Origin of the sequence: Chloroflexus islandicus (assembly GCF_001650695.1) — a bacterium.
Taxonomy (GTDB): Bacteria; Chloroflexota; Chloroflexia; order Chloroflexales; family Chloroflexaceae; genus Chloroflexus; species Chloroflexus islandicus.
The window spans coordinates 57,672-115,342 of record NZ_LWQS01000011.1; the positions used below are offsets into that span (position 1 = coordinate 57,672).

The following is a 57,671-nucleotide window of genomic DNA, read 5'->3' on the forward strand; positions in this document are numbered from 1 at the left end:
GGCCAGCACCTGCGCTTGAATATCGTCATTCGAGAGCATAGCAACCTCGCGCTACAACCGGTAAACAGCGACCGTCTGCTGCAACTTCTGCGCCAACGTGTGCAGGTCTTGCGCCGCGCGCTCGGCTTGGCGGGTCGAGGCCAGCGCCTGCGCCGTCGCCTGCTGGATGTTGCTCATCGCCTGCCCGATCTGCTCCATCCCCACCATCTGTTGCTGCGCCGCCGCCGCCATTTGGATATTCGCCTGCGCGCCAGTTTCCACCTCGCTCGCAATCCGGTGGATAAGCTGCCCCGCCTGCGCCGCCAGCTTCACCCCCTGCTCCACGCCCTTCGCACCCTCTTCCGTCACCATCACCGCCGCATTCGTCGCCTTCTGAATCTCGGCCAAGATGTCGCGCACCTGCTGCGCCGCCGCCTTCGACCGCTCCGCCAATTCCCGCACGTGCTGCGCCACCACTGCAAAGCTCTTCCCTTGCTCGCCGGCCCGCGCCGCCTCGATCGCCGCGTTCAGCGCCAGCAAGTTGCTCTGGTCGGCCAGCTCGCTCACCGTCGTCATAATCACCCCGATCGCCTGCGTCTGCTCGGCCAGCCCCAAAATCGTCTGCGCGATCGTCTCCACCCGGCTGCGGATCTGGTTCATCCCGTTGATCGTCTCTTCCACCGCCTGCGCCCCTTGGCGCGCGATCTCCAGCGCATTCTGGCTGTCGCTCGCCACTTGCGACGCCTGCTTGGCGGTCTGCACCGAAATCGCCTTCACCTCATCGATCGTGGTCGCGGTCTGGGTCAGCGCGGCTGATTGCTCGGCAGCCGACGACGCCTGCTGGGTAGTGGCGGCCAAAATCTCGGCGGCGGCGGTGGCGATGTCGGCGTTGGCGTGCTGCACTTGGCCGGCAATCGCCCGTAGGCCTTCCACCATCGTATTGAGCTGCTGGCCGAGGATAGTCAAATCGTCGTTGGCGCCGTTGACCGGCAGCCGCACGGCCAGATTGCCGCGGGCGACTTCGGAGGCGAAGGCGCCATACTCGCGCACCACCTGTTCGAGGTACTCTTTTGCCACCTTGGTGGCGCTGGCGGCGCGCAGCTCTTCGTTGGCGCGGCGCTGCTCTTCCAGTTGCTGGCGGATGGTATTGGCCATCTGGCTAAAGGCCGTAGCCAGCCGGCCCACCTCGTCTTGGCCGTCGGGCAAGGCATAGTGCTCATTGAGCTTGCCGCCCGCCATCTGAGTCGCGGCGTAGGTAACGAGGCCAAGACGCCGATCAATCCCGCCAGAGACGACAAAGGCGAGCAACGTGCCTAATACAATAGCGGCAAACGTGCCGCCGATTAGCACCATTTGCAGATTACTGAGTGCCTCTTCAGATGCGGCGACCACCTGATTGAGCGATTGATATTCAGAATCTGCTAACTGGTTCATCAATTCGCCAATGCGGGCAAAGCGATTGTACCCTGCGCGGCTAGCAACAATCTCAACAACTTGATCAATCGAGGCTTCACCCCGATTAACGGCGTAGCGCAGATCAATCAATGGCTGAATCACCACATTCTTCCACTGGTTCAATTCATCATCAATTGCCTCGATCAACCCATATTCCGGCGTTTGCGGCGGAACAAGCTGTTTCAAGTCGCGCAATAGTTGGTTATACCGCTGCTGGCCTTCATCATATTTAGTGAGAAACACCGGATCGCCGGTGATCAAAAAACCGCGCTCACCTGATTCCATCATGTGAAGACTTGCTTCCATCTGACGGGTATGTTCAATGACGGTATACGCCGCTTGCAATTCATCTTCGCGTTGTGCAGCGGTCAGCATTGCCTGATACGAGACGATGGCAACGATCACCATGCCAAAGAGAACAAAACTAACGATAAGCAGAATTTTATTCCGTAGACTCATTGAATTGAGGAATGCCATAACCGGCTCCTTCCAGCTTATGCATGAGCGACTTGCGCCAGCGCCATTGCTTGCTCAACCACCGGCAACAAAGCAACCGCGGCATCGTCTTTGAACAGATAGTCATCGGCGCCGAGATCAATGGCGCGTTGCACGCTACTGACGTGATCCCGATGGGTCAACATCACCACCGGCGTCCCTTTGGTGGCCCGATCGCGCTTGAGCCGGCTCAGCACCTGAAAACCATCTAACCCCGGCAGATCGATATCAAGCAAGATCATGCGCGGCTTCAGCACACTTGCTGCCCGCCAGCCTTCCATTCCGGTGCCAGCGACCTGCACCCGATAGCCGGCCTGTTCTAGCATCAGCCGGAACTGCAAGGCTTGGCTGGGGCTATCTTCGATGAGGAGAATATCGAACGTGGTCATAGGATGCTCCTCAATAAACAACGGTTCACGCGCCGCCATCGCGGTCACGCCAAAACTCACTCAAGACTGCAGGGAGAAGGAATACGCTGAGCAGGTTGGCTGCTCCGCTTAACCGGACATGAAATAGCCGCGGATGGGAAACCGCACACAACCGGTAAGAGGTGGAGAAGGGTTGATCATCCATATACGGCCTCGTTGCCGATGACAAACCATCCTGCCGGCGACATGGCCGGTGTGGATTGGAACAACTCTACTATTCATTATGTTAGACGATGAACCAAAAACTAGTATTGCAACTAGTCAACGCACTATATCACTTTAGCAAGTGAATCATAGCACCGCTTTGCAACGAGGATGTAACGAACGCCGGTCTTCCAACAGAGAAAAGTTGCGTTTTCGCAACAAAAACCTAATAGACAACTGTCTATTTGACACAGAGTACCAACTTTCGGTAATTTTTCGGCTGACAAGAGTGCAGATGATTGCCAAAACACGCAGCTATTGCACCGCAACGCCTGCACCGGCAACCACCTCACCGATCTCCCAGAGCGGTTGACCGGCGGCGGCGGCCATGGCTTGCAGCGTTGCAGCGGCAGCAGGAGGAGCAGCGATCAACAGGCCGCCAGAGGTTTGCGGGTCAGCGAGCAGGAGTTGTTGGGAGGGCGAGACGGAGGGGGCAAAGGTGGTAAAGGCTGCGGCAAAATCGAGGTTACGGCGCAGACCGCCGGGAACCATACCGGCCTCTGCGTAGCGCAAGGCGCCGGGCAAGGCCGGCACGGCGGCAGCGTTGATGCGCAGACCAACCTTGCTCTGGCGGGCAATTTCGGCAGCGTGACCGAGCAGGCCGTAGCCGGTGACATCGGTAGCGGCATGCACGTCAACCTGCCCCATCAGCTCGGCAATGTGGCGATTGAGGGTCAGCATCGAAGCCGTGGCCGCGGCAAGGTCTTCCGCCGCGATGGCATTGCGCTTCGCAGCCGTGGTGATCAGGCCGGTGCCGAGAGGCTTGCTGAGCAATAACCGGTCACCCGGCTGCGCGCCGGCTTTGGTGATGATCCGGCGCGGATCGACCAAGCCGGTGACGCAGAGACCATACTTCGGTTCGCGGTCGGTGACGGTATGACCGCCGACAACCACAGCGCCAGCTTCCGCCGCCTTGTCGATGCCACCCTGCAAGATCGCTGCCGTCACCGCCTGATCAAGGTCATCGGGGAAGGCAGCGATCGCGAGGGCAATCACTGGCCGTCCGCCCATCGCGTAGACATCACTGAGGGCGTTGGCGGCAGCGATAGCGCCGTAGGTGTAGGGATCATCGACGATCGGCGGGAAGAAATCGACCGTCTGCACCAGCGCTAGCTCGCTATTCAATTGGTAGACTGCCGCGTCATCGCTTTCGGCCAAGCCAACCAGTACCTGCGGATTGGCCGGCACATGGAGCGCAGCCAGCACCGAAGCGAGGGCTCCCGGCCCTAACTTCGCCGCTCAGCCGGCGCAGGCAGCCAAGTTGGTGAGGCGGATGCGTTCGCGTTCGTCGGTCATACGTCAGACACCTCGTGCGTGAGCCGATAGTTTCATGGTAAACGAAAAGGCGCAAAGATGCAAAATGTGATGCGGAGTGAAACTGCCGCACTCCATACTAGGCGCTCGTTGTCATAGGCGGGAGCGGGGCGCTGCGACGTTTCACTTCCGATCACTTGCAATTTACGACGCAGAGGGGGCAAAGGCGTAGTAGAGCCGGACGGCTGTCCGGCTCCGCAGAGGGCACAGAGGTTTTTGAGTTGTCCCCACCCCAGACCCCCGCTGGGGTTCAAGGACGGACAGAACATCTTCGGCACCCGGCCCTAAAGGGCCGGGCTAGGGTTACGAAGCCCGCTGCGCGGGCTGCTGGCACTCACTCCCAGCCCTCCCCTGCTGGGGGTGTGTTGCCCCCACCCCAGCCCTCCCCTGCTGGGGGTGCGTTGCCCCCACCCCAGCCCTCCCCCGCTGGGGGAGGGAGTCTGACTCCTCCCTCGGAGGGGGCAACGTCCCCTCACCCCCAGCCTCGCTCTGACTAGCGCGGGAGCGGGGAAGGCAACACGACAGTATCCGAATACTCTGCGATATACCCTAACTCGCTCTGACTAGCGCGGGAGCGGGGAAGGCAACGCCGGGCAGAGAGATAGCGATGCGGCAGTTGCACTGCCGCACTCCATACTAAGCTCCTTTGTCATTGCGAGGGCGCAACGCGCCCGCAGCAATCTCCCGCTGCGGCGGGATGGATGGCTCTTGGTGAAGGCGGGAGAGATCGGTTTGTAGTCGTAGCGATGCGGCAGTTGCACTGCCGCACTCCATATATGGTTAACGCTTCACCAATACCTTCCGGCCATTCGTATACTGCGGCGCCTGCCGGCGGCTGAGCGCGAAGGCAATCCCCTCTTGCAAGGTGGTTTTGGTCACGAGATCGTAAAACTCCACCCCAATATGGACGAGAGTCTGGGCAATTTCGGGGCTTATGCCGGTCAGCACCACCTGCGCGCCGAGCAAACTGGCGGCCTGCGCCGCGCGGATCAGCGCGCCGGCGACTTGGGTATCGACCACCTTGACGCCGGTAATATCGATGATCGCTACCGTTGCCCGATACTGATTAATCCCCTCTAGCAAGGTCTCCATCACCTGTTGGGCGCGGGTCGAGTCGATTGTCCCGATCAAGGGCATCGCCACCACCCCAGCGGCAATCGGCAGCAACGGTGTGCTTAACTCGCGCAGAATCGCTTGCTGGGCGTGGATCACCTGCTCTTGCAGCGCCAGCCGCTGCCGCTCCGCTTCAGCGCGCAGTTGTTCGGTGATATCTTGATTAATCGAGGCATAGCCAACAATGCGGCCATTGCGGTTGCGCAGCGCCGGCACCGAGCACTGTGCCGTGATGATCGTCCCATCACGGTGGAGATAGCGTAAGGTGGTGCGGGCAATGCCAGCCCGCTGCGGCTGGCGAATCGCCGTTTCGAGACGGGGACGATCATCGGGATGGATGAGGTCAAGCCAAGCCTTGCCGGTCAAGTTCTCGTAACCGAGCATCGCGGCAAAGGCCGGATTGGTGTAGGTAATGATCAGATCGGTATCGGTAATGCCAATCCCATCCGGTGCATTTTCAACCAACAAACGGAAGGTGCGCAGACCCTCTTCCTGATGGTGTAATTCGGTAATATCTTCATAAAACCCCAGCACGCCAATCGTTTCACCACCGCGCCGCAGCGGCAACTTCGCCGTGCGCAGCCAGATCACCGAACCATCGCCGCGGGTCAAGGTCTCTTCGATATTCAGCTTGGGGCCGGTATTCATAATCGCGCGGTCGCTATGCTGGTAGATCGGCGCCTTCTTATGCCACGGCAGATCGAAATCGGTCTTGCCAATAATCTGCTTGAAACTGGTGAGACCGGCATCGTTCAACACCCGCCGGTTGCAACCGAGAAACCGCGACTCTTTGTCCTTCCAAAACACCCCAATCGGCAGACTGTCAATCACGGTATAAAGCATCTCACGCTTGTCGTGCAACTCTTGGCGCAACCGCTCTTGCTGGGAAATGTCGTGGCCGATGGAGGTAAAGTGGATCGGATGGCCCTGCTCATCGTAGTGGATCGTCACCGACCACAGAAACGTGAAGATGGCACCGTTGCGATGCACAATCCGATTCTCAAGCTCAGCCGTGCGCAGCCCCTGCTGCACCCATTCACGCACCTGCTGCTGCAAACGTTCGCGGTCAGCGGGACAGGTCAGTTCCAGCACGGTCTTGCCAACACATTCCGCGGGTGAATAGCCGAAGTAGCGCTGAGCTGCCGCGTTCGCATACGTGATCATACCGTGCGCATCGGTTTCGGTGACGAGCAGCGCCGCCCCATCCAGCGCAGATTGGAGACGTTGCAGACGGGCGATATCTGGGTAGCTTCCCTCGGCGGCGGCGAGTGAAGGATCGGCGGGCATGGGCGACCTCCGGCGAGTGTCAGACGTTGGAAACACATGGACTGCATAGTGGCAGCCCGGTTGCGATATACGAACATTATGACTGAGAAGTCAGGGATCGTCAATCGGGTAAATTAACGATTTCTTAACGGAAGGAATGAGCTATCTACCCCCGCCGCACCACCGCAAACGCTGCCCACAACGCCGGATGCACGAACGCTGGATCAGTCCGTAGCGCGTGTTGGCAGGAGCGCAACGCTTCCGGCGGCGATTGGCCGGCATTGAGGGCCTGATAGAAATGGTGCATGAAGACAGCGGTCGCCTCATCGTTAATCTGCCACAAGCTGACGAGGATCCAGCGCGCACCGGCGATCAACAGCGCCGATTGCAGTGCCAGCACTGCGCCGCCGGTCTCGATGCCATGCGCCGTCGTGCAACCGCTCAAAACCGCGAGTTCGGTACCGGCGAGGTTGAGGTGATAGCAGTCGGCAATCGTGAACATACTGCCGGCGAGTTGCAACCCGGCAAAGATGGTCGCTTCGGCCCCCAATTCGGTATGCGCGCTCAGGTGGAGGATGCGCGGCGGTTGGGGCAATGCGCGCAGCAGCGCGACTGCCGCCGGATCATCAACCGAAACGCGCGCGTTGGGCAAGGCAGCCTGCACTGCTGTGATTTCGCGTTCCACCGCACCTAGTTGGCCTTCCGCCGAAGCACCCACCACCAGCGGCGGGCTGGGTTCACCGCTAGGCGCCGGCATGCTCACCAGCATCCCGCTAGGAGTCTGCTCGATGAGATAGCGTTCATATCCATAGCGGGCGCCGTCCCACAGCGCGGCAAACGGCACATAATGCAGCGGCGCGCACGGCGCAATTAGCAGTTTGCCGGCAGGCGGCAGCGGCAGCGGCGCCAGCAGCAGATCGTAGAGTTGGCGCAGGATCGGCAATGTGACGGGCAGTAAGGCTGCATGCTGGGCAGGCGGCAATGCCGCCGCCTTGCGCTGGCGCAACTCGAGTTTTTGCAACACATCGGTCACGGCGGTGAGCGAACCAAGCCACGTCGTGGTGATCTGGCCGCGCCGATCAAGGCAACATGCCAACAGATCATCGCCACAGCGGAGATATTCGATCAAGAGATCGGCATCCATGCGGGCAGCAACTGTCGCCGGATCGACAGTAACGCCAACAGCGGCGCCGCCAGCGAGCGTCATTGCATGCAGGCGAAGCTGGTAGATCTGCGCTTCCAACTGGGCCAGCTCACGCCGCCGTTCGGCGACTTTGGCCTCTTCATCACGTTGTTGGTAATACGCCGCTTCCCAGCGCAAGCGGACGATCTGCTGATGCAACGCTGCGATGTCTGGGGTCGCGAACTGGGGAAGCTGGCCGGCCCGGCGGGCCATTAGTTCGGCGATCGCGCTGCCTTTTGCCCGCCACGCCGCGCGCAAGGCGCGCTCAGGCTGCTGCTGATCCGCCGCGATGCGGGCTAACACCGGCAAGACATCATTGCGCCGATCTTGGAAATCGGCGATCAATTCCTCGATGCTGAGCTCGGCGCGCATGGCGTCATCGATGCGGGCCGCCATTTCAAGATGTTTGATTGCTTCTGCCACATTGCTCGATGCGAAGAAGCGGCCTAACTCGGCATGGATTTCGCGCTGTTGCCAGATCAAGGCCGCCGCGCGACTTTGCGCCAGCGCGCGCTGCCACATGGCAAGCGCCGTGGCGCGATCGCCGCGAAGCTCCGCCAACCGGCCAGCCAGCCGCAGCCATTTCACGTGCAGCTCCGGGGGAGCATCCGGCGGCAGTTCGGCAGCCAGCTTTGCGCTGGCAGCGTCAAGATGACCTCGATCCAGCGCCAGCCAAGCTTGTTCGAGCCGGGCGTCAGCCGCTTCAAGCGGCAGCTCAGCGCACTGATCGAGAACGCCAGCCAACATCGCATCAATCTCAGACGGATCACGGTCACGCCGGATCTTAGCGCCGGCCAACCCTGCTCGCGCGGCGTACTGCTGCAAGCCTTTGGCGCTAAAGATCGAGTGAGCTTGCTCGTAGGCGCGGCGGGCAGACCGCCACGCGCCGAGCCGGGCCAACAAGTCGGCTTCGTCGAGCAGGGTGACGGCATAATCCATGTTCACCGCTTGAAAGCCCTTCAATGCCTCCTTAAAGGCGGCTCAGCGCATAGGCAATCCCTTCCTGCAACGTCGCTCTAGTAACAACCTCATGGAACTCGATACCAATGTGGATCAAAGTCTGCGCAATTTCCGGGTTGATGCCAGTTAACATCACTTGCGCGCCGAGGAGGCGAGCTGCTTGGGCAGATCGGATCAAAGCGCCGGCAATTTGGGTGTCAATCACCTTCACGCCGGTAATATCGAGAATGGCAACCGAGGCCCGATAGCGATTGACGCCATCGAGCAGCGTTTCCATAATCTGTTGGGCGCGGGCGCTATCGATGGCGCCAATCAACGGCATCGCCACCACACCATCGGCAATCGGTATCAGCGGCGTGCTCAACTCGCGCACAATCGCCTGCTGAGCTTGAATTATCTGCTCTTGCATCACTAGCGTCTGCCGCTCGCGTTCAACCCGGCGCTGCTCAGTGATGTCACGGACGATAACCAACACGTTGTCATTACTGAGCGTCATGCGCGCTTCATAGTCACGGAGTTCATCCCTGACCTGCATCTGGTACTCGTACCGCTGGCCTTGGCCGGTAGCGAGCAGCGCGTCGATATGCCGCCGCGTCAACGCGACCAGCTCTGGCGGCAACATCTCATCCATCCGGCGATTGAGAAAGACCTCAGGCGGTAACGCGAGATCGTCGTTGCTGTCGGCTTTGAAATCGAGAAACACGCCATCACGGCTGAGCAGAAAGAACATATCGGGCAAGGCTTGAATCAGCGCCCGCAGACGCTGCTCACCGGCGCGCAACTGCGCTTCAAAGCGCAACTGTTCGGTGATGTCATGGTTGATCACTGCATAACCTAATAACGAACCATCGCGATCCCGCAGTGCCGGCAGCGCAAGCTGAGCCGTAACTACTGAACCATCGCGATGCAGGTACCGGATTGTGGTCTGCGCATTGCCGGTTTGGCTGGCCTGCTGCACAATCGCAGCCAGTTGATCGTGATCAGCAGAGTGGATGAGATCAGGCCATGCAAGTGCGTCCAGCGACTCGTAGCCGAGCATCTTGGCGAATGCCGGATTCGCATAGGTGATCTGCAGAGTTGGATCGACCATGCCAATCCCATCGGGAGCGTTTTCGACCAACAGGCGGAAGGTGCGCAACCCCTCTTCCTGTTGGCGCAAGGCGGTAATGTCTTCGTAAAAGCCGAGCACGCCAATCACTTCACCATCGCGCCGCAGAGGAACTTTCGCCGTGCGAATCCGGATAACCGAGCCATCGCTACGGGTAAAGGTCTCTTCCACATTCACTTTCGGGCCGGTCGCCATCACCAAGCGATCGCTGTATTGGTAGCGTTCGGCCCGATCACGCCACGGCAGCTCGAAATCAGTTTTGCCAACGATTTCAGCAAAACTGGCGAGACCGGCATCATCCAGCGCGCGCCGGTTGCAACCAAGGAAGCGCGACTCGGTGTCTTTCCAAAACACCCCTAACGGCAAATGGTCAATCACCGTGTAGAGCATCTCACGGCTCTCGAATAACTCCTTCCGCAACCGTTCCTGCTGCGAGATGTCGTGCCCGATCGAGGTGAAACCAACCGGCAATCCCTGCTCGTTGTAGTGGATGGTCACCGACCACAGGAAGTAAAAGACATCGCCATTGCGATGGATGATGCGATTCTCGCTCGTCGCAGTGTGCAGACCAAGTTGCACCCATTCGATCACATTCTGTTGCAGTTGCTCACGATCATCGGGATGGGTCAGTTCCAGCACCGTTTTGCCAACGCATTCTTCAGGTGTGTACCCGAAATAGCGCTGGGCGGCGGGGTTAGCATAGGTAATAATCCCTTGCCCATCAGCCTCGGTGACAAGCAGCGCAGCACCGTTGATCGCAGTGCGCAGCCGCTGCAATTGCGCGCGATCGGTGTCGTCATCAAAAGGGGAAGACTGCATAGGGCAATTCCGGTTGGGTGGGATAAGGTAACAGCTAGTGTTTGCTATGACAGTTGGTGAAGTTATCTGAGCGATGGTATTTTAAGCAAAAGATGTTAATAATTTATTAAGTTTTGGTCAATTTCGGTTTAAGTCGATCTCAAAAATGAGAGTTATTTTGTTGCGCCCCGCGCGGCGAAGCACTCCTCCCACTCGCCCGTATGTCATTGCGAGCCGCGCGGTAGGGGTAGAGCGCAGCTCTGCCCGCCGCGCGGCGAAGCAATCCCCCACGAGCACGAACTGAATCCCCGCTCAGGCATTGCGTGCGCTCCAGCGGGAGATTGCTTCGGGCGCTCCGCGCCCTCGCAATGACAGAAGTACGCCGCCGCCCCACCAGTCCTTGCGCGCCGCCCGTAGGGGTAGCACGCCGTGCTGCCCCCTACAAGCACGGGAGGGATGTCTGCACGCACTCCTCCCACTCGCCCGTATGTCATTGCGAGCCGCGCGGTAGGGGTAGAGCACGGCTCTGCCCGCCGCGCGGCGAAGCAATCCCCCACGAGCACGAACTGAATCCCCGCTCAGGCATTGCGTGCGCTCCAGCGGGAGATTGCTTCGGGCGCTCCGCGCCCTCGCAATGACAAACGGGCGTAGCCCCTCGCAATGACAGAAGGCCAAAGAGAACACGAGGCATTAATAAGGGGTGGGGCTATGCCCCACCCCTGCCGGGTGTTTTATGGACATTCACCTTAAAATCGGGGATGCGTTTCGAGTTGCTGCACCAGCGCCTCGAACAGATCGCTCTCAGTGATGATGCCGATCACCCGATGTTGATCGTCAACCACCGGCAATCCACCGATCTTGTTCTCGATCATGAGCAAGGCTGCTTCGCGGAGACCGGTCTCTGGCGTGACCGCGATCGGGTTCTCGGTCATGACTTCGTAGACCTTCACATTCCGCAGCGCCTGCGCAATATCGACCGGATCAAGCCCGGCGACGCGCATGACGTCGGCGCCGCGAATGTCGCCTTGCGTGATGATACCGCGTAGTTCGCCGGTATCGACCACGACCGGCAAGCGCCGGATATCATGCTCGCGCATCAATGCCAGCGCCTCGCTCAGCGGCGCGGCGAGATTGATGGTGATGGCCGGGGTGCGCATCCAATAGCGAATCTCTTGCTCGGCTGGAACAGCCTTTGGTTTGTTCGTCATGGTGCGCCTCCTTGCGCTGATGAGTAAGGTGAATCCTGTTTTCATTGTAGCAGGCATTGTGCGCGCGCATAATGAAAAGTTGCCGTCATTGCGGTAATCATGCGACAACCGGATCGTGTGATTGCTGGTGATACTGATGCAGAGGGAACGTTTTGCCTACCCCTGCCAAGGGAGCGCGGGCCGCTGGCCCGCCGTTCGTGCCGCCGTAGTACGACGGTAGTGATACAGAGAAGATTGCTATTGACACTTATGTGGAGGCAGAACCGGCGAAACCAATGCCCTGCTAGGGAGTGCGGCAGTATAACTGCCGCACTCCAAACACCATCGACGCAATTGCCCCGGCCAGCCAACTGGGTAGGACGAAACCCAGCCTAGCGGCAGCATAACTGCCGCATTCCAAACACCATCGACGCAATTGCCCCGACCAGTCAACTAGGCAGGACGAAACCCAGCCTAGCGGCAGTATAACTGCCGCGTTCCATTATGGCTGGCCCGCCGTTCGCGTCACCGTAGCATAGCAGCAATGTACTGCCGCGCGCCAGAGCAAGAGCGATGCGCCGTTCGGCGTATCCGGTTAAAGGTGGTACAATACCTCTGCCGGTTCAATGTGAGGTGTGAGTATGCGGTTCCGCTGGGTATTCTGGTTGGCAGGATTGTGGTTGTTGGCGGCTTGCGTGAACTCACCCGCGAGCACGCCTTCGCCAACGCCAACCGGTGCGATAGTGTCGATCCCGCTGGCGGTGGCGCCGGCCCAAGCGGCTACGCCAACCCCAACCCCAGCTACGGTGTCCATTCCGCTCGTAGGGTCATCGGACGCCACTCTGGCCCAGTCGCCGCCGTTGTTGCCGTACCGCGTGGTCGCTGAGTATCCGCACGATCCCCGTGCATGGACGCAAGGCTTGATCGTGGCCGGGCCGGGCCGTTTGTACGAGGGTACCGGCGATTACGCCAATTCGTCGCTGCGTGAAGTCGATCTGGCGACCGGCCAAGTGCTGCGCAGCGTCGATCTTGGCGATCCAACGTTGTATGGCGAGGGAATTGCCCAGATTGGCGACCGGATTTTCCAGATCACGTGGCAGAATGGCCTTGGTTTGATCTACGACGCCGCCACCTTTGCGCGGATTGGCACCTTTACCTACCCCACACCGACAGCGACAATGCCGCGTGAGGGGTGGGGCCTGACCTACGACGGCGCCAATCTGATCATGAGCGACGGCACTGCCACGTTGTATTTCATCGATCCGGAGGCAACTGTCGCCAGCGGCCAGTTGGCCGTTGTGCGCACGGTCACAGTCACTATCGACGGCCAGCCGCGCGACCGGCTGAATGAGCTGGAGTATATCAACGGCGTGATCTTTGCCAATGTCTGGTATAGCGATCAGATTGTGCTGATCGATCCGGCCAACGGCCACGTGATCGGTGCGCTCGATATGAGCGGCTTGCTCTCGCCTGAAGAACGCGCGACGGCTGATGTCTTGAACGGCATCGCCTACGATCCGGCCAGCGGCCAGATCTTCGTCACCGGCAAGTATTGGCCGCGCCTGTTTGCAATCACGCTTGACCAGAACATCTACCTGCCGCTGATCTCCGGCCCGGATGGTCAGTAGCGCCTTATTTTTGCCCGCATGGGCTTCAACAGACAGGAGTAGACGATGACCACCCCTAGCGGCTTACAGTATGTCGAAGTGCAGGCCGGTCACGGCGAGCAGCCGCAACCCGGTTCAGTCGTGGCGGTGCATTACCGCGGGATGCTCGCCGATGGTTCGGTGTTCGATAGTTCTTACGAGCGGGGCGAGCCGATCCGCTTTCCGCTCGGCGTCGGGATGGTCATTCCCGGTTGGGATGAGGGGATCGGGCTGATGCGGGTGGGAGGCAAGGCACGGCTGATCATTCCGCCCCATCTCGGCTATGGCGCGATGGGGTACCCGCCGGTCATCCCGCCGAACGCGACCCTCACCTTTGATGTCGAGCTGGTCGAAATCATGCCCGGCCCGCCGGATGCGCCGCAGGATCTGCCCGCCGATCGCTATACGACCAGCCCAAGCGGCCTGAAGTATGCCGATTTGACGGTCGGCAACGGCGCGACGGCGACCGCAGGCCGCACGGTAACGGTGCATTACACCGGTTGGCTCACCGACGGCAGTATGTTCGACAGTTCGCTCAGCCGCGGCGAGCCGTTTGAGTTTCCGCTCGGCGCGGGACGGGTGATCCGCGGTTGGGATGAAGGCGTGGCCGGGATGCGCGAGGGCGGGAAGCGGCAGTTGGTGATTCCGGCGGCCTTGGCCTACGGCAGCCGCGGTGCGGGTGGCGTGATTCCGCCGGGGGCAACCCTGATTTTTGAAGTGGAGTTGTTGGAGGTGCATTGATGCGGATCGAAGCCATCGAGTTGCGGCGCATCAAGCTGCCGTACCGGTCGCCGTTTGAGACGAGCGGCTGGCGCGAAGAGGCCAATCATTCGGTGATCGTGACCTTGCACAGCGAGGGTGCAATCGGCTGGGGTGAAGCGCCGGTCGGCGCCGGGCCGTGGTACAACGAAGAGACGCAGGCGACGGCGTGGGTGATGATGCGCGAGATTCTGGCCCCGATGCTGTTGGGGCGCGATCTCAGCCGGCCCGAAGAGGTGGACGCGATTTTTGCCCGCGTGCGCGGCAATCGTATGGCGCGGGCCGGTCTCGAATTCGCGGCGTGGGATCTGTTTGGCCGCGCGCGCGGCGAGAGCTTGAGCGCGATGCTTGGCGGCACCCGGCAACGGGTTGAAGTCGGCGTCAGCGTTGGCGTCCAACCCTCGATCGAAGCGCTGCTTGAGGTCGTCGAGGGCTATGTCAGCGCCGGCTACCAGCGGGTGAAGCTCAAGATCAAGCCGGGTTGGGATGTGGAGCCGACGCGGGCGGTACGCGAGCGCTGGCCCGATCTGCGTTTGCAGGTTGACGCCAATAGCATCTACACCCTTGACCAAGCGCCGCAATTGGCTAAACTCGATGAGTTTGAGCTGCTGTTGATTGAACAGCCATTAGCCCACGACGACATCATCGATCACGCCAAATTGCAGCGCCAACTGCGCACGCCGATTTGCTTAGACGAGAGCATCGTCTCGCCCGATCATGCCCGCTGGGCAATTGAGCTGCGCGCTTGCGGCGTGATCAATATCAAGCCGTCGCGGGTTGGCGGCTTCACCGCCGCTCGCCAGATTCACGACATGGCCCAAGCCGCCGGCATTCCGGTCTGGTGCGGCGGCATGCTCGAAACCGGTATTGGCCGCGCCGCCAACGTCGGGTTGGCCAGCCTGCCCAACTTTAGCCTGCCCGGCGACATCAGCGCCAACGACCGCTACTTCCATCAAGATATCGTCACCAACCCGTTTACGCTCAACCCCGACAGCACGCTGACGGTGCCGAGCGGGCCGGGCAGCGGGGCCGACGTCGATCTGGAGCGGTTACAGGCGGTGACAACGGATTATGTGATGTTGAAGGCCTAGCGGTTGAGCCGGCTATGGAGCAACGAACGGTCAATTGGATCATTAGTGGTGTGATCGCTGTCGCGCTAGCGGGCTTGCTGCTGTTCATCAACCGCGGCTGGGCCCAACCAACGCCGGCGGTCACGCCGCTCACGCCTGAGCCGTGGCCAACCACGCCGCCAACCTTCACGCCCTTACCTCCCACCGCGCCGCCGGCAGCGCCAACCCTCATCCCCCTGCCTGATCTGCGCCGGATCGATCCGGCTATTGGCTTATCGATCAAGTTTCCAGTCACCACCGTGACCACGGTGAGCGGCGCGCAGAGCTTCTTTGGCCGCGATGAGATCACGCTCAAGGTGACGGCTGAGGTGCGCTTGACGGTTGACCTCAGCCGGGCGCAGATCCAGCGCGAGGGCAATACCTTGACGATCCGGTTGCCGCGCGCGGCCATCGATGGCGAACCCAACCCGATCGAGATTGAGGTGATCGGTGAGTCGCGGCGCTGGATCGGATCGCAGATCACAGCGGCCCAGAATCAGGCCCTTGCGCAGGCGCGGGCCGAGATTCGCCAGCGCGTGGCGAACGATCCTGAGTTGATTAGCATCGCGAGCGAAGTCAGCTATCGTCGCCTCGAACGGTGGCTGATCGACGAGCTGGGGTTTAGCCGAGTCGTGATCGAACCGCTATCGTCGTAACCGGAGGCGAGTGTGCGCACGCTGAAGCTGGTCTGGAACGGGTTGGCCATTGCGGCGGTGCTGTTTTTGGTCTGGAGCGTCGTGCAAGCGTTCCAGCAGGCCTCGGCGCCACCCACATCAGTCACAACGACCGTTGGCCCACAGCTTATCGAGGCGGTGCGGCGGGTCAACAAGCAGATCTTCATTGAGCATTACGCTGGGGTCGAAGTGCGCCATCTTGACGCGCCGGCGGGGTGGGCGTCGTTCTTGCGTAATCTAGGGGTGCGGCAAGAGTTTCTGGTGCTGATCCGCGGGCGAGTGCCGGCGGGGATCGACCTCAGCCAACTGCGACCCGAAGACATCTGGGTCAGTAGTGATGGCCGGCGGGCGCAGATCACGCTCCCGCCGCCGCAGGTCTTTACCGATCAGGTATCGCTCGATCTCGCCAACAGCCGGATCATCGAGAACACCGACTTCTGCCCCGGCTTTATCTGCCCGCAAACCAGCCTCGACAGCTTCTTCCAATCGGTCGATGCCGAAGCCAAAGCGGCGCTAGTCAAAGCCGCGATCGAAGCCGGCATTCTCTCCCAAGCCGCTCGCGACGCCGAAGCCTACTACACGCAGTTGCTCAACAGCCTCGGCATCGCTGAGGTGCGCGTAATCGTGCGCGGGTACAGCGCACCCTAGGTGACAGGCACAGCGTTGGCTACGCCTGCCGCCACGCCGCCATCATCGCCGTAAACTGGCCGAACAGATAGGTCGCATCGTGCGGCCCCGGCCCGGCTTCGGGGTGATACTGCACGCTAAAGCAGTGCAGTTCGGGATAGCTAAACCCCTCCAGCGTCTGGTCATTCAGATTGATATGGGTCAACTCCACCCCTGCCGGCAACGAGTCAGGATCGACCGCAAAGCCGTGGTTCTGCGAGGTAATCTCGACCCGTCCGGTCGGCAAATAGCGCACCGGATGGTTCGCACCGTGATGGCCGAACGGCAGCTTGTAGGTGCGTCCTCCCAGTGCCAGCCCCATCAGTTGGTGGCCGAGGCAGATGCCAAAGATGGGCCGCTTGCCCAGTAAAGCGCGCAAATTCGCCACCGCGTAGGTCGCTGCCGCCGGATCACCCGGCCCATTCGAGAAGAAGATGCCGTCGGGTTGCAACGCCAGCACATCATCGGGTGACGTCGTTGCCGGCACCACCGTCACCCGGCAGCCGTGATCGACCAGCCGGCGCAAGATAGTGCGCTTGAGGCCAAAATCATACGCCACTACGTGATAGGTCAATTCTTGGGCCGGGCCATTCGGATACGGCGGCGTAAACGGCACGCTATTCGTTGCCCAATGGTACGGTTCGGGGCAGGTCACCACCTGCGTCAGGTCTTGCCCCTCCATCGGCGGCGCAGCGCGGCACTTCGCTAGCAGCGACTCAATCGACTCACCGGTGGTCGAAATAATCCCGCGCATCGCGCCAGCAGTGCGGATATGGCGAGTGAGCGCGCGCGTATCCACATCGCTAATCGCGACGATGCCGTAGTCACGCAGCAATTGGGCCAGACTGCCGCGTGCGCGCCACGAGCTGTAGTGCTCGCTGTAACTACGGACGATAAAGCCAGCCACTTGGGGCTGGATCGATTCGGGGTCAAAATCGTTAACGCCGGTATTGCCGATATGCGGCGCAGTCATCGTCACCAACTGGCCGCAATAGGAAGGATCGGTCAAAATCTCTTGATACCCGGTCATACCGGTGTGAAACACCACCTCGCCGATGCGTTCGCCGGGTGCGCCAAACGAGCGACCGGGGAAGACGCGGCCATCTTCGAGGACAAGCACTGCATCCATTGTCGTGTTCTCGTGGTGGGGCGCGGGCCGTTGGCCGTTGCCTGCCGGATCATCGGCGGTATTGTAACATAAGCGGACGGGTTGACCGCAAGGTCTGGCGAGATATTTTTTACCGCAGAGGGCGCTGAGGACGCCGAGAGATGGAAGCGAGAGCACGTCTTCCAGCGGGAAGCGTGCGACTCCCTCCCCCAGCGGGGGAGGGCTGGGGTGGGGGCAACCCAAAAACCCTCTGCGCCCTTTGCGCCTTTGCGTTTCCCATCTCTGCGCCTTTGCGGAGCCGGACAGCCGTCCGGCTCTACTGCGCCTTTATGGCTGGTTAACTTGACACAACGATAGCGCCGGCACGTGGCGAGCCGGACAGCCGTCCGGCTCTACTGCGCCTTTATGGCGCCGGACAACCGTCAATCTCCCGCAGCAGATTAGCCATCTCGATAGCAGCCAACGCCGCCTCGGCGCCGCGATTTCCCGCCTTGGTACCGGCCCGTTCAATCGCCTGCTCAATGGTCTCGGTGGTCAGCACACCAAACACAATCGGCACCTCAGTCGCCAACGCCGCGGCAGCAATTCCGCCGGCAGCTTGCCCCGCCACATACTCGAAATGGCTCGTCGCGCCGCGAATGACCACGCCAAGACAGATCACCGCATCATAATATGGGCGATCGCCAGCCGCACGCTTGCGTTGCGCCATCCGCTTCGCCACTAGCGGCAGCTCAAACGCCCCCGGCACCCACGCCAGATCGATGTCATCGTGAGAGACGCCATGCCGGGTGAGCGTATCCATCGCGCCTCGCAGTAACTCGCGCCCAATCGTGTCGTTAAAGCGCGAGATCACGATCCCGAATCGCAAGCCGGTACCAACCAGATGGCCTTCAAACGTGACAGCCATTGTTGCCTCCAAACACACTCTCCGTATCATCATCAGGGAGCAGATGACCCAATTTCGCCCGCTTCGCCGCCAAATAACGCCGGTTAGCGCCGGTTGGCGGAATGTGCAGCGGAATCCGTTCGCGCACCGCCACGCCGTACCGTTCGAGACCGGCGATCTTGGCCGGATTGTTCGTCAGTAAGCGCACTTCTTCCATACCCAGACAACGTAGCATTTGGGCCGCAACGCCATAGTCGCGCGCATCAACCGGCAAACCTAAGTGGCGATTGGCTTCGACCGTATCCAACCCGTGATCTTGCAGGGAGTAGGCGCGCAACTTGTTGAGCAAGCCAATGCCGCGCCCTTCTTGGCGCAGATAGAGAATGGCTCCGTAGCCTGCCTTGGCAATCTGCTGTTGCGCCGCAGCTAACTGCGCGCCGCAATCGCACCGTTGCGAACCGAGCGCATCACCGGTCAGGCATTCGGAATGCAGCCGCACAAGCGGGAGACTCCCGTTGGCAGTGCCGTAGATCAAAGCGAGATGGGTTTCAGCGGTGAAGATGTGCTCAAACGCAATCAGGCGAAACGAGCCATACGCGGTCGGCAAGCTCGTTTCAGCCACCGGGCGGACAACCGTTTCGGTGCGGTAGCGATAAGCGATGAGGCTGGCGATCGACACGATTGAAAGACCGTGATGATCAGCAAACGCTTCAAGGTCAGGCAGCCGCGCCATCGTGCCGTCGGGGTTCATGATTTCGCAAATCACCGCTGCCGGGTACAACCCAGCCAGTCGCGCCAGATCAAGCGAAGCCTCGGTCTGGCCGGGCCGCACCAACACCCCGCCGGCAGCGGCGCGGAGGGGAAAGACATGGCCGGGCCGGGCGAGGTCTTCGGGCCGGGTCGCCGGATCAATCAGGGTACGGATGGTGGTGGCGCGATCGAACGCTGAGATGCCGGTCGTTACGCCACGTCGCGCTTCAACTGAAACAGTGAAGGCGGTACCGAAGCGAGTGGTATTCTCGGTGGGAGGAACCATCAGCGGAATCCGCAGCTCGTCGAGTCGCTCGCCGGTCATCGCGACGCAGATTAGGCCGCGCCCTTCCCGCGCCATAAAGTTAATCGCCTGTGGGGTGGCATATTCGGCGGCAATCGCCAAATCACCCTCGTTCTCCCGGTCTTCATCATCAACGATTATCACAAACGTACCGGCCCGCATATCGGCGATAGCGGTTTCAACGCTCGCGAATGGCATACGGCGCCTCCCCAAGAAACTTTTCCACGTACTTAGCTAACACATCCACTTCGAGATTGACCCGACTACCCACCGGCTTGCGCGGCAAGGTAATGTGCTGTTGGGTGTAAGCGACCAACATAAATGTGAACGCATCGGGCAGCACATCCACCACCGTGAGACTCGTGCCATCAACTGCAATGTAGCCTTTCGGCACGATATAGCGCAGCAAGGCCGGCTCAGCCTCAACCGTGACCCAAAGCGAATCGCCTTCCGGGTGGAACGACCGGATCACACCGGTACCATCAACATGGCCCTGCACAAAATGGCCGCCAATCCGGCCATTGGCCGCCAGCGAGCGTTCCAGATTGACCCCATCACCGGGTTGCACCTCACCAAGGTTCGTCCGGCGCAGCGTCTCTGGCGAGAGCCCAACCGTAAAGCTGCGGTCGGTCAGTGCCGTAACCGTGAGACACGCGCCATTCACGGCAATGCTGTGCCCCAAAGCAGTTCCTTCCAGCACCGTCGCGGCTTGCACCGTCAACGACCAGCCGTCTTCGACTTGACCTAACCGTTCAACGATCCCAATCTCCTCGATAATGCCGGTAAACATCGTTACCCCTCTGGATAGATCACATCGGCCTGAATCCACATATCAGGCGCTGACGAAGCATCGGTTGCGATCGGTTCAAGCTGGAGCTGTGCTAACCGCACCGCCTGCGCCAGCGTCGCAAAACCCAACCCTCCCACTGGCCCCGGCGCATCGCGACCACCGATGATCACGGGTGCGATAAAGACCCCCACCCGATCCACCAAGCGAGCCGCGAAGAGCGCGCCAAGCAGTTCGCCACCCCCCTCGACCAAGAGGCTGGTGAAGCCGCGGCGACCTATTTCCGCCAGCAATGCCGGCAGGCTTACCCGGCCCTGCTCATCGGCGGGCAACACCCACACCTCAACCCCGCGCGTCGCCAAGGCGCAGCGATGATCAGCAGGCGCATGCGCTGTCGTCGCCAACACCGTCTGGCCGGGCAACGCCGGATCGAACACCTTGGCCGAAAGCGGCACCCGCCCGCGACTATCGGCGATGATGCGTACCGGATGGCGAATGTCATGCGGCGCACCCGGCTGATCGCCGGTCAAGCGCGTGGTGAGAGAGGGGTTATCGGCCATCACCGTTCCCGCCCCCACCAGCACGGCATCGGTGACATTCCGCAGCGCATGCACCCGCTGGCGCGACGCCAGATTGCTGATCCAGCGCGACTGACCGGTGACGGTGGCGATCTTGCCATCGAGGCTCATCGCGAACTTGGCGGTTACGAATGGCTGGCCGGTGGTGATATGCTTGAAATAAGCGCGATTGAGGTGGTAGGCCTCGTCAGCGCAGAGACCGTGCTGCACCCGAATGCCGGCGGCGGCGAGTTGGGCATGGCCTTTGCCATTCACCCGCGGGTTCGGGTCGCCGATAGCGTAGTAAACCTCAGCAATACCGGCGGCGATCAGCGCATCAGTGCATGGTGGCGTCCGGCCATAATGCGCGCACGGTTCCAGCGAGACATACATCGTCGCTCCGCGCGCGGCTTCACCAGCGGCGCGCAAAGCCTCAATCTCGGCATGGGGCGCGCCAGCCCGCTGGTGATAGCCTTCGCCAACGATGTGCCCATTCTTCACGATGACGGCGCCGACCATGGGGTTTGGACTAGTGCGGCCTTCCGCCTGCCGCGCAAGTTCGAGCGCGCGGCGCATGTAGTTCAGGTGTTGCGCAGACATAACGAAACCCCAAAGGAACGTTCTGGCGAACCTTGTTCCTTCGGGGCAACGTGAATCAGAACGTCCGGCAGACGAGTGACTGCCGCGTTCAATCAAAAACCCCGAACAAACGATGTGTTCGGGGCATGCCAATCATGCGCAACACAGCCCTACGAAAAGCGCGTAGAGCAGTACGTTGCAGCGAACCCTTCTTTTATCCCGACTATACGGTCGGCCCCGGAGTTTCACCGGATCGTGCAGATTGCCGATCAGGACAATCCGCTCGTGGGCTATACCACCGATCGGGAATTGCCTGCTGTTCACGCACTGGCGAACCTCAGACTCACCCTGCCCCGAAGGTTGCGTATTGAGTTGTTACTCTATTGTACACCAATTCGCGAGTATGCGCAGCAAGCGCGTCGGCAACCAAGCGATAGCGCTGGAATAGAAACGTCCCCGAACCCCATGCACGCTTTGCGTCTTTTTTACCGCCGAGGGCGCGGAGGACGCCGAGAGATGGGAATGAGTGCGCATCTTCCAGCGAGAAGCGTGCGTCTCCCTCCTCCAGCCGGGGGAGGGCTGGGGTGGGGGCTACCCAAAACCCCTCTGCGCGCTCTGCGGCCTTCGCGCCTTTGCGTTTTACCCCTCTGCGTCTTTGCACCCTTTGCGCCTGTTTTACCGCCGAGGGCGCGGAGGGATGGAAGCGAGTGCGCGTCTTCCGGCGAGAAGCGTGCGACTCCCTCCCCCAGCGGGGGAGGGCTGGGGTGGGGGCAACCCAAAAACCCTCTGCGCCCTCCGCGTCCTTCGCGCCTTTGCGTTTTACCTCTCTGCGCCTTTGCCCCCTTTGCGCCTGTTTTACCGCAGAGGGCGCGGAGGACGTGGAGGGATGGGAGCACTCCGATAGCCCCTTCTGGCGGGAAGCGTGCGACTCCCTCCCCCAGCGGGGGAGGGCTGGGGTGGGGGCTACCTAAAAACCTCTGCGCCTTTGCGGAGCCGGACAGCCGTCCGGCTCTACTGCGCCTTTGCGTTAACCGTTTTTGCGTGTATCATTCGCTCTATGCACATCTTGCAGATCTACAAAGACTACCCGCCGGTACACGGCGGCATCGAAGGCCATCTACAACTGCTCAGCGAAGGATTAGCCGCGCGTGGTCACCGGGTGACAGTGCTCTATGTCGCACCGGGGAGCCAAGGCCGGCACGAATGGCGCAACGGGGTGGAACTCATCGCCACACCCCGCCTGCTCACGCTGGCCCGCGCGCCGCTGAGCCCCGCCCTGCTCTGGCAGGCCGCCCGCTGCCGGCCCGACCTGATCCACTTCCACCACCCATATCCGGTCGGTGATCTCGCCTTGCTGGCCACGCGCGCGCCGCTCGTTGTCACCTACCACAGTGACATCGTGCGCCAACGCGTACTCGGTGCGCTCACGGCGCCACTTATCCATCACACCTTGCGCCGCGCTGCCTGCATCATTACCGGTAGCCCAGCGCTCATGCAATCATCGCTATGGCTGGCCCACCACCGCGAACGGGTGCGGGTCGTACCGTTCGGCCTGCCGCCGCTGCCCTTGCCCGATCCGGCGCTGGTCGCTGACATGCGCCGCCGCTTCCCCGGCCCCAATGCGCTCTTCGTTGGCCGGCTGCGCTACTACAAAGGCGTCGATCGGCTCGTGCGCGCGATTGCACTGCTCCCGCGCGGCCATGCGATCATTGCCGGCGGGGATGCCACCGTGCGCGGCAGCGATCTCGTTCGGTTAGCGAACGCATTAGGGGTAGGCGAGCGAGTGCATGTGCTCGGCGCAGTTGACAACGCGACGCTGCGCGCGCTCTACGCGATCGCTGATGTCTTTGTCTTGCCGTCGGTCGCTCGTAGCGAAGCCTTCGGCGCGGTTCAGATCGAAGCCCAAATGGCCGGCTTGCCGGTGATCTGCACCGAATTAGGCACCGGCACCAGCTATGTGACCATCCATGGCCGCACTGGTTTCGTTGTGCCGCCCGATGACCCGCCGGCGCTGGCCCGCGCATTGGCCGAGCTGTTCGCCAACCCAGCTCGCGCCCGCGCGTTGGGAATGGCCGGACGCGAACGGGCCATGGCTGAATTCCGCCTTGAACGGATGCTGGATCGGATCGAAGCAGTATATGCCGAGATCGGCAACCGCGCGTAGCTGCCATATTGGCTTATAATACCGGCGTGACACCGAATATTGGACGGAGCAACTATCATGGAACGTTTTGCCGCCTACATCGACACCCACCGGGCGCGTTTTCGCGCCGAATTGGCCGATCTGATCCGCTTACCCTCAGTCGCGGCCCAAAATCGCGGCATTGCCGAAACCGCAGAGTTCGTCGCGCAGCGGTTGCGCCACCTTGGGGCCGAAACCCGTTTGCTGACCGCTGATGGCGGCAACCCGATGGTGTATGCCACCATCGGCAACGGCCCGCGCACCCTGCTGATCTACGACCACTACGATGTGCAGCCGGCGGAACCGCTAGAGCTGTGGGATAGCCCGCCCTTTGAGTTAACCGAGCGCGATGGGAAGTGGTACGGGCGCGGGGTGGCTGACAACAAAGGCAACTTGATGCTGCGCATCCAAGCGATCGAGGCATGGCTGGCGACCCAAGGCGAGCTCCCGATCAAAATCATCTTTGCCATCGAAGGCGAAGAAGAGACCAGTTCGCGCACCTTGCCGGCCATTTGCCGCGACTACGCCGATCTGCTGCGCGCCGACGGCTGCCTTTGGGAAACCGGCGGCGTTGATCTGAGCGAGCGGCCCACCGTCACCTGCGGCGCCAAGGGCATTCAATATGTCGAGTTGGTGGCGCGCGGCGCCAGCTATGATCTGCACTCGTCGTATGCCACCTTCGTGCCCAACCCGGCGTGGCGGCTAACGTGGGCGCTCAATACGCTCAAAGGCCCCGATGGACGGGTGCGCATTCCCGGCTTCTACGATCGGGTGCGCCCGGCCACCGAGGCCGATCTAGCGGCGTTGGCCACCATTCCGGCGAACGACAACGAGTTGCTGGCCGATTTTGGCTTGAGCGAGTTTCTCGATGGCGTGCGCGGGATCGAGCGGCTGCGCCGCCATTTGTTTGAGCCGACCTGCACCATCTGCGGGTTGGTCAGCGGCTACACCGGCGAGGGCAGCAAGACGGTGCTGCCGAATGAAGCGCGGGCCAAGATCGACTTCCGGCTGGTGCCCGATATGGAACCGGCTGAGGTGTTGCACCAGTTGCGCCGCCATCTCGACGCCGAGGGTTTCAGCGACATCGAGATTATCGATCTCGGCGGCGAACACCCGGCCCGCGGCCCGCTTGATGCGGCGATTGTGCAAGCCGCCGTCGCCTCGGCGCGTGAGGTGTACAGCAGCGAACCGATCCTCTACCCGACCATGGCCGGCACCGGCCCGATCTACCCGCTCTGCACCGCGCTCGGCACGCCAGTCGCCAGCGGCGCCGGCTGCGGCTATCACGGCACCCGCGTCCATTCCCCCAATGAAAACATCCGCGTGGCCGATTATTGGCGCGCGATGCAATGGATGGGCCGCCTCATCCACCATTTCGCCCGGTCGTAAGGGCGGGGCACGGTAGGGGCACAGCGCTGCTGTGCCCCTACCGTGCCCCTACGTGCCCCTACGACTGCCCCCGGAACCCCAACAACCGCATGCCGTTCAACGTCACCAATAACGACGCCCCCACATCGGCCAACACCGCCATCCACATCGTGCTGAGACCAACCAGCACCAGCGCGATAAACAGCAGCTTGATGCCAATGCTAAACGCGACATTCGCCGCAATGGTGCGCATGGTCCGCCGGCTGAGCGCCACCGCAAACGGCAACTGGCGCAAATCGCCGCCGAGCAACGTGATATCGGCGGTCTCCATTGCCTGCGTCGTGCCGCCGGCGTCAGCGCCGATCGCGATGCCGACATCGGCGCTCGCCAGCGCCGGCGCATCGTTGATGCCATCGCCGACCATCGCGACTGCACTGTCAGGCTGGCGCAGCTCGCTCACCGCCTGCGCCTTGTCTTCCGGCAACAGGCCGGCCCGCACCTCGTCCACACCGAGTTCGCCGGCAATTCGCTCGGCAGTCGCCGGTTCGTCACCAGTCAACATCACCACCCGCAGACCTTGATCGCGCAAGGCGGCAATCGCACTACGGCTCTCTGCGCGCACCGTATCGGCGACGGTAATGGTGCCGCGATACCGGCCATCAACCCCGACCATTAGCGGCGTGCGCCCAAGCTGGCTATCATGCTTTGCGGCAAGACAGTGCCATTCATCGTGGGCCAATGTCTGATCAAACACCCGATGGCTGCCGATCAGCACCTCATTGCCGTTCACCACCCCCTGCACACCCTTGCCCACCAATGCCCGCACCTGCTCGGCTGGCGGCAAAGGCAGGCCGCGGCTGGCAGCCGCACTCACAATTGCGTGGGCCAGCGGATGCTCGGAACGGCGCTCGACCGCGCCGGCCAGCGCCAGCAATTCATCGCAGGCCGCACAATGCCCGACCGGCGCAGCATCAGGCGCACTGCATCCCACTGCACGTAACGCCACTACTGCCGGCTTACCGGTCGTCAACGTGCCGGTCTTATCCACCGCCACCGTCTTCACCCGCGCCAGCGTCTCAAGGTAGGCGCCACCCTTAATCAACACCCCGTGGCGGGCCGCCGCACTAAGGGCGCTGACAATGCTCACCGGGGTGCTGATCACAAGCGCGCACGGGCACGCCACCACCAGCAGCGCCAGACCGCGGTAGAGCCAGCCAAACGTATCGGGTGCGGGATTCCAGAACGGCTGGCCAAACAAGAGCGGCGGCACAACCGCTACCAGCGCCGCCAGCGCCACCACCAGCGGCGTATAGTATCGGGCGAAGCGATCGACAAACCGCTGCACCGGCGCGCGCCGCTCTTGCGCCTCTTGCACCAGATGGATCATGCGCGCCACCGCACTCTCGGCGGCGGGCCGCGCAACGATCACCTCCAGACTCCCCTCCCCATTCATCGTTCCCGCAAACAGCGCATCACCCACACCCCGCTCGATCAACCGGCTCTCACCGGTAATTGGGGCCTGATTGACCAGCGAACTCCCAGCGGCCACCGTGCCATCGACCGGGATCCGCTCGCCGGGTTTGATCACAATCCGGTCGCCGGGTCGCAACGCCGCCACCGGCACAACCTGCTCACCCGTAGCGGTGAGCAAGGTTGCCGTCGGCGGGGTCAACTCCAACAGGCTGCGAATGGCATGGCGCGCGCGGCTCGCCGTGTAGCCCTCCAGCGCCTCACCGATCGCATACAGCACCATCACCAACCCCGCCTCGACATACGCACCAATGATCACCGCCCCAACGGCGGCAATCGTCATCAGCGCATCAATGCTCACCTCGCGGTTCGTGCGTAGCGTGCGCCACGCATTACGTGCCACCAACGGCCCCACCAGCGCCAAGCCCCCCAACGCCAACCCATCAATCCACCACGCCTCCCACCGCAACACCTCGTGCAGCACAATCCCCGGCAACACGAGCAACAACCCGATCAACGCCAACTGCGTCTCGCGCCGGCTCAGCATAAAGCGGAGCAAGGTCGGCGGCGGCTCCGGCTGCGCCTTCACAACCGGCGCCACGTCATACCCCAACTCGCGCACCCGCGCAATCACCGCGTCCGGCTCTACATCACCGGTGACGTGCAACGTCTCGGTGGTGAAATTCAGACTGCACAACGTCACCCCTTCCAGCCGGGCCACACCGCGCTCAACCGAACGCGCGCAATCGGGGCAATCCAAACCCTTAATCGTAAACTGCTGGTGGTTCATCGCCATTCTTCCTCAGCAGTGCAAGCATGCGGTTCATGCCCTCATTCTACTGCATTCAGGCGCAAAGTCAAGAGGGATGAGTAAAAATGACACTATGTCTTAGATAAGCGAAACAGATGACGGTGAACGTAGCAATGCCGAGATATAGCAAAGTTGGGCGAGTGTCCACATAGAGAGTGGTTGCAACAGGCGCAATGATTGAGTTGATCACAACTGCATAACGCAAGGAGTGACCGGCGTCAATCAAATCGTGGTTGCAACAGGCGCAATGGTTGAGTTGATCACAACCACCGCAAATGGAGGGTATGCAGGATTAAAGTTGCAATAGGCGGAATGGTTGAACGGATAGTCCCAGCGCACGCTTGCGCCTAACCCCCAACAAATCTCTGCGCCCTCTGCGCCCTTCGCGTCTTTGCGTTTAAAACTCTCTGCGCCTTTGCGGAACCGGACAGCCGTCCGGTTCTCCTGCGCCCTTCGCACCTTTGCGTTTAAAACTCTCTGCGCCTTGGCGGAGCCGGACAGCCGTCCGGCTCTCCTGCGCCCTTCGCGCCTTTGCGTTTAAAACTCTCTGCGCCTTGGCGGAGCCGGACAGCCGTCCGGCTCTCCTGCGCCTCTGCGTTACCGGGCTTGGCATCCTTTCCCGCCCCTGTGATATACTTGCGCATGCAACCAAGTCGCTATCCGCCAGAAAGGCGAGGGGCACTATGACAGACACAACGATTCGCATCGGGGTGTTGACCAGCGGCGGCGATGCGCCGGGCATGAACGCGGCGGTACGGGCCGTCGTGCGCACCGGCATTAGCCGTGGCTGTGAGGTATACGCGATTTACGAAGGCTATCAGGGGCTGATCCAAGGCGGCAAGCTCATCCGTCGTATGGATTGGAGTTCGGTCGGCGGGATTATCCATCGCGGCGGTACGATCATCGGCACCGCCCGCAGCGCCGAGTTTCGCACCCGCGAGGGTCGCCGGCGGGCGGCGGCTAATCTGCTTGCGCTCGGTATTGACCGGCTCGTGATTATCGGCGGTGACGGTAGCCTGACCGGGGCCGACCTCTTTCGCCGCGAGTGGCCAGAGCTGGTCGCCGAGCTGGTCGAAGCGGGCGAGGTGAGCAGCGCGCAGGCAACGGCTCACCCCCATCTGCGCATTGTCGGGATTGTCGGCAGTATTGACAACGACTTTTGCGGCACCGATATGACGATCGGCGCCGATACCGCCCTGCACCGGATTACCGAGGCGATTGATGCGATCAGCTCGACGGCGGCCAGCCATCAGCGCACCTTTGTGATCGAGGTGATGGGCCGCAATTGCGGCTATCTGGCCTTGATGGGGGCGATCGCCGGCGGCGCTGATTGGGCGCTGATCCCGGAAATGCCACCGCAGATGGATGATTGGGAAAAGCACATGTGCGATGTGCTGCGGATCGGGCGCGAGCATGGCCGGCGCGATAGCATTGTAGTCGTGGCCGAAGGAGCCTGTGATCGCCACGGTAAACCGATCACCGCCTCGTATGTCAGGAAAGTGCTCGAAGAACGGCTCGGCGAAGATACGCGAGTGACCATTCTCGGTCACGTGCAACGCGGTGGCGCGCCGAGCGCCTTCGACCGCTGGATGAGTTCGCTGCTTGGCGCGACGGCGGTCGAAGAACTGCTGGCTGCCGGCCCAGAGGCCGAGCCGAAGTTGATCGGCTTGCGCGAAAATCGGGTGGTGCGGTTGCCGCTGATGACCTGCGTCACCGATACCCGGCAGGTAGCCGAAGCGATTGCCCAGCACGATTACGAACGCGCGATGGCGCTGCGCGGCAACAGCTTTGTCGAAGCCTATCGCACCCTCGGCACGCTTATCCAATCACAGCCATCGCCCCCCGATCGCGTACGGCGGGGCTATCGCTTTGCGGTCATGCACAGCGGCGGCCCAGCGCCGGGGATGAACACGGCGGTGCGGGCTGCCGTGCGGATTGGGATTGATCGCGGCCACACTATCCTCGGTGTGCGCAACGGGTTTCAGGGCCTGATCGATGGCGATCTCTTCGAGATGGATTGGATGAGTGTGAGTGGTTGGGCGACGATGGGCGGAGCTGAGCTGGGTACCAACCGCAAGATCCCGCAGGGCAGCGAGCTGTACCAGATCGCGCGCAATATCGAGCGCTTCGGGATTGACGGCATCTTGATGATCGGAGGCTGGGCCGGTTATCAGGCCGCCTACAAAATCTACAGCGAGCGCCATATCTTTCCGGCCTTCAACATTCCGATCATCTGCCTGCCGGCCACCATTGACAACAATCTGCCCGGCTCTGAGTTGAGCCTCGGCGCTGATACAGCGCTGAACAGCATTGTGCATGCGATCGACCGGATCAAGCAATCGGCAGTCGCCTCGCGCCGCTGTTTTGTGGTTGAGGTGATGGGTCGCGACTGCGGCTATCTGGCCCTGATGAGCGGGCTAGCGACCGGGGCCGAGCGGGTCTATTTACCCGAAGAGGGGATTAGCTTGCGCACCTTGCAAGCCGATCTCGACGAGATGACGAACTGGTTCCGGCGCGGCAAACGGCTGAGCTTAATCATTCGCAACGAAAAGGCTAATCCGGTCTACACCACCTCGTTTATCTGCTCGTTGTTTGAGGAAGAGGGCGGCAAGCTGTTCGAGGTGCGACAAGCGATCCTCGGCCACTTGCAACAAGGCGGCGATCCATCGCCCTTTGACCGCATCCAAGCTACCCGCTTAGCCGTGCGTTGTATCGATTTTCTGATCGAACACGCCGATCAACGCCAGCCGGTGGGTGCATTTATCGGCTATCGTGGCGGTAAGGTGCAATTCCACCCGCTCGATGACATGCCGCGAATGATGGATCCGGTCTATTCCCGCCCCCGCGAGCAATGGTGGCTTGAGTTGCGCCAAATGACTCAGTTGCTCACCACCCCGCCATCACCGCAGCGGGTGGCAGGCTAAGGTGCGCAAACAACGGCGCGGCAAACGGAGCCGAGCGCAGCGAGCGAGATCATCAATGCAAGAAGGTCGGTCAGGGCGGGTTTCCAACCCGCCCCCAGATCCCTCCGCAGTTCAAGGGTGAACAGAACATACAAGCGTAGATGTGGTTGATGGCTTTACGATGCACCAGCTCACCCTCCCCCCCGTCCCCTCTCCCGCGACGCGGGAGAGGGGCGCTGCTGTCTTCCGCGGGAGCAGTGTCTGTTCCTTCCCCTCCACGTCTCGCCCTCGCCCGCCGTCAGGTGGCAGCGGAGGCCGGGGGGTGAGGGATCCAGCCCGCGCAGCGGGTCGTACCCCTCGCCCGGCCCTTCAGGGCCGGGTTCCCTGTTGTTTGCCCCACGCAATCTCCCCCTTCAGCGAGAGGAACCGCTCAGCGTACCCCTCCCGCCACAGCGGGAGATCGCTTCGCCGCGCTGCGCGCGGCTCGCAATGACAGAGGGTGAAGCGGGAGTAACCGCTCAACGCCCCGCTCCCCACCTGTCATTGCGAGGGGGCATAGCCCCCGAAGCAATCTCCTCCGTTAGTGGAACGGATGCCTAAGCGCACGGATCCCGTGCTCGCGGGGGATTGCTTCGCCGCGCTGCGCGCGGCTCGTTAGCCAGCTCACCCTCCCCCCCGTCCCCTCAGGGGCGCTGCTGTCGTCCGCGGGAGCAGTGTCTGTTCCTTCCCCTCCACGTCTCGCCCTCGCCCGCCGTCAGGTGGCAGCGGGGGCCGAGGGGTGAGGGATCCAGCCCGCGCAGCGGGTCGTACCCCTCCGCCCGGCCCTTCAGGGCCGGGTTACAGATGGTCTGTCCGCCCTTGAACACCTGTGTTGAGGAGCGGACAGAACATGCGGTCGATCATAATCGTTGATCGCGGTGTGATGCCTCAAAGCCCGACGCTGCACTCCCCTCTCCCGCGCCAGTGGGAGAGGGGCTGGGGGTGAGGGCACACCGGCGCATCCCCAAGCTATCAACTACATCTGCGCTCACGGGTTCTGTCCGCTCTTGAAGCGCTAGCAGCCGGCTATCCCCGCCCCAATGATGGCTCGCGTTGCGCCACATAACCCAATTGCTCACCACCCCGCCATCCGCAGCGAATGGCAGACTAAAGAAGCGCACGGCGGCAAGGCCAGCCGCGCAGATCGCAGCGAGCCAGCGCATAGGGTTAGCGTGAGTGGGTCAGCGTGAGTGGGTCAGCGCAGGTTGGTCAGAGCAAGTTGTAAGGGCGGGTTTCACACCCGCCCCATCCAGTCTGATCTCCCGTAAGGGCGGGTTTTCCACCCGCCCCCTGATCGATCCCCTAAAACGGAATATCCTCATCATCCAGCGGTTGGGGCTGGTTGCGCGCAGGAGCGCGGTTGGCCGGCGGGCGCGCCGCGGGTGAATTGTTGTTCGCCGGGCGCGGGCTAGCCGGCGGCGGCGGTGTACGGCGTACCGGCTCGTCAACCGGCTCGTCGTAGACCGGCTCGGCATCGGGTACCGGCCCGCGCTCGCCCTTAGCCGAGAGAATGATCATATCTTGCGCAATCACCTCGGTGGTGTACCGCTCTTGGCCGTCGCGATCCGTCCACTTGCGGGTTTGCAGCCGCCCCTCGATATAGACGCGGGTGCCTTTGGTGAGGTAGTTATTGCAGATTTCACCCAATTTATCCCACGCCACGATGCGGAACCACTCGGTCTCTTCGTGGGAGTTGCCGTCTTTGTCGCGCCACGTGCGGTTGCTCGCCACCCGGAAGGTCGTTACGGCGCTGCCTTGCGCAGTGTAGCGCATCTCTGGATCGGCGCCGAGATGACCCGTCAGTTGCACTTTGTTCAGATCCTTCGCCATCGTAACCCTCCTCGTCTCTCGTGTGTCATCGTCCCAACAGTACCGAACCGAGCGAGAGCTTTCCCGCACGTTCTAGAACTATTGTGCGAATTATAGCACCCGTTCCGCTGGCCGTCAAGCACATGGATTGCAGCTCGCTAACAATTACGATAAGCCAATATCGAACCCGGCTTCAAGGTCGCGCCGCGAGTAGCGACGGAAGGCGAGTACTGTCGTGGTGTGGCGCACCCCCGCAATGCGGGCAATGCCTCCCGGCACCGCCTCGTCGAGCGATTCGTAGTCGTTGACGCGCAACACCGCGATAATATCATAGTCACCCGTGACCGAATAGACTTCGGCGACATTGGGCAATTCGGCGACCTCTTGGGCGATGTCGCTGATCCGTTGCGGTTCGCAGGTAATGAACACAAACGCTGTCACCATACGCGCGCTCCTTTGCTCGCTGGCGGTTGTTTCACTCCATCATACCAGATGCACGCGCTGGCTTGGCGGCATTTCAAAACGGCTCTGGCGGGCGAGCGCGCCACAGCATTGGCGTGAGCCAGTACCAGAGCGTGTTAAGTAACACCACCATCCCAGCGCCAATCACACTTGCGCGCCCCATCCACCCGCGCCGCCAGAGCGCATCACTGGCCGCTGCTGTGCCCACAGCAATCGCCCAACTGAGCGCCATCAGGTAGCGTGGGCTGTTCGAGACTTGGGTGATAAACGGTAAGGCGGCAAAGATGATCGCGACAATGAAACTCAACCCCATCAGACCGGTGGTAATCTGCCACCCCTGCCAGCGCCATAGCAGCCAGAGGCCGGCCAGCGCAAACGGTACCGGTAACAACCCATAGTGCGCGATCAAACCCGCCTGCCAGAGAGTGCGCCAGAGCACTTCACGGCTGACCGGCCCGCGTCCGGCCACCGCGGTTAACCCGCCGCTCCGCGCCGTGTCGAGCTGCGCGAGAAACAGCGGCAGGTAGGCGCTGTAAAAAAAGATGATTGCAAACGCGGCGCCGCCGCCGATAGCAATCGTTAGCGGCCAGCGCACCCGTCGCACCCACGCCGCGCCCCGCCAGCCGGCGACCCAGACGATGGCTATCAGCATCCCCAAGAGCGCGCCGCTGCTGATCAGGAAGCCGAAATGGCCGAGAAAGACCAGTGCGCTGAGCGCCGCCAGCCCAAGGATCCACTCGTGGCGGTATTGCCCGGCCTGCCAGTCTTCCCACGCCCGAATCACGCCCCACAGCAGCAGCAGGTAGAGCGCCTGCGTGATAATGTGCGTATCAAACGACCACCACGTGGTGAGGTAAGTGGCGGCGGTAAAGATGTAGATACCTGCCGCCAACACTGCTATGCGCGGTGATAACACCCGGCGGGCAATGAAATAGACGATCACCACACTGAGACTGTCGGCCAGCGCCGCGCCGATCTGTAAGAGGAGCGGCGTTTCAAGACCGAATACCCGTAGCGGGGCTAGCAAGAGGTATGGCCCCGGCGGATAGGGAAAATCCACCCCGCGATTCTTCGAGATAATGGTAATCAATCCGCCAAGCATTTCGTGAAAGCGGTTGGTGTGGAACCCGATGTCGCCGGGCATACTCTCTGGGTAAAGCCGGCCCCCAATCCGGGTAGCGAAGGCAATCGCAACCATAGCCGCCAGCGCGTTACCGATCCCTTCCGGCAACGCTTGCCTGTGCAACCATGCCTGCACCGCGATGGTCAATGGATAAGCAAGGGCCAGCGCAGCAAACGCCGCTTCAGCCCCAAACGCCAACCGCACCGGATCGAGCACGATAGCAAGACAGAGTGCGCTAACCCCAATTGCGAACCCCCACCCGGCCCGTTGCACCAAGGTGCGCGCCAGTATCAACCAGCCGAGTACGATGGCCCCGGCCCACCACAGCAGCCGGTCAACCGCCGGCCATGCCCACCCGCCGGGTGTTGCTACAATCAGAATGCGTTCCAGCGGTACGCTTAACCAGCGTGGGTCTGGCGGGACTTGAAAACTGTCGCTTACCAGCCGGATGCGGAGATGACCATCGGCTGCAACCGGCAGCAGCAGCCATTGGCGGCTGGTGCTGCGCCTGACCGGCACTTCGGCGATGAGCTGATCATGACTCCACACTTGATAGGTAGCCGGCGCGAGATCGGCAATGGCATCACCAATCGGCAACCAACGAAACTGGACGATAGCGGCGCGAGCGCCAAAGCCAAGGAGATCGATTTTGGCATTGCCGCCAGTCCACCGAAACGTGCCATTGACTCCCGTTTCGGCAGTATTGAAATCGCGCAAGAATGGCAAATCGGCGTTGCCTACCCCCTCTTCGTACCCAACATCAATCACGTACTGGCGAGGTAATTGGGCTGAGAGCAACGCCGCCGCGACGAAGACGGCCAGCGCTATCCAGAGCGCCGGCGCGCGCAATGCGCGCCATTCTTGGGCGATAAGGTTGATGAAGCTGTGAGGCATACGTGGTACGGTTGTCGAACGCCTTGTGCTCGTTCGTGCGATCAGTTACAACATTGCGGCGTGCAATCCGCTATCAGTGTAACGCATGTCGCTTCATGTCATTGCGAGCCGCGCGGAGGGGCAGAGCGGTGCTCTGCCCCGCGCGGCGAAGCAATCTCCCGCGAGAACGAGAGTCACCCCTGCCCGCCGTGGGCATGGCCTTACCGGCCCGTCATGACCGTGCAAGCCATCGCACTCGCTACAGCGGGAGATTGCTTCGGGCGCTGCGCGCCCTCGCAATGACAGGAGGAGACCGGTCAGCAAAAAGGGGAAAGGGCGTGCAATGTCGCCCTTCCCCCTACCGCTGCTACTGCCAATGGCGTCGCGCGTCACGCTTACGACAGCAAATCTTCCTCGCCGTCCTCCGGCTCATCGTGGTCGCCGTCACCCGACAACAGCTCTTCCAGCCGCGCCCGTAACAGGGCATCGTTGTCGCTTTCCGGCGTGGCGTGACCGTTCTTGTCCGGCAATTGGGCAGCGCGTGGCGCTTCCGCCGGCTTCTCCTCGGACTGCTGCACCTCTTCGAGCATGCGCGCCATCTCGCTGATCAGATCCTCGTGCGGGCGCTCCAGCCGCTTCTCGATGCCGGTGCCAGCCGGGATGAGCTTGCCGATGACGACATTTTCCTTCAGGCCGCGCAGGTAATCGACCTTGCCCTGAATGGCGGCATCGGTCAGCACGCGCGTCGTCTCTTGGAACGAGGCTGCCGAGAGGAAGCTGTCGGTGTTGAGCGAGGCTTTGGTAATGCCCAGCAACACCGTCGCTGCCGTCGCCGGATCGCCGCCTTGGCTAACGATGTCGTTGTTGAGCCGGCGGAACTCAGTGCTGTCGATTAGCTCACCGGGCAGCAGGCCGGTGTCACCCGGCTCTTCGATCCGCACCCGGCGCAGCATCTGGCGCGCAATCACTTCGATGTGCTTGTCGTTAATGTTCACGCCTTGCGAGCGATACACCTTCTGCGCCTCGTTGACCAGATAGCGCTGCACCGCCTCGCGGCCCTGCAACTCCAGCAGCTCTTGCGGGTTGGCGCTACCGTCGGTCAACTGCTGGCCAGCCATCACCCGCTCGCCGTTTTCCACCCGGATGCGGGCATTGTGTGGCGCTACCAGCTCGCGCTCTTCGTGATCTTCCTGACTGACCACGATCCGGTCAGGTTGGATGAAGGCTTTGCCGGTGAGGCGAGCGACAATCTGCGCGCCACCCGGCCCTTCGGCGATCACCTGCCCTTCGTAGACATCGCTCTCGTGCTCGATGGTTGGCGTAAAGCCGCGCCCCAACGGATATTCGTCGGTGTAGACATCGGTCGAGACGATGCGGATGGTGCGCACGCCTTCTTCGTCACGCACAATCTGCACCACGCCGTCGATCTCAGCCAGCAGCGCTTTGCCCTTCGGCACGCGCGCCTCGAAGATCTCTTGCACGCGGGGCAGACCCTGCGTGATGTCATCGGCAGAGGCCACGCCACCGGTGTGGAAGGTGCGCAACGTGAGCTGGGTGCCCGGCTCGCCGATCGATTGGGCGGCGATGATGCCAACCGCCTCGCCGATTTCAACCAGCTTGCCGGTAGCGAGGTTGCGCCCGTAGCAGAGCCGGCACAGACCATGCTCAGCTTGGCAGGTCAACGGCGAGCGCACAAACACCGACTCTTGGCCGGAAGCCATGATCACAGCGGCCAGTTCTTCATCAATCTCGGTGTTGCGATCGGCGATCAATTCACCGGTCGTCTTGTGATAGATCGGCGCAGCAAGGATGCGGCCCAACATACGCACTTGCAGCTTCTCCATCAGCTCGCTGTCGTCGGCGCTGTGAAGCCACAAGCCCTCTTCGGTGCCGCAGTCTTCGATCGTGATAATCACATCTTGCGCCACATCCACCAACCGGCGGGTGAGATAACCGGCGTCAGCGGTGCGCAGCGCGGTGTCGGCCAAACCCTTGCGTCCGCCGTGGGTCGAGACGAAGTAGTCGAGCACCGAGAGGCCCTCGCGGAAGTTGGCCTTAATCGGCAACTCGATGATCCGGCCAGTCGGGTCAGACATCAAGCCGCGCATACCGGCCATCTGCGAAATCTGGTTGATGTTACCGCGCGCGCCTGAGGTTGACATCATCGCCACCGGGCCGAAGGGGTTGAGATTCTCCTTCACGGCGGCGATCGTCTGCTTGGTCGCCTCTTGCCAGATCCGCACCACCTCTTGGTAGCGCTCCTCTTCGGTGATCAGACCGCGGCGGAACTGCTTCTCGACATCGGCGACCAGTTGCTCGGCCTCGCGCACAATGTCGTACTTCTTGGCCGGCACTTCGATGTCGTCAATGCCGATGGTCATACCACCGAGGGTCGCATAGCGGAAGCCGAGCGCCTTGATCCGGTCGGCCTGCTGTGCGGTCATCTCTGAGCCATAGATGCGGGCCAATTCTTGCACGTGCTTATTACCGTGCGAAGCGCGCACCTCGTTGAGCTGCTCTTCGCTCAGGTTGCGCAGATTGGTGTAGTACTGGTAGCAATCGGCGATGATCTCCTTGAGACCCTTCTTGTCGATCAGGCGATTGCGGAAGCGCAGCGGCGTTTGCAGCTCGTTATTGAGCAACACCCGCCCGATGGTCGTCTCAATGACCATGCGCGGCGTCCCGTCAGCAGCGGGAGGCAGCTCGCGCACCGGACGGTCGCTCTTGCCGGAGATCGTGCCGTTCATCCGGATCCAGATCGGCGCTTGAATATCAACCAGATCCTTCTCGTAGGCCAGCATGGCTTCGTCAATCGAAGCGAAGCGCTTGCCCGACCCCTTCGCACCATCGCGCACCATCGTCAGGTAGTAGCACCCGAGCACGATGTCTTGCGATGGGGTAATGATCGGTTCGCCGTGGGCCGGACTGAGCAGGTTATACTTGCTCAGCATGCGGGTGCGGGCCTCTTCCTGCGCCTTGCGCGAGAGCGGCACGTGTACCGCCATCTGGTCGCCGTCGAAGTCAGCGTTAAACGCGGCGCAGACGAGCGGGTGCAGTTGGATGGCCGACCCCTCGATCAGCTTGGCCTCAAAGGCCTGAATCGAGAGCCGGTGCAGCGACGGCGCGCGGTTGAGCAGCACCAGATAGTCTTTAATCACCTCTTCGAGCGCGTCCCACACTTCGGGGCGGACACGCTCGACGGCGCGCTTGGCGTTCTTGATATTGTGGGCCACACCCCGCTCGACCAGCCGGCGCATCACGAACGGCTTAAACAGCTCTAGCGCCATCTTCTTGGGCAGACCGCACTGGTGCAGTTGCAGGTTCGGCCCGACCACGATCACCGAGCGGCCCGAATAGTCCACCCGCTTGCCGAGCAGGTTCTGGCGGAAGCGGCCCTGCTTGCCCTTGAGCATATCGCTCAAGCTCTTGAGACGATGCTTGCCCTTGCCGCTCACAGCACGCCCGCGGCGACCGTTGTCGATCAGCGCGTCAACCGCCTCTTGCAGCATACGCTTCTCGTTGCGCACGATGATTTCGGGCGCATTCAGTTCGATCAGCCGCTTGAGCCGGTTGTTGCGGTTGATCACCCGGCGATAGAGATCGTTCAGGTCACTGGTGGCAAAGCGACCACCGTCGAGCTGCACCATCGGGCGCAGGTCGGGCGGGATCACCGGCAGCACGGTGAGGATCATCCATTCAGGGCGATTGCCACTCTTGCGGAACGCCTCCACCACGCGCAGCCGCTTGGTCGCCTTCTTGCGGCGCTGGCCCTGCGAGGTCTGCACCTCCATTTGCAGTTCCTCGGCCAGCTTTTCGAGATTCACGGTGCGCTCGATCAATTCGCGCACCGCACCGGCGCCCATATCGGCGCGGAAGACACCGGGGGCAATATCGCGCAACTGGCGATACTCAGTCTCGGTGATGATCCGGCCCACCTTGAGGCTATCGAGCTGTTCGAGCTTCTCCTTCTCTTCGCGCACGAGATTATCAAGCTCGCGCTGGAGCCGCTCTTGCAACCGCTCTTGCTCTTGGGTCGCCTCATACGCCTTGCGCTCGCGTTCGGCGTCAGTCAACATCTCGGCATCGGCCAGATCGCGGCGGCGGCGCTCTTCGAGCACCTCAAGCTCTTGCTCAACCAATTCGTCGAGCTGGTCGAGGGTATTGTCGTTAATCGGCTCACCCTCTTCGACCACCGTCACGCCGCGGAAGATAACATCTTCGTCGGCGAGGGTGCCGCTCATCTCTTCCAACCGCTCGCGCAGCCGCTCGGCCTCATTCGCGATCTCATCGCGCAACCGGCGGTACTCCTCTTCGATCTGGCGCTGCGTGCTGCGCTGAGCCGTCTCCATGCCGCCGAGGTCTTGCGTAAGCTGGGTGCTCAGCTCGATCCGCTTCTCTTCGGCTTGGCGCTGGATCTTCTCGCGACGGGCGGCGTACTCTTCCTGAATCATCTCGCGCGCCACCTGCAACATGTCCTCTTTCACCTCGACGATGATGTACGAGGCGAAATAGAGCACGCGCTCGAGGTTGCGCGGCGAGATGTCAAGCAGCAGGCCGAGCCGTGACGGCGTGCCTTTGACAAACCAGATGTGGCTGACCGGCGAGGCCAGATTGATATGACCCATGCGCTCGCGGCGCACCTTAGCCCGCGTCACCTCGACGCCACACTTATCGCAGACGACGCCCTTGTAGCGCACGCGCTTGTACTTGCCGCAGAAGCACTCCCAGTCTTTGGTCGGGCCAAAGATGCGTTCGCAAAACAAGCCGTCGCGCTCAGGCTTGAGCGTGCGGTAATTGATCGTTTCAGGCTTGGTGACTTCGCCGTGCGACCACGATCGGATATCCTCAGGCGAGGCGAGACTGATCCGAATGGCGTTGAAGTCGTTAATTTCCAGCATGTGGGCTTACTCCTGTAGCGGAAGCGTACCGCCAGACTCCACGCGCCCAGCGCGGCTGGCCCGCGTTGGCGCAGCTATTGGGTCAGATCCGTTTTGTTCGGCGTGGCCGGGCGACGGGGAATACCGCCGCCCGGATGGGGTCGTGGTTAGAACTCGCCGCGCTCCATGCCGCTCAGGTTGATACCTTCGAGCGCGCCGATGTCGCTGTCGAGGTCATCGCTCAGCTCAACCGGCTTCTCATCGGCGCTCAACACCTCGACGCTGAGACCAAGGCTTTGCAGCTCCTTGATCAGCACCTTGAAGCTTTCGGGCACGCCAGCCTCTTGGATCGGCTCGCCCTTCACGATCGCCTCGTAGGTCTTGACGCGGCCAACCACATCGTCGGATTTCACCGTCAACATCTCTTGCAAGGTGTAGGCCGCCCCGTATGCCTCCAACGCCCAAACTTCCATCTCACCGAAGCGCTGGCCGCCGAACTGGGCCTTACCGCCGAGCGGTTGCTGGGTCACGAGGCTGTAGGGGCCGGTCGAACGGGCATGGATCTTATCTTCGACAAGGTGGGCCAGCTTGAGCATATAGGCATAGCCGACCGTCACCGGATGATCGAACTTCTCGCCGGTGCGCCCGTCGTAGAGCGTCACCTTGCCGTCGGCGGGCAAGCCGGCCTGCACCAGCAGGTCTTTGATCTGTTCCTCGTGCGCGCCATCGAACACCGGCGTGGCGACGCGGAAGCCAAGGCGGGCAGCGGCCCAACCAAGGTGGGTTTCGAGAATCTGGCCGATATTCATACGCGACGGCACACCGATCGGGTTAAGGATGATGTCCACCGGCCGGCCATCGGGCAAGAAGGGCATATCCTCGATCGGCAGCACCCGCGACACCACACCCTTGTTGCCGTGGCGACCGGCCATCTTGTCGCCGGCGCTGATCTTGCGCTTCTGGCAGAGCAACACGCGCACAGTCTGATTGACGCCGACCGGCAGCTCAGCGCCCTCGCTGCGCGAGAAGACCTTGACATCGATCACCTTGCCGCGCACGCCATTGGGCACCCGTAGCGAGCTATCCTTCACCTCACGCGCCTTCTCGCCGAAGATCGCGCGCAGCAGCCGCTCTTCCGCCGTCAGATCAGTCTCGCCCTTCGGCGTAATCTTACCGACCAAGATATCGTTGGGCTGCACCTCGGCGCCGATGTAGATAATGCCGCGCTCATCGAGATTGCGCAGGCTCTCTTGGCCGACGTTGGGAATGTCGCGGGTAATCTCTTCGGGGCCGAGCTTGGTATCGCGCGCCTCCACCTCATACTTCTCGATGTGGATCGAGGTAAAGATATCTTCGCGCACCAGCCGCTCGCTGACAAGGATCGCGTCCTCGAAGTTACCGCCTTCCCACGGCATATAGGCCACCAGCACATTTTGGCCGAGAGCCAACTCACCCTGATCGGTGCTCGAGCTATCGGCGATCACCTCACCGGCCCGCACCCGCTGCCCGCGCACCACTGCCGGACGCTGGTTGATACAGGTGTCTTGGTTGCTGCGCATAAACTTGCGCAAGCGATACTCGGTCTGGGTGCCGTCATCCTCTTCCACCACGATCCGGCTGCTAGTGGCGCTCAGCACGACGCCATCACGGCGCGCGACCACCACCTGACCGCTATCGCGGGCGGCGCGGTACTCCATCCCGGTGCCGACGATCGGTGCATCGGGCCGCAGCAACGGCACCGCCTGCCGCTGCATGTTCGATCCCATCAGGGCGCGGTTAGCGTCATCGTGCTCAAGGAAGGGGATGAGCGAGGTCGAGACGCTCACCACCTGCTTGGGCGACACGTCCATATAATCCACCCGCTCAACCCGCTCGGTGACGAAATCCTCGCCGAAGCGGCACGAGACGGTCGTTTCGAGGAAGCGATTGTGCTCATCGAGCGGCGCATTGGCCTGCACGATCACAAAGCGGTCTTCCTCATCGGCGCTCAGGTAATCGACCTCTTGCGACACCACCGGGCGGATCTTGATATGCTTAATCGGCAACGAGACAATCCGCTCGGCCAAGGCGCGATTAATTTCGGTGCCAGCCTCGGCGATCACCTCGTCGGTATCGGGATCGACAATATCCTCGCGCAGAATCTGGCCGCGCAGCAGCCCGATCGTGATCTGGCGGGCAATCTGGTCATCCACCCGCGTGCCCTTCGCCGCAATCAGCTCGCCGGTGCGCAGATCGCGCACATCGCGCAGCAACACGCCCTTCTCTTTCCAGACCTGCGCGTTATCGACGCTGTTATACACCTTGCGGTACGGCGTCTCAAGGAAGCCCATTTCGTTGACGCGGGCGAAGGTGGACATCGTGCCGATCAGACCGATGTTCGGGCCTTCCGGCGTCTCAACCGGGCAGATACGGCCATAGTGCGAGTGATGCACGTCGCGTACTTCAAAGCCGGCCCGATCGCGCGAGAGACCGCCGGGGCCGAGAGCTGACAAGCGGCGCTTATTGGTCAGCTCCGCCAGCGGATTGGTCTGATCCATAAACTGGCTCAACTGCGAACCGCCGAAGAACTCGCGCATCGCCGCCACCACTGGCCGAATATTCACCAGACCATTCGGCGTCGCACTGGCCGGCTCTTGCAGCGACATGCGCTCTTTGACCACGCGCTCGAGGCGCAGCAGGCCAACCCGGAATTGCTGCTGGATCAGCTCGCCGACGGTGCGCACGCGGCGATTGCCGAGATGGTCAATGTCATCGGGGCGACCGTAGCCATTGTTGAGCAAAATCATCTGCTCGACAATGCGGAAGATATCGCGCGGCAGCAGCACGCGCACGCTCAGATCGGGCGCCTTCGCGCCATCACGGCGTGCATCGCGCTCCCAGAGGTTCTTGTTCAACTTATAGCGGCCCACCTTCGCCAGATCGTAGCGGCGCGGGCTAAACAGCAGCGACTCGATCAACGAACGCGCATTCTCAAGCGTCGGCGGATCGCCGGGGCGCAAGCGCTTGTACAGCTCAAGCAGCGCCTCTTTCGCGTTGCGCGACGGATCCTTATCGAGCGTCGCCTGAATATACGGGTGCTCGGCCACCGTATCAACATGGCGGAACAGCTCGATCATCTGCTCGTTGTGCCCATACTTATCCAACTCATTGTCTGGCGCCCAGCGCCCGCTGCCATCTTCTTCGGCCAGCCATGCGCTAATCGCGCGCAGCAGAATCGTGACTGGAATCTTGCGCTTGCGATCAACCTTGACGCTAATCACATCGCGCTTATTGGTCTCGAATTCAAGCCATGCGCCACGGTTCGGGATCAGCTTGGCCGTATGCAACGAACGGCCGCTGGTCGGATCCTTCTCATCTTTGAAATAGACGCCGGGCGAGCGGATCAACTGCGACACCACCACCCGTTCGGCCCCGTTGTAGACAAAGGTGCCGTTATCGGTCATCATCGGGAAGTCGCCGAGAAAGATTTCAGACTCCTTAATTTCGCCGGTGGTGAGAATGCGCAATTCCACCCGCACTCGCAACGGCGCGGCGTAGGTCAGATCGCGTTCACGGCACTCGAACTCGTCGTAGCGCGGCTCGCCGAAGGTATAATCGCGAAAGTGGAGCTCAAGATTCTTACCGGTAAAATCGGTAATCGGCGAGATCTCATCGAAGAGTTCGCGCAGCCCCTCGCGTTTGAACCATTCAAAACTCTTGAGTTGGGTTTCGATCAGCAACGGCAGATCAATCGCGTCCTTAATCCGGGCAAAGGAACGGCGCTCGATCCGGCGCGACCGGCGACCATCGGCGCCCGGGTCGATCGGGGCGATCAGCGGCTGAAGGACCACGCTCTCAATCAACGGGGGCATACGCACCTCTCCTCTATCACTTAGTAGGTGGGCTCACGGCGCTCCGTGGCAACCAGTTTCGTCAAAAAAACAGAAACAGCCGTCCTGCCGCTCTCCCTTCAGCGGGTTACCGGCAGACTGGCACACGTCTCGTTCGCTGTTCAATATTCGTTCCGCCCCGCACGGGGACATCCTGCCATCGTGCTACTCACGCTTGTCGGCGCGCATCTTATAGATCGCGAAAGACAATGATACCACGTACTTACGAAAAGATCAAGGAGATTTTGCAGCGAGTCCGAACCTTGTTGTAGGTAGTATACCATGAGTAGAGCGTGATTTGGCCCCACCCCCGGCCCATCCCACTGGCTAGGCCAAGGCAGTCAACGCAAAGACGCCAAGCAGGCAAAGGCGCAGAGGTTCAAACGCAAAGGCGCAAAGAGCGCAGAGGGTTTTGGGTACCCCTCCCCCGCTGGGATGTGGCCCCCACCCCTTGGTGGCAGCCACCAAGAGCCACCAAGAAGCACAAACATGGTTTGTGCTTCTTGCGTCTTTTCGTGGCTCTTCCCTCCCACCCAGCGGCTCCCCTTCTCCCGCCGGCAGGTGGGAGAAGGGGCAGGGGGATGAGGGCCAGCAGCCCGCGCAGCGGGCTTCGTAAGCCTAGCCCGGCCCTTCAGGGCCGGGTTTCCCCACGCCCCCACCCCTTGGTGGCAGCCACCAAGAGCCACCAAGAAGCACAAACCATGTTTGTGCTTCTTGCGTCTTTTCGTGGCTCTTCCCTCCCACCCAGCGGCTCCCCTTCTCCCGCCGGCAGGTGGGAGAAGGGGCAGGGGGATGAGGGTCGATCCCTCTCACGCAAACACCGGCTTGCGGCGACTGGCATATTGCCGGCGCAGCCACTTCTCAAGCTCGATGAGGAGATAACCCATAAACGCGATCGCAACAATCCGCCACCACGCATCGAGCGTGATCGGCGCGCTCTGCATAATCCGGTTCATCCACGGCAGATACGTGAAGGCCAGTTGCAAGAGGATCATCACTCCCACGCCAACAAACAGCCAGCGGTTGCTAAACACGCCGATCTGGAACATCGAATGGGTGAGCGAACGGCAGTTCAGCACGTAGAAGAGTTCAATCATCACGATCACGTTGACTGCCACCGTGCGCGCTTCGGCGAGGCCGGCGCCGGCCTGCAACTCCCATTCAAACAGCGAAAAGGCGCTGATGACGATCAGCAACCCAACCGCCAGCGTGCGCCAGAGCAAGGTGCTATCGAGGATCGGGGCGTCAACCTTGCGCGGCGGACGTTGCATGATCCCCGGTTCTTTGCGCTCGGCGGCCAACACAAGGCCCAACGCAGCAACGGTGGCCATGTTGACCCACAGGATTTGCACCGGCAAGACCGGCAAGACCGACCCGATCAGGATGGCGGCTAGAATGACTAACCCTTCGCCGACGTTGGTTGGCAGCGTCCACGCAATGATCTTGGTCAAGTTATCGAATACGCCGCGACCCTCCTCCACCGCGGCTTCGATGGTGGCGAAGTTGTCGTCAGTCAGCACCATATCCGCCGCCTCGCGGGCCACATCGGTGCCCATCAGACCCATCGCAATGCCAATGTCGGCCTGCTTGAGCGCCGGCGCGTCGTTGACGCCATCACCGGTCATCGCCACGATATGGCCGCGCGCTTGCAGCGCCTGCACCAGCCGTAGCTTCTGTTCGGGAGTCACGCGGGCAAAGACGGTCGTGTACTCAGCGGCAGCGCTGAGTTCCTCGTCCGTGAGGTTTTCAAGCTCGCGACCGGTGAGCACCGCTGGCCTGCGCCCTCGCTCTAGCCCGATCTGCTCGGCAATCGCCGCCGCGGTGAGGGCATGATCGCCGGTGATCATCTTGACCTTGATGCCAGCCTCTTGGCAGGCCCGCACGGCGGTGATCGCTTCGGGACGCGGCGGATCGACCATGCCTTGCAGGCCGAGGAAGGTCAACCCGCTCATCACATCGTGGTGAGAGATGGTAGTCGTGCCGGGGGGCAAATAACCGCGAGCAAACGCCAGCACGCGCAACCCCTGCCCGGCCAACGCCTCAGCCGCGCGTTGGATCGCGGCTGCATCGCACGGCGCCTGCTTGCCGGCAGCGTCGAGCATCGTCGCGCAGCGCGCCAAGACAGCCTCAACCGAACCTTTCAGGTAGACCACCCGCTCGCGATCGGGGCCGGCATCGTGGAGCGTCGCCATGTACTGATGTTCCGACTCAAAGGGGATGCTGTCGAGTCGCGGCAGCCAGTGCTCTTGGCGGATGCCGGCTTTGTATGCGGCAACTAACAGCGCGCCTTCGGTTGGATCGCCGTTCACATCCCAGCGCCCTGCTTCCTCAACCAGTTGGCTATCGTTGCAGAGCAGGCCGGCCCGCAGGCATTCCGCCAACGCCGGATGCGCCGCCACCGCCACCGGCGCACCGTGCAGCGTGATTTCGCCCTCCGGTTGGTAGCCTGAACCGGTGGTGGCAAACGATTCGCCGCCGGCCACAATCCGCTGCACGGTCATCTGGTTTTGGGTCAGCGTGCCAGTCTTATCCGAGCAGATCACGGTCGTGCTGCCCAGCGTCTCAACCGCTGGCAACTTGCGAATGATCGCTTGCCGGCGCGCCATGCGCACCACGCCGATCGCCAGCGTCACCGTGACCGCAGCAGGCAACCCTTCGGGGATCGCGCTGACCGCGAGTGCAATCGCGGCAATCAGCGAGTCGATCAACGGCTGGCCGCGCATAAAGCCAAGCACCATCGTCAAGGCGGCAAAGCCGAGGATGACGAAGAGCAAGAGCCGGCTGAACTCAGCGATCTTGCGGGTCAGCGGCGTTTGCAAATCGTGCGCACTGGCGATGAGCTGCGAGATGCGCCCTACTTCGGTCTGATTGCCAGTCGCAACCACAATCCCCATCCCTTGCCCGTATGTCACCAGCGTCGAGGCGTATGCCATCGTCACCCGGTCGGCCAACGCGGTATCGGGTTCGATGGCGGCGTGGGCATCTTTGCTCACCGGCACCGACTCGCCGGTCAGCGCCGCTTCGGCGATTTGCAGATCACGGGTGCGGATCAGACGCAGATCGGCAGGTACACGATCGCCGCTATGCAAGATCACCACATCGCCGGGAACCAGTTCGGCGGCAGAGATGCGCATCGTCTTGCCATCGCGCACCACTGTCGCTTCCATCTTCATCGCGCGGGCCAGCGCCTCGATCGCCTTTTCGGCCCGGCTCTCTTGGATATAGCCAAGAATGACGTTCACCAACACCGCGCCAAAGATAATCGCGGCGTCAACCGGGTCTTTGAGCAACAGCGTGATGAAGCTGGCAACCAACAAAATGTAGAGCAACGGATTATGAAACTGCAACAGGAAGCGCACCAGCGGGCTTTTGCCGCCTTTGGCGGTGATCACGTTCGGCCCGTACTGTTTGAGCCGGCGTGCTGCTTCGCTGGCGCTGAGACCGTGATGTTCATGGCTTCCCAGCGCTGCCGTCACATATTCTGGCGACTCGCTATGCCACAGTTGGTTGGCAGTGAATTGAGTTGGCGGAGTGGTCATAGGCCCTCCTTTCTATCGCTAGCAAGATGGTAGAGCAGGCAAGACCGGCCAATCGCTTCGCGGAAAGCGTTGGCGGAGGCTGCCCCAGCGCTAGGCACAGCACCGAAAGGGGAGGCAAGAAGGAGCTTGCTTTCAGTATACACCGCAATCTGATGCGGAATCATTGAGATTGCGTTGTAGATGGGCAACTGGGGAAGTATGCGGTGTGGCGATGCTCAATGGTGATGAAAGCGGTCGCCGATACGGCGGGTTATTACTCCGGAACACCCTGACCAAAGTGGAATGCGGCAGTTGGACTGCCGCACTCCACACGAGCGCTCACCCCTGCCAGCGCACCCGTTCGCGCCGCGCGAGCTGGGCCGGCCCCGTAGCGATGATGATGGCCAGTGCGATCAGGATTTGGGCCACGGCCAAGGCCGCAATCGACCCGCCGATCGCCGTTGCCGCCGTGTTGAACGCGACGTGAAACAGCGTTACCGGCAACAGACTACCGGCGGCGCTGTTGTAGAGCCACGTGTAGATCACCGCGCCGGCGATGGTGCCCGCTAACCACGGGAAAAATGGGTAATTCGCCATCGGATTGCCGATCCAGAAAAAGATCGGTAAATGCCATAGCCCCCACAACCCGCCCACGATCACGGTGGCTGCCAGCGCAGAGTAGCGTTGCTGCCAGTGCGGCAGGGCAAACCCGCGCCAACCCACCTCTTCCCACGGGTTAGCCAAGAGCGAGCTGATCAGGGCAGCGATCGCCGCCGCGACCCGTTCGCCCTGCGGCGCCGGCAGCTCATCCGGCCAACCCAACAGGGTGGCAAGCGCCTTGGCTAACCCGACGATCACCACTGGCCCGCCAACCGCCGCCAGATACCAGATTGGCGCCACCCGCCATCGGAGCAGCGCCGCAAACAGGGCATTGGCCCGATCCGGCCCATAGCTTGCCCGCGTCACCCAACCGGCGGCCAGCGCTGGCGCTACTGCGGGAAGGATCAGCAGCACCTGCCATCCCGGCGCCGTAAACGGCGCCACCCCGCGCGAACCTAGCGCCGCCGGGATCCAACCCAGCCACGCAAGGCCAAAGGCGAGCAGGTAAAAGCGGAGAAGAGGCGAGGTGGGCATAGGGCCTGTCGCTCAGCAATAAGACGCCGTTTCATGCCATCGCAGGCAATACTCTTGCTGTCATTGCGAGGGGGCGCAGCCCCCAAAGCAATCTCCCGCTTCGGCGTGAACAATCACTGGATGCAAATCACTCGCTCAAACCACGCCCCAAAGATACTTGAAAACTCCTTGGCTGGCAAACACCATTTGCGGCACAGTTGCGCTACGCTTGCACTCCCTATCAGGCATGCCTCGCGCTATCGCGGGAGATTGCTTCGCGCCGGGGCAGCGCTGCGCACGGCCCCGACGCTCGCAAGGACAGCGGAACGGTAAACAGTGTCATTGCGAGGGGGCGCAGCTCCCGAAGCAATCTCCTGCTTCGGCGAGAACGACCGCTGGAGGCAAAGTCATCGCGCACACGATACCCCAAAGATAAGCTATGCGGTCGCTCGGCATCCTGATCCGGCGCGATCAAGCACAGGTCAGCACACAATACCCCAACGATAAGCTATGCCGATCGCTCCCTATTAGGCATGTGTCGCGCTACAGTGGGAGATTGCTTCGCTTCGGGGCAGCGCCGCACGCTGCCCCTGCCGCTCGCAATGACAGAGGAAAGGAGATTGCTACGCGCGGCCCCGACGCTCGCAATGACAGCGGGCAACATAGACCGCATTAATGTTGCCCATTGACTATCGCCGGTTGGTGTACGATCATCACGGATGGCGTATCCACCCCCGCCGGCAGCCGAAAACTCACTGTCGTACCGCGCTCTAGCTCGCTTTCGGCCCAAATCTGGCCGCCATGAGCCTCAACCAAACGGCGGGCAATCGCCAAGCCCAAGCCGGCGCCGCCGCTGCTGCGCGTGCGCGCCCGATCGGCGCGGTAGAAGCGGTCGAAGATGTGCGGCAAGTCGGCGGGATCAATGCCGGGGCCGGTGTCGGCCACGCTGAAGACGATGCCATCCGGCTCGGCGGCAACGGTCACGCGCACCGCGCCGCCGGCGGGAGTGTGGCGCAGCGCGTTGCTGATCAAGTTGCCCAAAACCTGCGCAATCCGCTGCGGATCAACATCAATATCGGGCAACCCGGCGGCTGGTTCGGCAGTGAGTTGAATCGCGCGCTCGGCGGCGCTCTGCGCAAATGAACGCACCGCTTCGTTCACTAGCATCGCCGGCGCAACCGTTTCACGGTAGAGCGGCAATTGGCCAGCGTCGGCCAGCGCGAGCAGATGTAGATCGTTGATCAGCCGCTCAAGCAGGGCAACCTCAGATAGCAACGCTTCAATCTGCTCGGCGTCAGCCTCGTACACCCCGTCTTGAATCCCCTCGAGCCGGCCTTTAATAATCGACAGCGGCGTGCGCAGTTCGTGGGCCACATCGGCGGTGAGTTGGCGACGCTGCTGATCGGCCTGCTGCAAAGCGGCAGTCATGCGGTTGAAACTCTCAGCCAGTTCGGCCAATTCGCGCACATTCGCCGGTTGCACGCGGCTACTGTGGTCGCCATTGGCAATTGCTTGCGCAGCGGCGCTGATCTGGCGTAATGGCGCACTAATCCGGCGCGAGAAGATGGCCGCCATTACCAGCAAGATCGCCATCAACCCGGCGCCAGCTCCCAGCATCCCCCAGAGTAACGGGCGACGGTTGAGATCGCCTATCGGAAACGACTCGTCGGTATCCACCACCGAAAACACCAAGGTGCCGACTTGTTGATCGTTGACCACGATTGGAATGCGCCGCACCGCTTCGTTGCCGCGCGCGATGAAAGGCCGGCGACGTCCGGCAACCACGCGCCCATTAGCATCGAGCAGCGCAACGGCGCCTTTAATCTTGCCGAACCCCTGCGGCAATGGCCCTAATTGCCGTTCAACTCCACTCCATGAACCGGTCTGTTGATAGTACGCAGCTAATTGCATCGCCTGATTTCGCGCCGCCATTTCGGCTTCCATCCAGCGGATTTGATCTGGATCGTTCCAGCGTGTCACCAGCCAAAACGAGAGCACCATGCCGCTAATGCCCAGCACAATCACCAGCGCAAAGGCGGTGAGCATGAGATTAAAGAGGCGGGGCGGGCGCATACGTAACCTCGTAGAGAACGCAGCGCGTCTCGTCGCCGGCTTAGCGTTCCTCGTTCTCGGCGAACTTGTAACCAACGCCATAGACCGTCAAGATCAAACGCGGCGGTCCATTCGGATCAGGCTCGATCTTGCGGCGCAGATTTTTGATGTGGGCGTCGATCGTGCGGTCAAAACCGGTGTAATCGGTATCATACACCCGATCGAGCAGTTGGGCGCGGGTGAAGGGCCGGCCCGGCGCGCTAGCCAACACTGCCAGCAGATCGAATTCGGTCGCGGTGAGTTCGATCGTCTCGCCGTCGCGCCGCACCGTGCGCCGTTCAAGGTCGATCACCAACCCGCCAGTTTGGATGACATTGACCGGCTGCAATGCGCCTTCGCTCCGGCGCAGCACCGCGCGCACCCGCGCCACCAGCTCACGCGGACTGAAGGGTTTGGTGATGTAGTCGTCAGCGCCAAGTTCGAGTCCAATCAGCCGATCGGTCTCTTCGACCCGCGCCGTGAGCATAATGATCGGCAACCGCGCTGTGAGCGGGTCTTGGCGCAAGGTGCGCGTGACATCAAGCCCGTCCATACCGGGCAACATCAGGTCAAGCACGATCAACGCCGGACGCTCTTGGCGAGCCAACCGCAACGCAGTTGGCCCGTCACCGGCGCTGATCACCTGAAACCCGGCCCGTTCGAGGTAATCGCGAGCGATTTTGACAATACCGGGTTCATCATCAACCACCAAAATCGTGCGTGCCATAGGCTTGTCCGGGTTGCCATACGGTAGGGCCGCACGAACGTGCGGCTCCACCCATTAGCTATTCGACACGCGGGTCGTGCCCGGCGGGGGTCAACGGCGGCGCGGGGGGCGTGCCCGGCGGGGTAGCCGCTGGCGGCCGGTTTTGGCGTTGGCGGAAGATGCGGATGCCAAGCCAGATCAGCAAAGCCAACGCCGCCAATTTGAGCAGGATGTCAACCAGACTGAGCAAGCCGCCGAACCACCCTCTACTATCCATCATACTGGGCATTTGGTAGCCCATACCGGGCATCATCTGGCCGCGCTCTCCCCAATTACGCCAGCCGGGAGGCGTAAATTGGCCGCGCTCTCCCCAATTACGCCAGCCGGGAGGCGTGAATTGGTCATGTTTCCCGCGCTCCTTCCAGTCGGGCGGGGGGTTGGGAACCGCCTGCTGGTTTGACCACCCTGGCATTGCCCACGCCGTCCACATAGCACGCCAGCTCATCGCCATACTGCCTAGTGCAACGACCAGCGCCACCAGCGAGATGCCGAGCGCCAGCCATGCCGGCCAGTTTACTCGTCGTTGTTCCATACGCTTCACTCCTGAGATTGTGACTGGGTTGTATGATACCAGTTTCACCATCAAGATAGCCGGCAATTGTGAAGATGCTATGAAGCGTTGGTGGAGACTTTTGTGACGCCGGCAGCCATTTATGGCGTGCGGCAGTTGCACTGCCGCACGTCACATACGCTTGCACTATCCCTACCGCTGTTTGGCCGCGTCAGGTGATGTTTTCGGCTGCGGTTCGGCCTCTTGCAAATCTTGCAAAACATTTGGGTTGCTCAAGTTGAGCGGCACGACCGGCTCGTCAGTCTCGGCCTCTTCGCCCTCAGTCGCTTCCGCCGGCTCGTCCAGCGGGGCAACGGCAGTTTCAACCTGCGCAACATACTTTTTCAAGGTGAGCAGTTGGCGCGCAAGCAATGGCGCTTGATCGGCGCTGAGTGCGCGCACCAGTTCAACTTCGAGCAACGCAGCCGAACCGGCGCCGGGCAGCACCGTGGCCCGCTTGACCGGAGCGCCAAGACGCGCCAGCGCATCGAGCGCCTTCCCCACCGATCTGCCGTCGTCGTGCAGGTGAATGCGCAAATGGCTGACCGGCCCGCCAAAATTCAAGCGCCGTTCGAGCCACTCAAGCACAATGAGCGTGAAGAGAAACAGCAAGGCGGCGACCACCGCTAACCATCCCAACCCAGTTGCTACAGTGACGCCAATCCCGGCGGATCCCCACAGCGTCGCGGCGGTGGTCAGGCCGCGCACGTTCGTACCGTGGCGCAAAATAGCTCCCGCACCCATAAAACCGATCCCGGAAACAACATAGCTGGCGACTCGCAGCGCATCGCGATCACCGGTCAGTTCAGTAAATCCGTATGCGCCTGCCATGGTGACGAGGCAAGCGCCAACCCCAACTAAAATATGCGGACGAAAACCGCTGGCCCGTTCATGGGTTGAGCGTTCTAACCCGATCAACCCGCAGAGGATCAGGGTGAGGATTAATCTCCCAACGACATTCAGATCGATCGGCCCCATGATCCGCATCAGCTCAACGCTGATCTCTTGCAGCATGGCATCGCTCCTGTGATTTCGTAACCGGAAAGCCGCCCCGTCTAAGCGTACCACATGCAGAAACGCATCCAGCACATAAGGCACAAATCGCAGCCTTTGGTATGGAGTGCGGTAGTCAAACTACCGCACTCCATATCTCTAGCGTTATGCCGGGTTGGTGTGTCCGTAGTTATCGCGCTCTCTCGCGGTGCGACGGCAATGCCGCCGCTAGCAGCGCAGCTTCCCGCACCGCTTTCGTATCGCACCGTTCAATCCATGTGATCCAGCGCATGGCGAGATCAAGGCCACAGTGCGGCAACAACCAGAGCCACAACCGATCGAGCAGGCTTACCTGCACCAGCGGAGCCGCATGCAGGCGACGCAAGGTGCGCGCATAGCGCTGTTGGTGGTTCGCCTCGGCAGCAGCGAGATTGAGCAGAATCTGCTCGTGCTGTTCGGTGGGCGCTTGCGCGGCGAGCCGCCGGTACAGTTGCACAATCAGCTCGTGACGCTGGCATGCGCGCTGCAAGGCATGGATAAAGCGGCGGCGCCGTTCGGCCCGATTGAGCATCGGCTCGGTAATGCGCAGCATAGGCAGCTCCTTTCCCTTGGCAGCTTGTATCGCGATATTATTCGCAACCGTAACCGGTGTTGCGACAAAATGATCTCTTTTGCAGATCGAAACATGACGAATCTGCACTCAACTAGCAGGTTTATGAGTTATGACGCGAGGGAAGCACTCAAAATGGTGAGGGGGCATCAAAGAGAGAAATACATTCCCCCGCCAGCTTCTTCACCGGCGGGGTTGATCGATCTGAACTGCAATGCAGGTCAAAGCGCACCCTGCAACGAAGAAGAAGCCACGACCATGATTGAGTGCCGCCTATGACTGCTATCCATGGCTTCTCCTCCGCTTATCAGACTTGATTGCTCGCTTTGTCGTACTGCAAACGGCATTTTGGCGCACTAACTGGCACTAAGCGGCGGCTGGCGTGGGTGCAACACGCGCAGCCCTTTGCACAATACGGTCACGAACCCTAGGCGAGTATACCTGATCGGTTGAAATTTTGTCAATACCAAAATATCTTTCTTGCCATCCCTATTTTTGATAGTTTGGCCGGTTATGAGAGGCCGATCAAGTACGCTTGCCTCACCTCCGCTTCACCCTTGCCGCGCGAGAAAACTCTCGCTGAGAATGGCATCGCACCGGTCGAGAAACACCTCGAGCGCGGCGCGGTCAAAGGTCAGCGGCGGGCGGATTTTCAACACGTTGTCAAATGGGCCTTCAGTGCCGATCAAGACTCGTTCGGCGCGCAGGCGCTCTTTGAGATAACTGGCCGCCGCGGTGGCCGGCGCGCGCGTGGCCCGATCCGTCACTAATTCCACGCCAATAAATAATCCCATTCCCCGTACATCGCCAATGATGGCATGGCGTTGTTGCAGGTCGCGCAATCCGGCCAACAGCTCGCCGCCGATCTGGGCCGCGTGGGCCATCAAGCCTTCTTCGTCAATGATCCGCAGCACTTCGCGCCCAATCACGCACGACAGCGTGCTGCCGCCAAAGGTCGAGAAAAACTCGATCCCGTTGTCGAAGGCGCGGGCAATCTCGGCGGTGGTGATCACCGCGCCAATCGGGTGGCCGTTGCCCAGCGGTTTGCCCAGCACCACGATGTCGGGCACAACACCTTGGGTCTCAAAGGCCCAGTAGTGCGTCCCCAACCGGCCCAAGCCAGTCTGCACTTCGTCGGCGATACAGACGCCGCCGGCGGCGCGGATGCGGCGGTAGACCGCGGCCAGATAGCCGGGGGGCGGAATAATTTGCCCGGCCACGCTAGGAAAGGTCTCGGCAATGAAGCCGGCCAGCCTCCCGCCGCGAGCGGCGATCCGTTCGAGCGCCGCGTCGATGGCCGTCGCGTACCGTTCGCCGTCATTGCCGTATGGCCCGCGATAGGGATCGGGCGCCAGCACGACTTGCACCCAATCGGGTTTGCCGCTGCCGGCGGGATGGTTAAACTTGTAGGCCGAGATGTCGATCGCGCCAGTAGTGTGGCCGTGGTAGCCGTGGTCGATGGTGATCATATCGCGTCCGCCGGTAGCGGCCCGCGCCAGCCGCAACGCCAGCTCGTTGGCTTCTGAGCCGGAATTGACGAAGAAGCAGACGCTCAATGAGGGCGGCAGCTTGGCCAAGAGTTCGTGGGCAAAGGCGATCTGGGCCGGGTGCAGATAGCGCGTATTCGTGTTGAGCATGCGCAACTGCTGCGCGGCAACGGCTTGCAGGCGCGGGTGCGCATGCCCGACGTGCGGCACGTTGTTGTAAGCGTCGAGGTATGCCCTCCCCCATTCGTCGAACAGGTAGTGGCGCCAGCCGCGCAACAACGTACACGGCTCGGCGTAGCTGAGCCGCAGGTTGCCGGCGAAATGGCGGCGGCGCTCGCACAGCAGGCCGGCAGGATCGAGTGGGCGGTAGGCCGCCGCGGCGTCGGGCAAATTGAGCAGCGCCGCTGGATTGGGGCAAACTGCCTGCCACCAGTCCCCTTCTTCAGGGGCGGCCACGCTGGGCCAGTGGCCAGCCAGCGCGCTGGCGTGCAAGAGCAGTTGGAAATGGAGGTGGGGCTGCCAGCCGCCGTTGTCGGCCATACTGCCGAGCGCGGCGAAGAGTTGGCCGGCGGCGAGCGGTTGGCCAACCGCTAACTTGCCTATGCAGATCGGGTCAAGATGGCCGTAAAGCGTGTAGAACGGATCGCCTGCCGGCGTCTGATGCTGCAATACCACCATCCCGCCGTAGTCGAGCGGCGCTGAGAAGTTCTCGATCGCGACCACCACCCCATCGAGCGGCGCGTAGACCGGCGTGCCGGGAGACGCAAACAGATCGACGCCGAGGTGAATCGTGCGCCGTTCGGCCAGCGGTGATGATCCGGCAAAAAACACTGGCGCAGTGTAGATCAGGCGTGGTTCACCGTAACGGCCAATACAAACTTCAGCTTGGGCTGGGCCGGCCAGCACGGCTGCCTCTGCCTCGGTTAGTCCAAACGGGTCTTGCGGCAGCGGCGTCTCGCCGGCAGCCACACTCACCACCGGCGCGTTGGCCAGATCGCGACCGAGCACCGGCGCAAAGCGGCCACGCTGGGTATCTAGCCACGCCATCACCCGCGCTGCGGCGTCGCTGATCGGCAGGCCGCAGACAGCGCGCAAACGGGCCGCGGCGATGGCCGGATCAATGGTCGCAGTGGCCGCTAACATCCGCCACGCCGGCGCTTCCGAAACCGTCACATACGGATCATCAGGCCGCTGCTGCTTCATCAGCGCCGCATTCACCACGCTCACCGCCAGCCGGGTGCGCACCAGCGGCCAGATCAGATCGATTTCGGCGGCGCTGAGCGGCCAGACTGCGTGATAGCCGGCGACCAGCTCCCCCAATGCGCGCAGCGGGTCGGGTTGGTTGAGCATCGCATACGCCGCGGCGATCGCCACTTCGCAGACGCGCGGCGCGGCGCAGAGATCGCCAAAATCGAGCAGACCGCTGATGGTGAATTGGCCGCGCGCATCTGCCGTCACCAGCAGGTTGTAGTCATTGAGGTCGTTGTGGATCGGTATACGCGGCAGGGCGAGCAACGCCGGGTGAAGCTGCGCATACGCGGCCAGCGCCTCGGCGGCAAGCTGGCGCTGGCCGGCATCGGCAATCGCTGGCAACTCCGCCATTGCCCACTCTGCTTGCAACAAATTCCACTTCAGCGGGCGATCGAGCATCGGGTGGGCAAAACCGGCCAGCGCCTGATCGAGCCGGGCGGCTTGCCGGCCAAGTTCGGCCCGCAACGCCGCAGGGTGCGGGCGAAAGGTGGCGAACAGCTCACCCGGCAGGGCCGTAATCAACCAGAGCAGCCGGCCAGCCTCGGCCACAAACGGTTCGCCGTTGGCGGCTCGCACCAAACGCGGCGCCGGCAGATCAGGCGCGACCGCGGCCACATGCTCTAACGCCGCGCATTGCATCGCTACCAGCGCCGGATCGCAATGCGGTCGCATCACTTTTAGCACATACTGCGCGCCGTCAGTGGCAGTGACAAGGAAGTTAAGATCATATTCGCCCGGCAATGGCGCTAAGGCGCCGTGAAGGTCGTAATGGCGAGCGAGGGCGGTTTGCCATGGCATAATGCGTGCTCCGTCATCATCAATCACAACGCGATCATACCACAGTCGCGCCGAGCCAAACGTGGTATGATAAGCGGCGATAACGAACACGGAGGCGTTATGCGCGTCTTTATCACCGGCATTACTGGCCCGGTCGGCAGCTTTCTGGCCGATTACCTGCTGACCATCCCCAGCCTCGACATTCACGCATTCAAACGCTGGCGCAGCGATCCGCGCCCGATCGAGCACCTGTTGGGTAAGATCACCATCCACGAAGGCGATATCGAAGACGCCTTCGCCGTTGATCGCGCCATCGCCGCTGCCCGACCCGACCGCATCTTCCACCTTGCCGCGCAAAGTTACCCCAGCGCCTCGTGGGATGCACCGATCGTGACCATGCGGGCCAATGTCGAAGGCACGATCAACCTGCTCGAAGCGGCCCGCCGCCACGTGCCATATGCCCGCATCCACATCGCCGGCACCAGCGCCGAATATGGGCCGGTGCGCCCGGAAGATGTGCCCATCCGCGAAGATCACCCGCTCCGCCCGGCCAGCCCCTACGGTGTGAGCAAAGTCGCCGCCGAGCTGAGCGGGTTGCAATATCACGCCAGCTACGGCTTGCACGTCGTCGTCACCCGCTCGTTCAACCACGTCGGGCCGCGCCAAGGCGACCGCTGCTCGATCCAGACCTTCTGCCGCCAGATGGCCTTGATCGAAGCGGGCCGGCAACCGCCGGTGATATACGTGGGCAATCTGGCGCCGAAACGCGACTTCAGCCACACCCGCGACGTGGCCCGCGCCCTCTGGCTACTGCTCGAACACGGCGTCCCCGGCGAGGTGTATAACCTCTGTTCCGGCCACGCGGTGCGGATCGGCGATATTGTCGATATGGTGGTTGCAATGGGGCGCGTGCCGGCGAAGGTACAGGTCGATCCCGCCCGCCTGCGCCCGGTCGATGAGCCGATTTTACAAGGCGACAACAGCAAACTGCGCGCAGCCACCGGCTGGCAGCCCGAAATTGGCATTGAACAGATCGTGGCCGAGGTCTTGGATTATTGGCGGCAGCAATTCGGCATATAATCGTTTGATGACCTCGGCGGTAAAAACCCGAGGGCCTTATCGCGGACGCAGAGAACATGCTACTCTCCCCTCTGCGCCCTCCGCGCCCCTGCGGTAAAAACCCGAGGGCCTTCTTGCGGACGCAGAACACAATGCACCATCTGCGGTAAAATACGACGGGTATTCTCGCGAGCATTGGCGCGCTCTTTCCCCCCTCTGCGTCCTCTGCGCCCGCTGTGGTAAAAATACGAGAGCACTATCATGGGCACGTTATATCTCGTCGCCACCCCGATCGGCAATCTCGAAGACATCACCTTGCGCGCGCTGCGCGTGCTGCGCGAAGCGCGGCTGATCG

General features: G+C 61.8%; 37 protein-coding genes and 1 riboswitch (2 of these 38 cut by a window edge). Of the genes, 10 read left to right on the plus strand and 27 right to left on the minus strand.

Annotated elements, in window-relative coordinates; translation table 11 throughout:
* The 8 genes from A6A03_RS00275 to A6A03_RS00310 all read right to left on the minus strand — a co-directional run.
* Positions 1 to 39 carry the start of a hybrid sensor histidine kinase/response regulator gene (locus A6A03_RS00275; protein WP_066782435.1) on the minus strand. Its footprint begins 2,217 nt before the window's first position, so 39 of the gene's 2,256 nt are visible here — the first part of the coding sequence; its start codon is at positions 37 to 39; its stop codon lies off the left edge, out of view.
* Between the two features lie 12 nt (positions 40 to 51).
* Entirely contained in the window at positions 52 to 1,911 is a 1,860-nt protein-coding gene (locus A6A03_RS00280; RefSeq protein ID WP_066782437.1) for a HAMP domain-containing methyl-accepting chemotaxis protein, read from the minus strand.
* A 17-nt stretch (positions 1,912 to 1,928) separates the two neighbouring features.
* A complete protein-coding gene (locus A6A03_RS00285; RefSeq protein WP_066782521.1) occupies positions 1,929 to 2,318 on the minus strand; it encodes a response regulator in 390 nt (129 codons plus the stop codon).
* A 498-nt stretch (positions 2,319 to 2,816) separates the two neighbouring features.
* Positions 2,817 to 3,857: a selenide, water dikinase SelD gene (selD, locus tag A6A03_RS00290; RefSeq protein ID WP_082908878.1), complete on the minus strand. Its 1,041-nt coding sequence runs from the start codon at positions 3,855 to 3,857 to the stop codon at positions 2,817 to 2,819.
* Between the two features lie 798 nt (positions 3,858 to 4,655).
* On the minus strand, positions 4,656 to 6,275 hold the full coding sequence (locus tag A6A03_RS00295; RefSeq protein ID WP_066782441.1) for a PAS domain S-box protein: 1,620 nt from the start codon (positions 6,273 to 6,275) through the stop codon (positions 4,656 to 4,658).
* Between the two features lie 145 nt (positions 6,276 to 6,420).
* Positions 6,421 to 8,400 (minus strand): CHAT domain-containing protein, encoded by a 1,980-nt coding sequence (locus A6A03_RS00300; RefSeq protein ID WP_156525225.1) that lies wholly within the window; start codon positions 8,398 to 8,400, stop codon positions 6,421 to 6,423.
* A gap of 7 nt (positions 8,401 to 8,407) precedes the next feature.
* Positions 8,408 to 10,324 (minus strand): PAS domain S-box protein, encoded by a 1,917-nt coding sequence (locus A6A03_RS00305; RefSeq protein ID WP_066782445.1) that lies wholly within the window; start codon positions 10,322 to 10,324, stop codon positions 8,408 to 8,410.
* A gap of 725 nt (positions 10,325 to 11,049) precedes the next feature.
* Positions 11,050 to 11,511 carry a CBS domain-containing protein gene (locus tag A6A03_RS00310; protein WP_066782447.1) on the minus strand — a complete coding sequence of 154 codons (462 nt, stop codon included), beginning with the start codon at positions 11,509 to 11,511 and terminating at the stop codon, positions 11,050 to 11,052.
* A 620-nt stretch (positions 11,512 to 12,131) separates the two neighbouring features.
* On the opposite strand from A6A03_RS00310, the gene A6A03_RS00315 reads away from it, so the two are divergent.
* From A6A03_RS00315 to A6A03_RS00335, 5 genes are read left to right on the plus strand one after another with little or no spacing between them, the layout of a single operon-like run.
* Positions 12,132 to 13,118, plus strand: coding sequence for a glutaminyl-peptide cyclotransferase (locus A6A03_RS00315; protein ID WP_066782448.1), 987 nt, complete (start codon positions 12,132 to 12,134; stop codon positions 13,116 to 13,118).
* A gap of 45 nt (positions 13,119 to 13,163) precedes the next feature.
* Positions 13,164 to 13,877 (plus strand): FKBP-type peptidyl-prolyl cis-trans isomerase, encoded by a 714-nt coding sequence (locus tag A6A03_RS00320; protein WP_066782450.1) that lies wholly within the window; start codon positions 13,164 to 13,166, stop codon positions 13,875 to 13,877.
* Entirely contained in the window at positions 13,877 to 14,986 is a 1,110-nt protein-coding gene (gene menC / locus A6A03_RS00325) for an o-succinylbenzoate synthase (RefSeq protein WP_066782452.1), read from the plus strand. Before A6A03_RS00320 ends, menC begins: the two co-directional genes overlap by 1 nt.
* Positions 14,987 to 15,000: 14 nt before the next feature.
* Positions 15,001 to 15,660 (plus strand): DUF4230 domain-containing protein, encoded by a 660-nt coding sequence (locus tag A6A03_RS00330; protein WP_066782454.1) that lies wholly within the window; start codon positions 15,001 to 15,003, stop codon positions 15,658 to 15,660.
* 12 nt (positions 15,661 to 15,672) lie between these two features.
* Positions 15,673 to 16,326, plus strand: a complete 654-nt coding sequence (locus tag A6A03_RS00335; protein WP_066782456.1) for a DUF4230 domain-containing protein — start codon at positions 15,673 to 15,675, stop codon at positions 16,324 to 16,326.
* Between the two features lie 19 nt (positions 16,327 to 16,345).
* Here A6A03_RS00335 and carA read toward each other — a convergent pair whose 3' ends face one another.
* The 5 genes from carA to ribD form a co-directional block, all read right to left on the minus strand.
* Positions 16,346 to 17,473, minus strand: a complete 1,128-nt coding sequence (gene carA, locus A6A03_RS00340) for a glutamine-hydrolyzing carbamoyl-phosphate synthase small subunit (RefSeq protein WP_066782458.1) — start codon at positions 17,471 to 17,473, stop codon at positions 16,346 to 16,348.
* A 382-nt stretch (positions 17,474 to 17,855) separates the two neighbouring features.
* Positions 17,856 to 18,359 (minus strand): 6,7-dimethyl-8-ribityllumazine synthase, encoded by a 504-nt coding sequence (gene ribH / locus A6A03_RS00345; RefSeq protein ID WP_066782462.1) that lies wholly within the window; start codon positions 18,357 to 18,359, stop codon positions 17,856 to 17,858.
* Positions 18,343 to 19,590: a bifunctional 3,4-dihydroxy-2-butanone-4-phosphate synthase/GTP cyclohydrolase II gene (locus A6A03_RS00350; protein WP_066782466.1), complete on the minus strand. Its 1,248-nt coding sequence runs from the start codon at positions 19,588 to 19,590 to the stop codon at positions 18,343 to 18,345. Before A6A03_RS00350 ends, ribH begins: the two co-directional genes overlap by 17 nt.
* Positions 19,571 to 20,182 carry a riboflavin synthase gene (locus A6A03_RS00355; protein WP_066782468.1) on the minus strand — a complete coding sequence of 204 codons (612 nt, stop codon included), beginning with the start codon at positions 20,180 to 20,182 and terminating at the stop codon, positions 19,571 to 19,573. The genes A6A03_RS00350 and A6A03_RS00355 overlap by 20 nt, the downstream gene beginning before the upstream one ends.
* 2 nt (positions 20,183 to 20,184) lie before the next feature.
* Complete coding sequence (gene ribD / locus A6A03_RS00360; protein ID WP_082908879.1) at positions 20,185 to 21,336, minus strand: bifunctional diaminohydroxyphosphoribosylaminopyrimidine deaminase/5-amino-6-(5-phosphoribosylamino)uracil reductase RibD; 1,152 nt, start codon at positions 21,334 to 21,336, stop codon at positions 20,185 to 20,187.
* 181 nt (positions 21,337 to 21,517) lie between these two features.
* A riboswitch (FMN riboswitch) is annotated at positions 21,518 to 21,680 on the minus strand.
* 692 nt (positions 21,681 to 22,372) lie between these two features.
* Between ribD and A6A03_RS00365 the strand changes: the two genes are divergently transcribed.
* Both A6A03_RS00365 and A6A03_RS00370 read left to right on the plus strand, forming a co-directional pair.
* On the plus strand, positions 22,373 to 23,479 hold the full coding sequence (locus tag A6A03_RS00365; protein WP_066782470.1) for a glycosyltransferase: 1,107 nt from the start codon (positions 22,373 to 22,375) through the stop codon (positions 23,477 to 23,479).
* A 57-nt stretch (positions 23,480 to 23,536) separates the two neighbouring features.
* A complete protein-coding gene (locus A6A03_RS00370; RefSeq protein ID WP_066782472.1) occupies positions 23,537 to 24,886 on the plus strand; it encodes a M20 family metallopeptidase in 1,350 nt (449 codons plus the stop codon).
* Between the two features lie 58 nt (positions 24,887 to 24,944).
* Here the strand turns inward: A6A03_RS00370 and A6A03_RS00375 are convergent, their stop codons facing one another.
* The gene (locus tag A6A03_RS00375) at positions 24,945 to 27,125 is read right to left on the minus strand and encodes a heavy metal translocating P-type ATPase (RefSeq protein WP_066782474.1); all 2,181 of its coding nucleotides are present in this window, start codon (positions 27,123 to 27,125) and stop codon (positions 24,945 to 24,947) included.
* Positions 27,126 to 27,829: 704 nt separating this feature from the next.
* Between A6A03_RS00375 and A6A03_RS00380 the strand changes: the two genes are divergently transcribed.
* A complete protein-coding gene (locus A6A03_RS00380; protein WP_066782476.1) occupies positions 27,830 to 30,070 on the plus strand; it encodes a 6-phosphofructokinase in 2,241 nt (746 codons plus the stop codon).
* Between the two features lie 1,320 nt (positions 30,071 to 31,390).
* Here A6A03_RS00380 and A6A03_RS00385 read toward each other — a convergent pair.
* The 13 genes from A6A03_RS00385 to A6A03_RS00445 form a co-directional block, all read right to left on the minus strand.
* Entirely contained in the window at positions 31,391 to 31,918 is a 528-nt protein-coding gene (locus A6A03_RS00385) for a single-stranded DNA-binding protein (RefSeq protein WP_066782478.1), read from the minus strand.
* Between the two features lie 144 nt (positions 31,919 to 32,062).
* On the minus strand, positions 32,063 to 32,341 hold the full coding sequence (locus tag A6A03_RS00390; protein ID WP_066782481.1) for an Lrp/AsnC family transcriptional regulator: 279 nt from the start codon (positions 32,339 to 32,341) through the stop codon (positions 32,063 to 32,065).
* 73 nt (positions 32,342 to 32,414) lie between these two features.
* A complete protein-coding gene (locus tag A6A03_RS00395; RefSeq protein ID WP_066782483.1) occupies positions 32,415 to 34,376 on the minus strand; it encodes a glycosyltransferase family 39 protein in 1,962 nt (653 codons plus the stop codon).
* A 374-nt stretch (positions 34,377 to 34,750) separates the two neighbouring features.
* A complete protein-coding gene (rpoC, locus tag A6A03_RS00400) occupies positions 34,751 to 39,253 on the minus strand; it encodes a DNA-directed RNA polymerase subunit beta' (protein ID WP_066782485.1) in 4,503 nt (1,500 codons plus the stop codon).
* A 146-nt stretch (positions 39,254 to 39,399) separates the two neighbouring features.
* Positions 39,400 to 43,083: a DNA-directed RNA polymerase subunit beta gene (gene rpoB, locus A6A03_RS00405; RefSeq protein WP_066782486.1), complete on the minus strand. Its 3,684-nt coding sequence runs from the start codon at positions 43,081 to 43,083 to the stop codon at positions 39,400 to 39,402.
* A gap of 827 nt (positions 43,084 to 43,910) precedes the next feature.
* Positions 43,911 to 46,640, minus strand: a complete 2,730-nt coding sequence (locus tag A6A03_RS00410; RefSeq protein ID WP_066782488.1) for a cation-translocating P-type ATPase — start codon at positions 46,638 to 46,640, stop codon at positions 43,911 to 43,913.
* A 318-nt stretch (positions 46,641 to 46,958) separates the two neighbouring features.
* Positions 46,959 to 47,753, minus strand: a complete 795-nt coding sequence (locus A6A03_RS00415) for a CPBP family intramembrane glutamic endopeptidase (RefSeq protein ID WP_066782490.1) — start codon at positions 47,751 to 47,753, stop codon at positions 46,959 to 46,961.
* A 651-nt stretch (positions 47,754 to 48,404) separates the two neighbouring features.
* Positions 48,405 to 49,805, minus strand: a complete 1,401-nt coding sequence (locus A6A03_RS00420; RefSeq protein WP_066782492.1) for a sensor histidine kinase — start codon at positions 49,803 to 49,805, stop codon at positions 48,405 to 48,407.
* Between the two features lie 40 nt (positions 49,806 to 49,845).
* The gene (locus A6A03_RS00425) at positions 49,846 to 50,550 is read right to left on the minus strand and encodes a response regulator transcription factor (protein WP_066782494.1); all 705 of its coding nucleotides are present in this window, start codon (positions 50,548 to 50,550) and stop codon (positions 49,846 to 49,848) included.
* A gap of 58 nt (positions 50,551 to 50,608) precedes the next feature.
* Positions 50,609 to 51,121, minus strand: coding sequence for a hypothetical protein (locus A6A03_RS00430; RefSeq protein ID WP_066782496.1), 513 nt, complete (start codon positions 51,119 to 51,121; stop codon positions 50,609 to 50,611).
* A 171-nt stretch (positions 51,122 to 51,292) separates the two neighbouring features.
* Entirely contained in the window at positions 51,293 to 52,153 is an 861-nt protein-coding gene (locus tag A6A03_RS00435; protein ID WP_066782500.1) for an MgtC/SapB family protein, read from the minus strand.
* A 169-nt stretch (positions 52,154 to 52,322) separates the two neighbouring features.
* Positions 52,323 to 52,724 carry a hypothetical protein gene (locus A6A03_RS00440; protein ID WP_245668741.1) on the minus strand — a complete coding sequence of 134 codons (402 nt, stop codon included), beginning with the start codon at positions 52,722 to 52,724 and terminating at the stop codon, positions 52,323 to 52,325.
* A gap of 569 nt (positions 52,725 to 53,293) precedes the next feature.
* Positions 53,294 to 56,278 (minus strand): aminotransferase class III-fold pyridoxal phosphate-dependent enzyme, encoded by a 2,985-nt coding sequence (locus A6A03_RS00445; RefSeq protein WP_066782525.1) that lies wholly within the window; start codon positions 56,276 to 56,278, stop codon positions 53,294 to 53,296.
* A gap of 99 nt (positions 56,279 to 56,377) precedes the next feature.
* Between A6A03_RS00445 and A6A03_RS00450 the strand changes: the two genes are divergently transcribed.
* A complete protein-coding gene (locus tag A6A03_RS00450) occupies positions 56,378 to 57,337 on the plus strand; it encodes a GDP-mannose 4,6-dehydratase (RefSeq protein WP_066782502.1) in 960 nt (319 codons plus the stop codon).
* Positions 57,338 to 57,577: 240 nt separating this feature from the next.
* Positions 57,578 to 57,671 carry the 5' end (the start) of a 16S rRNA (cytidine(1402)-2'-O)-methyltransferase gene (gene rsmI, locus A6A03_RS00455; protein WP_066782504.1) on the plus strand. It continues 779 nt past the right edge of the window, so only the first 94 of its 873 coding nucleotides appear in the window; its start codon is at positions 57,578 to 57,580; its stop codon lies beyond the right edge, outside the window.

Coding starts and splice junctions, on each gene's coding strand:
- A6A03_RS00445 (WP_066782525.1), bottom strand. CDS start 56,278: ATGCCATGGCAAACCGCCCTCGCTCGCCATTACGACCTTCACGGCGCC.
- A6A03_RS00390 (WP_066782481.1), bottom strand. CDS start 32,341: ATGGTGACAGCGTTTGTGTTCATTACCTGCGAACCGCAACGGATCAGC.
- A6A03_RS00440 (WP_245668741.1), bottom strand. CDS start 52,724: ATGCTGCGCATTACCGAGCCGATGCTCAATCGGGCCGAACGGCGCCGC.
- A6A03_RS00285 (WP_066782521.1), bottom strand. CDS start 2,318: ATGACCACGTTCGATATTCTCCTCATCGAAGATAGCCCCAGCCAAGCC.
- A6A03_RS00310 (WP_066782447.1), bottom strand. CDS start 11,511: ATGACGAACAAACCAAAGGCTGTTCCAGCCGAGCAAGAGATTCGCTAT.
- A6A03_RS00395 (WP_066782483.1), bottom strand. CDS start 34,376: ATGCCTCACAGCTTCATCAACCTTATCGCCCAAGAATGGCGCGCATTG.
- A6A03_RS00350 (WP_066782466.1), bottom strand. CDS start 19,590: ATGCCATTCGCGAGCGTTGAAACCGCTATCGCCGATATGCGGGCCGGT.
- A6A03_RS00320 (WP_066782450.1), top strand. CDS start 13,164: ATGACCACCCCTAGCGGCTTACAGTATGTCGAAGTGCAGGCCGGTCAC.
- rpoC (WP_066782485.1), bottom strand. CDS start 39,253: ATGCTGGAAATTAACGACTTCAACGCCATTCGGATCAGTCTCGCCTCG.
- A6A03_RS00330 (WP_066782454.1), top strand. CDS start 15,001: ATGGAGCAACGAACGGTCAATTGGATCATTAGTGGTGTGATCGCTGTC.
- A6A03_RS00385 (WP_066782478.1), bottom strand. CDS start 31,918: ATGGCGAAGGATCTGAACAAAGTGCAACTGACGGGTCATCTCGGCGCC.
- A6A03_RS00280 (WP_066782437.1), bottom strand. CDS start 1,911: ATGGCATTCCTCAATTCAATGAGTCTACGGAATAAAATTCTGCTTATC.
- A6A03_RS00370 (WP_066782472.1), top strand. CDS start 23,537: ATGGAACGTTTTGCCGCCTACATCGACACCCACCGGGCGCGTTTTCGC.
- A6A03_RS00435 (WP_066782500.1), bottom strand. CDS start 52,153: ATGCTGCAAGAGATCAGCGTTGAGCTGATGCGGATCATGGGGCCGATC.
- A6A03_RS00380 (WP_066782476.1), top strand. CDS start 27,830: ATGACAGACACAACGATTCGCATCGGGGTGTTGACCAGCGGCGGCGAT.
- A6A03_RS00365 (WP_066782470.1), top strand. CDS start 22,373: ATGCACATCTTGCAGATCTACAAAGACTACCCGCCGGTACACGGCGGC.
- ribH (WP_066782462.1), bottom strand. CDS start 18,359: ATGGCTGTCACGTTTGAAGGCCATCTGGTTGGTACCGGCTTGCGATTC.
- carA (WP_066782458.1), bottom strand. CDS start 17,473: ATGGATGCAGTGCTTGTCCTCGAAGATGGCCGCGTCTTCCCCGGTCGC.
- A6A03_RS00410 (WP_066782488.1), bottom strand. CDS start 46,640: ATGACCACTCCGCCAACTCAATTCACTGCCAACCAACTGTGGCATAGC.
- rpoB (WP_066782486.1), bottom strand. CDS start 43,083: ATGCCCCCGTTGATTGAGAGCGTGGTCCTTCAGCCGCTGATCGCCCCG.
- A6A03_RS00355 (WP_066782468.1), bottom strand. CDS start 20,182: ATGTTTACCGGCATTATCGAGGAGATTGGGATCGTTGAACGGTTAGGT.
- A6A03_RS00315 (WP_066782448.1), top strand. CDS start 12,132: ATGCGGTTCCGCTGGGTATTCTGGTTGGCAGGATTGTGGTTGTTGGCG.
- A6A03_RS00415 (WP_066782490.1), bottom strand. CDS start 47,753: ATGCCCACCTCGCCTCTTCTCCGCTTTTACCTGCTCGCCTTTGGCCTT.
- A6A03_RS00305 (WP_066782445.1), bottom strand. CDS start 10,324: ATGCAGTCTTCCCCTTTTGATGACGACACCGATCGCGCGCAATTGCAG.
- A6A03_RS00375 (WP_066782474.1), bottom strand. CDS start 27,125: ATGAACCACCAGCAGTTTACGATTAAGGGTTTGGATTGCCCCGATTGC.
- A6A03_RS00430 (WP_066782496.1), bottom strand. CDS start 51,121: ATGGAACAACGACGAGTAAACTGGCCGGCATGGCTGGCGCTCGGCATC.
- A6A03_RS00450 (WP_066782502.1), top strand. CDS start 56,378: ATGCGCGTCTTTATCACCGGCATTACTGGCCCGGTCGGCAGCTTTCTG.
- A6A03_RS00295 (WP_066782441.1), bottom strand. CDS start 6,275: ATGCCCGCCGATCCTTCACTCGCCGCCGCCGAGGGAAGCTACCCAGAT.
- ribD (WP_082908879.1), bottom strand. CDS start 21,336: ATGTCTGCGCAACACCTGAACTACATGCGCCGCGCGCTCGAACTTGCG.
- menC (WP_066782452.1), top strand. CDS start 13,877: ATGCGGATCGAAGCCATCGAGTTGCGGCGCATCAAGCTGCCGTACCGG.
- A6A03_RS00420 (WP_066782492.1), bottom strand. CDS start 49,805: ATGCGCCCGCCCCGCCTCTTTAATCTCATGCTCACCGCCTTTGCGCTG.
- A6A03_RS00425 (WP_066782494.1), bottom strand. CDS start 50,550: ATGGCACGCACGATTTTGGTGGTTGATGATGAACCCGGTATTGTCAAA.